The organism is Rahnella sp. BIGb0603 (assembly GCF_024808755.1).
Taxonomy (GTDB): domain Bacteria; phylum Pseudomonadota; class Gammaproteobacteria; order Enterobacterales; family Enterobacteriaceae; genus Rahnella; species Rahnella contaminans.
This window is the reverse complement of sequence record NZ_JANUEX010000006.1, coordinates 1-57671: the sequence shown is the minus strand read 5'-3', so window position 1 is coordinate 57671 and position 57671 is coordinate 1. Positions and strand designations below refer to the sequence as shown.

The 57671-nt window shown below is 53.2% G+C and carries 47 protein-coding genes; 24 read left to right on the top strand and 23 right to left on the bottom strand.

The window, feature by feature from the left end; translation table 11 throughout:
- The first annotated feature begins 234 nt into the window (after positions 1 to 234).
- Entirely contained in the window at positions 235 to 975 is a 741-nt protein-coding gene (gene pflA / locus M2403_RS16970) for a pyruvate formate lyase 1-activating protein (protein WP_015689580.1), read from the top strand.
- A 93-nt stretch (positions 976 to 1068) separates the two neighbouring features.
- On the opposite strand, the gene M2403_RS16965 is transcribed toward pflA, so the two are convergent.
- The 13 genes from M2403_RS16965 to M2403_RS16905 all read right to left on the bottom strand — a co-directional run bounded on the left by M2403_RS16965 (position 1069) and on the right by M2403_RS16905 (position 18381).
- On the bottom strand, positions 1069 to 2214 hold the full coding sequence (locus tag M2403_RS16965) for an MFS transporter (protein ID WP_208950651.1): 1146 nt from the start codon (positions 2212 to 2214) through the stop codon (positions 1069 to 1071).
- Between the two features lie 132 nt (positions 2215 to 2346).
- A complete protein-coding gene (napF, locus tag M2403_RS16960) occupies positions 2347 to 2916 on the bottom strand; it encodes a ferredoxin-type protein NapF (RefSeq protein ID WP_259230210.1) in 570 nt (189 codons plus the stop codon).
- A complete protein-coding gene (gene dmsD, locus M2403_RS16955) occupies positions 2916 to 3527 on the bottom strand; it encodes a Tat proofreading chaperone DmsD (RefSeq protein ID WP_165058103.1) in 612 nt (203 codons plus the stop codon). The genes napF and dmsD overlap by 1 nt, the downstream gene beginning before the upstream one ends.
- A gap of 61 nt (positions 3528 to 3588) precedes the next feature.
- Positions 3589 to 4446 (bottom strand): dimethyl sulfoxide reductase anchor subunit family protein, encoded by an 858-nt coding sequence (locus tag M2403_RS16950; RefSeq protein WP_259230208.1) that lies wholly within the window; start codon positions 4444 to 4446, stop codon positions 3589 to 3591.
- 1 nt (position 4447) lies between these two features.
- A complete protein-coding gene (locus tag M2403_RS16945; protein ID WP_259230206.1) occupies positions 4448 to 5065 on the bottom strand; it encodes a DMSO/selenate family reductase complex B subunit in 618 nt (205 codons plus the stop codon).
- Between the two features lie 11 nt (positions 5066 to 5076).
- Positions 5077 to 7524, bottom strand: coding sequence for a dimethylsulfoxide reductase subunit A (gene dmsA / locus M2403_RS16940; RefSeq protein WP_165058107.1), 2448 nt, complete (start codon positions 7522 to 7524; stop codon positions 5077 to 5079).
- A gap of 83 nt (positions 7525 to 7607) precedes the next feature.
- The gene (gene ynfE, locus M2403_RS16935; RefSeq protein WP_259230205.1) at positions 7608 to 10064 is read right to left on the bottom strand and encodes a selenate/tellurate reductase subunit YnfE; all 2457 of its coding nucleotides are present in this window, start codon (positions 10062 to 10064) and stop codon (positions 7608 to 7610) included.
- A gap of 201 nt (positions 10065 to 10265) precedes the next feature.
- Positions 10266 to 11558, bottom strand: coding sequence for a serine--tRNA ligase (gene serS, locus M2403_RS16930; protein WP_259230204.1), 1293 nt, complete (start codon positions 11556 to 11558; stop codon positions 10266 to 10268).
- A 107-nt stretch (positions 11559 to 11665) separates the two neighbouring features.
- Positions 11666 to 13009, bottom strand: coding sequence for a replication-associated recombination protein A (locus M2403_RS16925; RefSeq protein ID WP_129638968.1), 1344 nt, complete (start codon positions 13007 to 13009; stop codon positions 11666 to 11668).
- Positions 13010 to 13016: 7 nt separating this feature from the next.
- Complete coding sequence (lolA, locus tag M2403_RS16920; protein WP_152324204.1) at positions 13017 to 13628, bottom strand: outer membrane lipoprotein chaperone LolA; 612 nt, start codon at positions 13626 to 13628, stop codon at positions 13017 to 13019.
- 194 nt (positions 13629 to 13822) lie between these two features.
- The gene (locus M2403_RS16915) at positions 13823 to 17314 is read right to left on the bottom strand and encodes a DNA translocase FtsK 4TM domain-containing protein (protein WP_259230203.1); all 3492 of its coding nucleotides are present in this window, start codon (positions 17312 to 17314) and stop codon (positions 13823 to 13825) included.
- 122 nt (positions 17315 to 17436) lie between these two features.
- Positions 17437 to 17931 (bottom strand): leucine-responsive transcriptional regulator Lrp, encoded by a 495-nt coding sequence (lrp, locus tag M2403_RS16910; RefSeq protein ID WP_013574775.1) that lies wholly within the window; start codon positions 17929 to 17931, stop codon positions 17437 to 17439.
- A gap of 285 nt (positions 17932 to 18216) precedes the next feature.
- Positions 18217 to 18381, bottom strand: coding sequence for a hypothetical protein (locus tag M2403_RS16905; RefSeq protein ID WP_165058113.1), 165 nt, complete (start codon positions 18379 to 18381; stop codon positions 18217 to 18219).
- A gap of 270 nt (positions 18382 to 18651) precedes the next feature.
- Between M2403_RS16905 and trxB the strand changes: the two genes are divergently transcribed.
- The 5 genes from trxB to infA all read left to right on the top strand — a co-directional run bounded on the left by trxB (position 18652) and on the right by infA (position 24359).
- Complete coding sequence (gene trxB, locus M2403_RS16900) at positions 18652 to 19620, top strand: thioredoxin-disulfide reductase (RefSeq protein ID WP_120161190.1); 969 nt, start codon at positions 18652 to 18654, stop codon at positions 19618 to 19620.
- Between the two features lie 149 nt (positions 19621 to 19769).
- On the top strand, positions 19770 to 21536 hold the full coding sequence (locus tag M2403_RS16895; protein WP_259230200.1) for a heme ABC transporter permease/ATP-binding protein CydD: 1767 nt from the start codon (positions 19770 to 19772) through the stop codon (positions 21534 to 21536).
- Positions 21537 to 21538: 2 nt separating this feature from the next.
- Positions 21539 to 23260 (top strand): heme ABC transporter ATP-binding protein/permease CydC, encoded by a 1722-nt coding sequence (locus tag M2403_RS16890; protein WP_259230198.1) that lies wholly within the window; start codon positions 21539 to 21541, stop codon positions 23258 to 23260.
- 52 nt (positions 23261 to 23312) lie between these two features.
- A complete protein-coding gene (gene aat, locus M2403_RS16885) occupies positions 23313 to 24047 on the top strand; it encodes a leucyl/phenylalanyl-tRNA--protein transferase (RefSeq protein WP_165058117.1) in 735 nt (244 codons plus the stop codon).
- A gap of 93 nt (positions 24048 to 24140) precedes the next feature.
- A complete protein-coding gene (infA, locus tag M2403_RS16880) occupies positions 24141 to 24359 on the top strand; it encodes a translation initiation factor IF-1 (RefSeq protein WP_002211347.1) in 219 nt (72 codons plus the stop codon).
- Positions 24360 to 24579: 220 nt separating this feature from the next.
- On the opposite strand, the gene clpA is transcribed toward infA, so the two are convergent.
- Together clpA and clpS are read right to left on the bottom strand one after the other, a co-directional pair.
- A complete protein-coding gene (gene clpA / locus M2403_RS16875; protein ID WP_152324209.1) occupies positions 24580 to 26862 on the bottom strand; it encodes an ATP-dependent Clp protease ATP-binding subunit ClpA in 2283 nt (760 codons plus the stop codon).
- 27 nt (positions 26863 to 26889) lie between these two features.
- Positions 26890 to 27210, bottom strand: coding sequence for an ATP-dependent Clp protease adapter ClpS (gene clpS / locus M2403_RS16870; protein WP_104924673.1), 321 nt, complete (start codon positions 27208 to 27210; stop codon positions 26890 to 26892).
- Between the two features lie 394 nt (positions 27211 to 27604).
- On the opposite strand from clpS, the gene cspD reads away from it, so the two are divergent.
- Together cspD and M2403_RS16860 are read left to right on the top strand one after the other, a co-directional pair.
- Entirely contained in the window at positions 27605 to 27826 is a 222-nt protein-coding gene (gene cspD / locus M2403_RS16865; protein WP_152324210.1) for a cold shock-like protein CspD, read from the top strand.
- 307 nt (positions 27827 to 28133) lie between these two features.
- Positions 28134 to 29123 (top strand): VirK/YbjX family protein, encoded by a 990-nt coding sequence (locus M2403_RS16860; protein WP_152324211.1) that lies wholly within the window; start codon positions 28134 to 28136, stop codon positions 29121 to 29123.
- On the opposite strand, the gene M2403_RS16855 is transcribed toward M2403_RS16860, so the two are convergent.
- Complete coding sequence (locus M2403_RS16855) at positions 29120 to 30853, bottom strand: ATP-dependent endonuclease (RefSeq protein ID WP_152324212.1); 1734 nt, start codon at positions 30851 to 30853, stop codon at positions 29120 to 29122. The two genes, M2403_RS16860 and M2403_RS16855, sit on opposite strands and share 4 nt — an antisense overlap.
- Before the next feature lie 189 nt (positions 30854 to 31042).
- Here M2403_RS16855 and M2403_RS16850 point away from each other — a divergent pair, with 189 nt between their 5' ends.
- From M2403_RS16850 to M2403_RS16820, 7 genes are all read left to right on the top strand, one after another.
- Positions 31043 to 31942, top strand: a complete 900-nt coding sequence (locus M2403_RS16850; protein ID WP_152324213.1) for a lysine exporter LysO family protein — start codon at positions 31043 to 31045, stop codon at positions 31940 to 31942.
- 169 nt (positions 31943 to 32111) lie between these two features.
- Entirely contained in the window at positions 32112 to 33764 is a 1653-nt protein-coding gene (hcp, locus tag M2403_RS16845) for a hydroxylamine reductase (RefSeq protein WP_259230387.1), read from the top strand.
- Positions 33765 to 33771: 7 nt separating this feature from the next.
- Positions 33772 to 34785 (top strand): NADH oxidoreductase, encoded by a 1014-nt coding sequence (gene hcr / locus M2403_RS16840; RefSeq protein WP_259230191.1) that lies wholly within the window; start codon positions 33772 to 33774, stop codon positions 34783 to 34785.
- Between the two features lie 214 nt (positions 34786 to 34999).
- On the top strand, positions 35000 to 36721 hold the full coding sequence (poxB, locus tag M2403_RS16835; protein WP_152324215.1) for a ubiquinone-dependent pyruvate dehydrogenase: 1722 nt from the start codon (positions 35000 to 35002) through the stop codon (positions 36719 to 36721).
- Positions 36722 to 36811: 90 nt separating this feature from the next.
- Complete coding sequence (gene ltaE / locus M2403_RS16830) at positions 36812 to 37825, top strand: low-specificity L-threonine aldolase (RefSeq protein ID WP_259230190.1); 1014 nt, start codon at positions 36812 to 36814, stop codon at positions 37823 to 37825.
- 81 nt (positions 37826 to 37906) lie between these two features.
- Positions 37907 to 39343 (top strand): DUF2867 domain-containing protein, encoded by a 1437-nt coding sequence (locus tag M2403_RS16825; protein WP_405047838.1) that lies wholly within the window; start codon positions 37907 to 37909, stop codon positions 39341 to 39343.
- Between the two features lie 267 nt (positions 39344 to 39610).
- On the top strand, positions 39611 to 40645 hold the full coding sequence (locus M2403_RS16820; RefSeq protein ID WP_152324218.1) for an NAD(P)-dependent oxidoreductase: 1035 nt from the start codon (positions 39611 to 39613) through the stop codon (positions 40643 to 40645).
- 20 nt (positions 40646 to 40665) lie between these two features.
- Here M2403_RS16820 and M2403_RS16815 read toward each other — a convergent pair whose 3' ends face one another.
- The gene (locus M2403_RS16815; protein WP_259230189.1) at positions 40666 to 41511 is read right to left on the bottom strand and encodes an N-acetylmuramoyl-L-alanine amidase; all 846 of its coding nucleotides are present in this window, start codon (positions 41509 to 41511) and stop codon (positions 40666 to 40668) included.
- A complete protein-coding gene (locus M2403_RS16810; protein ID WP_013574757.1) occupies positions 41508 to 41834 on the bottom strand; it encodes a heavy metal-binding domain-containing protein in 327 nt (108 codons plus the stop codon). The genes M2403_RS16815 and M2403_RS16810 overlap by 4 nt, the downstream gene beginning before the upstream one ends.
- Positions 41835 to 42010: 176 nt before the next feature.
- On the opposite strand from M2403_RS16810, the gene M2403_RS16805 reads away from it, so the two are divergent.
- From M2403_RS16805 to sanA, 9 genes are all read left to right on the top strand, one after another.
- Positions 42011 to 42592: a lipoprotein gene (locus M2403_RS16805; protein WP_152324220.1), complete on the top strand. Its 582-nt coding sequence runs from the start codon at positions 42011 to 42013 to the stop codon at positions 42590 to 42592.
- 211 nt (positions 42593 to 42803) lie between these two features.
- Positions 42804 to 43532 (top strand): arginine ABC transporter ATP-binding protein ArtP, encoded by a 729-nt coding sequence (gene artP, locus M2403_RS16800; RefSeq protein WP_152324717.1) that lies wholly within the window; start codon positions 42804 to 42806, stop codon positions 43530 to 43532.
- Positions 43533 to 43580: 48 nt separating this feature from the next.
- On the top strand, positions 43581 to 44312 hold the full coding sequence (artJ, locus tag M2403_RS16795; RefSeq protein WP_101075960.1) for an arginine ABC transporter substrate-binding protein: 732 nt from the start codon (positions 43581 to 43583) through the stop codon (positions 44310 to 44312).
- Positions 44313 to 44324: 12 nt separating this feature from the next.
- Positions 44325 to 45041: an arginine ABC transporter permease ArtQ gene (artQ, locus tag M2403_RS16790; RefSeq protein WP_152324221.1), complete on the top strand. Its 717-nt coding sequence runs from the start codon at positions 44325 to 44327 to the stop codon at positions 45039 to 45041.
- Positions 45041 to 45709: an arginine ABC transporter permease ArtM gene (gene artM / locus M2403_RS16785; RefSeq protein WP_259230188.1), complete on the top strand. Its 669-nt coding sequence runs from the start codon at positions 45041 to 45043 to the stop codon at positions 45707 to 45709. Before artQ ends, artM begins: the two co-directional genes overlap by 1 nt.
- 225 nt (positions 45710 to 45934) lie before the next feature.
- Positions 45935 to 46669, top strand: a complete 735-nt coding sequence (locus M2403_RS16780) for an arginine ABC transporter substrate-binding protein (RefSeq protein WP_152324222.1) — start codon at positions 45935 to 45937, stop codon at positions 46667 to 46669.
- 350 nt (positions 46670 to 47019) lie between these two features.
- Complete coding sequence (cdd, locus tag M2403_RS16775; RefSeq protein ID WP_152324223.1) at positions 47020 to 47904, top strand: cytidine deaminase; 885 nt, start codon at positions 47020 to 47022, stop codon at positions 47902 to 47904.
- Between the two features lie 158 nt (positions 47905 to 48062).
- Positions 48063 to 49760, top strand: coding sequence for an NAD-dependent malic enzyme (locus M2403_RS16770; RefSeq protein ID WP_152324224.1), 1698 nt, complete (start codon positions 48063 to 48065; stop codon positions 49758 to 49760).
- 228 nt (positions 49761 to 49988) lie between these two features.
- Positions 49989 to 50912, top strand: a complete 924-nt coding sequence (gene sanA / locus M2403_RS16765; protein WP_259230187.1) for an outer membrane permeability protein SanA — start codon at positions 49989 to 49991, stop codon at positions 50910 to 50912.
- A gap of 62 nt (positions 50913 to 50974) precedes the next feature.
- Here sanA and mglC read toward each other — a convergent pair whose 3' ends face one another.
- The 5 genes from mglC to yeiB all read right to left on the bottom strand — a co-directional run bounded on the left by mglC (position 50975) and on the right by yeiB (position 57492).
- Positions 50975 to 51985: a galactose/methyl galactoside ABC transporter permease MglC gene (mglC, locus tag M2403_RS16760; RefSeq protein WP_120163900.1), complete on the bottom strand. Its 1011-nt coding sequence runs from the start codon at positions 51983 to 51985 to the stop codon at positions 50975 to 50977.
- Between the two features lie 18 nt (positions 51986 to 52003).
- The gene (gene mglA / locus M2403_RS16755; RefSeq protein ID WP_152324226.1) at positions 52004 to 53539 is read right to left on the bottom strand and encodes a galactose/methyl galactoside ABC transporter ATP-binding protein MglA; all 1536 of its coding nucleotides are present in this window, start codon (positions 53537 to 53539) and stop codon (positions 52004 to 52006) included.
- A 246-nt stretch (positions 53540 to 53785) separates the two neighbouring features.
- Positions 53786 to 54784, bottom strand: a complete 999-nt coding sequence (gene mglB, locus M2403_RS16750) for a galactose/glucose ABC transporter substrate-binding protein MglB (RefSeq protein ID WP_259230186.1) — start codon at positions 54782 to 54784, stop codon at positions 53786 to 53788.
- 251 nt (positions 54785 to 55035) lie between these two features.
- Complete coding sequence (galS, locus tag M2403_RS16745) at positions 55036 to 56067, bottom strand: HTH-type transcriptional regulator GalS (RefSeq protein WP_152324227.1); 1032 nt, start codon at positions 56065 to 56067, stop codon at positions 55036 to 55038.
- A 270-nt stretch (positions 56068 to 56337) separates the two neighbouring features.
- Positions 56338 to 57492 (bottom strand): DUF418 domain-containing protein YeiB, encoded by a 1155-nt coding sequence (yeiB, locus tag M2403_RS16740; RefSeq protein WP_259230185.1) that lies wholly within the window; start codon positions 57490 to 57492, stop codon positions 56338 to 56340.
- Between the last annotated feature and the right edge of the window lie 179 nt (positions 57493 to 57671).

The window sequence follows — 57671 nt, the reverse complement described above, 5'->3', positions numbered from 1 at the left end:
TCCACAACGTGGAGCCTTTGTTTCATCCTCACTACCCGCACTGTCTTCGCGACAGTCTGTTTTGCCAGAGCGCTATACGCCGTGGACCTCTGGCAAAGCAGTACCGCCATTGCTGACAATCAACCTTATTGATTGTCTGGTATCATAAACCTGTAGTTTCCAGTTTATCTCTGCCAGACCAGCACCCGCACATGTAGACTGCTATTCATTGGTCAATATGGAGAATAACCCGCAATGTCAGTTCAAGGTCGCATCCACTCATATGAATCCTGTGGCACCGTTGACGGCCCAGGTATCCGTTTCATTGTATTTTTCCAGGGTTGCCTGATGCGTTGCATGTATTGCCACAATCGCGATACCTGGGATACACATGGCGGGAAAGAGATCAATGTCGATGACTTAATGAAAGAAGTGGTGACTTATCGCCATTTTATGAATGCTTCTGGCGGCGGCGTAACGGCTTCTGGCGGCGAAGCAATCCTTCAGGCTGAATTCGTGCGTGACTGGTTCCGCGCGTGTCAGAAAGAAGGCATTAACACCTGCCTGGACACAAACGGCTTTGTCCGACGTTATGATCCGGTGATCGACGAATTACTGGACGTCTCAGATCTGGTAATGCTCGATCTGAAACAGATGAACGATGATATTCACCAGAATTTGGTCGGCGTCTCTAACCACCGAACCCTGGATTTTGCCCGCTATCTGGCTAAACGTAATCAGCGTACCTGGATCCGTTATGTGGTTGTGCCGGGCTGGTCAGATGATGATGATTCCGCGCACAAACTCGGTGAGTTCACCAAAGATATGACGAACATCGAGAAGATTGAACTGTTGCCATATCACGAGTTGGGCAAACACAAATGGACTGCGATGGGTGAGAAATATGGTCTGGATGGCGTGAACCCACCGACCAAAGAAATTATGGAACGCGTAAAAAATATTCTTGCCAGCTACGGACACAAAGTCATTTACTAATGAACTGATTGTTTCTTGTCAAATTGTTGCCCATAAAAAAGACGCCTCATGGCGTCTTTTTGCATTTAAGGCTTTCGTACTGAATAGCTCAGATCAGGCCGTTGCCACGGGATTATGATGATGGTCGGCTTTGCGCATCAGCATCACCAGATAAACCAGTGAAACCACAGCAATCATCACAAACAACAACCGGTCAGAATAGCTCTGCATCAGTATCGCAGTCATTGTCGGGCCTGCCAGGCTGCCGATGGTGTAACTCATCAGTAATGCCTGATTCATCGCGACCAGCTCTTCAGAATTCACTTTTTCGCAAGCCCATGACATGGCAACCGGATACAACGTGAAGCCCGCGCATCCGAGAATGAACAACGTCGGCGCCATCGCATAACCGCTCAGCATGGCGATACTGCCGAGGATCACGGCGAAAATCTGGATACGCAGCACCATCAGACGTCCGTAACGATCGGCCAGTCGCCCTACCGGCCACTGTCCGATAATTCCTGCGCTGACCAGCAATGCCATCCAGTAACCCACATTCGCATCACTCATTCCCTGATGGGTCAGGAAAAGCGGCATCAGACCATAGAGTGACCCAAGGACAATTCCGGAAATAATACAGCCATTTATCCCCAGACGTGCGTTACGACGTCTGAACATCGGCAGCACAGCGTGGCGGGGTTGTTCGCTGTCCTGATTTTCGATATGCGTTAACAGCAGTGGCAACATCGCTATCACAATCAACGCGGTCACCCAAGGCAACACGCTGAAGATTGCTGTTGGTACGGTGCCGACCAGCAGTTGCCCGACCACTGTACCGATGTAATACATAATCATATAGGCCGCCAGCAGCTGACCACGGTTCTTCACTGTACCGCTGCGCAGCAAGGCACTTTCCACCACAACCCAGATCAGCGCACAGCCTACACCGGCGACAAAGCGTGCGGTGATCCAGCTCCAGAAGTCCATGGAAAGCGCCAGACCCGCGGTTGCGACAGCAAACATGATGCAGGAAAGATAATAGCTGCGGTTAAAACCAATACGTTTGATCAGGCTGCCGGCAATCAGCGTACCCAGCAAATTGCCAGTGAAATACGATGAACTGACAAGCCCGACCTGCCAGGTTGGCAGTTGTTCGTGACTGAGCCACAACGGCACCAGCGTGTTTAAAGCGGCGATAGAAATCGTCAGCAGGAGAAGTCCGCACAACAGCAGAGCGACGGGACGGGAATAGGCGGACATAGGTTGTTGACGACCAAAAATCGGGGAAATTGCGCGCATGATGCCACCGGCCAAAAAAATGTCAATCTGGCAAAAAGAGGCCTGCGCACAAACTGCGGGGTGATGATTGAAATCGTTAATCAAGCAAAGAGATCAGGAATCATGACGCTTCAATGACAATTGAATATCACCATGATAACAAACAAGTTTGCATTTACCGCAGCCGTCACACTTCTGGTTATCTACGGAAGGTTGATTCTGTTGATTAAAAAATATTGCCGAGCGCGGACACGCAATTTCGCACATCCTGCATAAATCATCCATACGACCTAAACAGGGCGGCAGAATTACCGGACGCAGGCCCGTATCCGGCGAAATGCTCAGGTCGAGCGCACCGCGTTCACAGGCCTGAGTACAGGCACCACAAAAATCACATTCCGCGTAATCGATAATGAGTATGGCCTTACCGGACTCAACACTGAGTAAACCTACCGGACAAGCATCCGCGCAATGCCCGCACCCGTTGCATTGCTTAAGGAAAAGCGGTTCTGCCAGCGCCTGCGGTGGACGCGGCACGGCCTGCTGGCGCAAATCTCCGGCGACCGTATTTTCTTCTGCAGACGGCCTTGCGGATGACAATAATCCACGGAATAACCCCCGGCGGCTGACAACCCGGCTGCTCATCCAGGCGTGATAGTAACGGCTATCCCGTGGATCACTCATCAGAAATACAGTTCCTTCGCCGGAATAGCTTCCAGCACCAGTGCCTCTCGCCATCCGCTAAGCGTTGATTCCGCCAGAACGGCCACGCCCTCATACCACGGATGTTCAGCTTTCATTCCCAGCAATTCGAAATAACGCCCTGCCCATGGCATCAAATGTACAGTCAGAAATTCACCCAGCAGTTGCGGCGAATTTTCGGCAAGCCAGGCGGACAACATCAGCATCAGCCCGATGTGATCTTCCGGTTCAGCCTGCTTAAGATGCGGTTCGATATGGTTTAAACGCATCCACTGGCGTAATGCCAGTGTGGAATCGCCAAAAATGACGGATTCTTTATCGAGATAGACTGAGCCCCACGGCGGGGCCGGTAAGGCATAAGGCCCGACAAACAGGCGCTGCCATGCGTCATTTAACTCTTCCGCTGAAACATTGGCCTCAGCGAACAACTCTGCGGCACAGGCTTTCGCCTCCGGCGTTGCGCATGGCCACATCGGCACCCAGTCATTGCTTTTGAGCAAGGCAATCAGAGGCTGAACTTGTTCTGAATCCGGGGGATAAAACAGCATCGCGCCCAGTACCTTCGCGGATAAACTTATTGATTCTGCTGACATAGTTAACTCTTTCTTTTGGGTGCACATCACTACCGACGGCGCGTTCCCTGATAAACTGAAATCAGCCGCTGACGGCCATACCCACGGTCATATGCAAACCATAGAAAATTGCACGTCCAATCAGCTCCCCGGCAAAGACCAGCACGAAAGCTAAAACCATTGAAGCGATCGCAGGGCGCTTGCGCAGTATCAGCGGGCAAATCCAGCAACCCAGCCCCAAAGCAATCAGCACCAGCCGTGAAACTGACAACATGCCGTATTGCGGGATCAGCGCAGAAGCCGCCTGAACGGCGCTGTTGATCGAGGCAAGGCTGGCACTTTGCATTACCACCACACACATACTGACGACCAGCGCCGTGACACTGATAACCGGCAGCAGGCGAAGCGCGCAGCCATTAATATCAGCGCCGCGCAGCAGCAGATACCCCAGAACCGGGCCACCAATCAGCACCGTCAGCCCGAAGTGGAACGCGGTGTAAGCATTATCCCAGGTCGGCACCGTATTGATTTCGTAAACACGGCTCATGGCATAAACGAAACCCACACCGGCCACCATGGTCACGATCAGCCAGCCTTTTCCCAATGCGCGGGGCATTTTGTTGAGGACAGCCAGCAACCAGTAAATCCCGCCTAAGGCAAAGAAGAGTGATCCACTGCCGATTTCATTACTCAGTGGAGAAGCGCCCAGACGATTGAGAGAATTGAAAGCGCGCAGCGGTGAGCCCAGGTGCAGAACCGAGGCGATAAAAGCTACCGCCATCAGCACCCAGAGGAAAAACATCGACAGGTGGATCCGGCGATATTCTTCTTCGCTACGCCGGGTCAGCAATGCAATCGCCAGCACGATAAATGCGCCAACCACGCATTGCCCGAGAACCGTAAAGACCATTAAAGGCCATTCATGCCATCCGTTTCCCATCTCAAACCTCCTTCGGGTTAGCCAGATAACCCGTGGTATCGCCTACCGGACGGCAATTCGCATTGGGTTTGATGACGATATTTGGGTGAGTAAAATGTGCTGCGGGCAAAGGCGCGACTTCAGCCAGTTCGCCGTATTTCGCACGCAGTTCTTCGATCGGTGCCATATCCAGCGCACGTAGCGGGCAGGATTCAACACAAATGGGCTTCTTGCCTTCTGCGATCCGCTCATAACAGCCGTCGCATTTCGTCATATGACCTTTGGCTTCGTTGTACTGCGGCGCACCGTACGGACACGCCATATGGCAGTAACGGCAACCGATGCATACGTCTTCGTTGACCACTACGAAACCATCTTCCCGTTTATGCATGGCGCCGCTCGGGCAAACTTTGGTACAGGCCGGATCTACGCAATGGTTACAGGAAATCGACAGGTAATAGGCGAAGACGTTCTGATGCCAGCCATCGCCGTCCTGCTGCCAGTCGCCACCGGCATATTCGTATACCCGTCGGAAACTGACGTCAGGCGTCAGATTTTTGAAATCCTTACAGGCCAGTTCGCAGGTTTTGCAGCCTGTGCAGCGGCTTGAATCAATATAAAATCCATATTGAGTTGTCATGTTTTGCTCCATTAAACCTTAGCCACTTGCACAAGGTTGGTGTGAGAGGGGTTACCTTTCGCCAGCGGTGAAGGCCTTTGAGACGTCAGTACGTTGATGCTGCCCGCGCGGTCGATTTTTTTGCTGTCGGGGGAATACCAGGCACCTTCACTGAGCGCGACAACACCCGGCATCATGCGAGGAGTCACTTTGGCGGCAATGCGCACTTCGCCGCGATCGTTGTAAATGCGGATCATGTCGCCGTTCGCGATACCCCGCTGTGAAGCATCCATCGGGTTGATCCACATTTCCTGACGACAGGCAGCTTTGAGTACGTCGACGTTGCCGTAGGTTGAATGGGTGCGCGCTTTGTAATGGAAGCCGGTCAGTTGCAGGGGATATTTGCTGGCCAGCGGGTCGTCATAGTTCTCGAAACCGGCGGCATAAACCGGCAGCGGATCAATCACATCGTCTTTGGCGAGTTCCCATTCAGCGGCAATATTTGCCAGCTCAGCCGAGTAGATTTCGATTTTGCCGGAAGGGGTATCCAGCGGATTGGCGGCAGGATCTTCACGAAACGCTTTATACGCCACGTGATGCTGTTCAGGATCGCGTTTCTTGAACATGCCCTGTTTACGAAATGTGTCGAAATCCGGCAGTTCCGGCAGTGCTTCTCGGGATTGCTGATACAGATGACGCATCCACTCTTCCTGCGTGCGCCCTTCCGTAAACGTCTGTTCAACGCCCATACGACGCGCCAGTTCAGAGGTCATTTCATAAATATTTTTGCACTGAAAACGTGGCTTGATTGCCTGGTCAGCAAAAATGATGTAGTCCATGTTGCCGCAGGAAGCATCCAGGCAAAAATCCATCTGCTCTGAGGCCGTACAGTCCGGCAAAATAATGTCTGCATATTTCGCTGACGACGTCATGTGGTTATCAATCACCACGATCATTTCGCATTGCGTATCGTCCTGCAGAATTTCATGCGTACGGTTGATATCAGAGTGCTGATTGACCAGACAGTTACCGGCATAGTTCCAGATAAACTTGATGGGCACATCCAGTTTAGTCTTTCCGCGAACACCGTCTTTGGTGGCCGTCATTTCCGGCCCCCTGACGATAGCGTCGGTCCAGAGGAACATGGAAATGCTGGTCTGAATTGGATTTTCAAACGTCGGCATACGTACAAACGGGATTTCGTACGAACCTTCTCGCGCACCGGAATTCCCGCCGTGAACGCCAACGTTGCCGCTCAGAATCGCCAGCATCGCAATGGCACGGGTTGCAATTTCACCGTTTGCATGGCGCTGCGGCCCCCAGCCCTGAGTAATAAAGGCCGGTTTTGCCTGACCAATTTCACGCCCCAGCTTCACGATTTTATCGACAGAAATGCCGGTAATTTTTGCCGCCCACGCTGGCGTTTTCGCAATACCATCCGGACCATCGCCGAGAATATAGGCTTTATAATGCGCATTCTGCGGGACACCGGTCGGTAAAGTTTTCGCATCGTAACCGACGCAATATTTGTCGAGGAACGGCTGATCGACCAGATTTTCGGTAATCATCACGTGAGCCAGCGCAGCCGCCAGTGCCCCGTCGGTCCCCGGGCGGATCGGCACCCATTCATCTTCACGACCCGCACCGGTATCGGTGTAACGTGGATCGACAATGATCATGCGGGCGTTGGACTTCTGGCGGGCCTGCTCGAGGTAATACGTCACGCCACCGCCGCTCATGCGGGTTTCGCCCGGATTATTCCCGAACAGAACCACCAGCTTACTATTTTCAATATCTGAAGGGCTGTTGCCGTCCGCCCAGCCTCCGTAGGTATAATTCAGACCGGCGGCAATCTGTGCGGAGCTGTAATCGCCGTAATGATTGAGATAGCCGCCGCAGCAGTTCATCAGGCGTGCAATCAGGGTTTTACCCGGCGGCCACGAACGCGTCATGGTACCGCCCAGCGTACCGGTGCCGTAGTTGAGATAAATTGCTTCATTGCCAAAACGCTGAATAATATCTTTCAGGCTGCCGGCCAGCGTGTCGAACGCTTCATCCCAGCTGATTGGCTTAAATTTTCCTTCACCGCGTTTGCCGACACGCTTCATCGGATATTTCAGACGGTCGGGATTGTAAACACGGCGGCGCATTGAACGCCCGCGCAAACAGGCCCGCACCTGATGCAGCGCCTCATAATCATCGTCGCCGGTATTGTCGGTTTCGACGTAACGAATTTCGTCGTCCACAACGTGCATTCTGAGCGGACAACGGCTGCCACAGTTGACAGTGCACGCACTCCAGACGATTTTCTCATCGCCCATTTTTGCCGTCGCCGGGTCTGAATCTGCTCGCACAGATTTGAACGGCAGCGAAATGCCTCCAACTGCGGCGGCCATCCCGGCCAGCGTAGTTCCTTTAACCAGGTCACGGCGGCTGATCCCGATCCCTGAACCGGATTTAGTTCTGTTTTGATCCGACATTACATACTCCACATACGCCCCGGTTTAAGGAGCGAAAATTTAACAACCGTGTCACTGAGCCTGGCTCTTTGTCCGTCGCTTCTTTAGACTTTTTCTATTTGAATCAGATTGGTATGTTGAGGATTCCCCTTCGCGAGAGGCGAAGGCCGCTGAGTCGTCAGCGTGTTCATGCACGCACCATGGTCAATACGATCACCACTCATATTGGCCTGATGCCATGCGCCCTGCCCCATAGCAACAACGCCGGGCATGATCCGGGGCGTGACTTTTGCGGCCACACGGATTTCGCCACGGTCGTTGAAGACTTTCACTTTGTCGCCGTTTTGAATGCCACGGGTTTGCGCATCAATCGGGTTAATCCAGACTTCCTGACGGCACGCGGCCTGCAAAACGTCGATGTTGCCGTACGTTGAATGAGTACGCGCCTTGTAATGGAAACCGAACATTTGTAGCGGAAACTGGCTGCGTTTCGGGTCATCCCAGCCCTCGAAAGTGGCGGCATAAATAGGTAACGGGCTGATGGTTTCGTCTTTTTGCAGTTCCCATTCGCTGGCGATTTCTGCCAGCGCGGAAGAGTAAATTTCGATTTTTCCGGAAGGCGTTTTCAACGGGTTAGCAACAGGATCCTGCCGGAATTTTTTGTAGGCCACGAAATGACCGGCTGGGTCTTTACGCTTATAAATACCCATCTCGCGCAGTTCTTCATACGCAGGTAACGCCGGGTCTTTCGCCAGCATTTTGGCGTACAAATACTGCAGCCATTCCCGCTGAGTACGGCCTTCGGTGAATTTGTCGTAAACATCCGGGCCAAGACGACGCGCTACTTCACTCATCATCTCGTAAATGCCTTTGCGCTCGAATTTGGCAGAAGTCGCGGGTTGGATGAAAATCAGATATCCCATGTTGCCGGCGTATTCGTTAGGAATAATGTCTTCCTGTTCGACAGTCATAAGATCCGGCAACAGGATATCGGCGTATTTAGCCGAAGAGGTCATGAAGTTTTCCAGCACCACGATCAACTCGCACTGCGAGTCGTCCTGCAGAATATCGTGAGTTTTATTGATATCGGAATGCTGGTTGGTGATGGTATTACCGGCATAATTCCAGATGAACTTAATCGGTACATCCAGCTTGTCTTTGCCACGAACACCATCTGCCTTAGCCGTCATTTCAGGGCCACGCGCAATCGCATCTGTCCAACTGAAACAGGAAATCTGCGTCTGAACCGGATTGTCCAGCACCGGCATACGTTCAATGGTGATGGTATACGTAGATTCCCGCGCCCCGCTGTTACCGCCGTTAATCCCGACGTTACCGGTCAAAATCGGCAGCATGGCGATCGCGCGTGACGTCAGTTCACCGTTGGCCTGGCGTTGTGGCCCCCAGCCCTGAGAAATATAGGCCGGTTTAGCCTGACCAATTTCCCGCGCCAGTTTCACGATTTTTTCTGCCGGAATACCAGTGATGCGTGAAGCCCATTCAGGCGTTTTAGCCGTGCCATCCGCCCCCTGGCCGAGAATATAAGCTTTGTAATGGCTGTTAGCTGGCGCATCTGCCGGTAAGGTTTTTTCGTCGTAACCTACGCAATAAGAATCAAGGAAAGCCTGATCGACCATATTTTCGGTGATCAGCACATGCGCCAGGCCTGCAACCAGCGCGGCATCCGTTCCCGGACGGATCGGAACCCATTCATCTTCACGTCCGGCGGCTGTGTCTGTGTAACGGGGGTCGATCACGATCATGCGGGCATTGGAACGCTGGCGCGCCTCTTCCAGATAGTAGGTGATCCCCCCTCCGCTCATCCGCGTTTCGGCCGGATTGTTACCGAAAAATACAACCAGCTTGCTGTTTTCAATATCAGATGTGCTGTTACCGTCGTTGCTGCCATAGGTGTATGGCATCGCGCAGGAGATTTGCGCGGTACTGTAGCTACCGTAGTGGCTAAGGAAACCGCCGTAACAGTTCATCAGGCGGGTCACCAGCGAAGCGTAAGGAGAGGAGCGCGTTATATTTCCGCCTATAACGCCGGAAGTGTAATTGATATAAACGGCCTCATTGCCGTATTTACCGACGATACGCTTCAGGTTGTTGGCTATTTCATCAAAAGCTTCTTCCCAACTGATCCGTTTGAATTTACCTTCGCCGCGTTTGCCGACGCGTTTCATCGGGTAATTCAAACGCTCAGGATGGTTCATCCGCCGGCGGATTGAGCGACCGCGCAGACAAGCGCGAACCTGGTGATCTCCGTAGATATCGCTGCCGGTGTTATCTGTTTCAACCCAGTAAACTTCGTCATCACGTACATGCAAACGCAGTGCGCAGCGGCTGCCGCAGTTAACCGAGCAAGCTCCCCAGACCACCTTATCTTCGGGTGCTGAAATTTTCGCCTCATCCACGGCTTGCGCCAGTGCTTTACGGCTAAAAGGAAGAGATAAACCGCCTGCGGCAAGGGCAAGCCCTGCCAACGTTGATGTTTTCATCAGCATCCTTCGGCTGATGCCATTTTTTGCTGTGGGGACTTCTGGTTTAATTTCCGACATTTTCCCGCTCCGGTGCTGGAGTGGTTACCCACTCAGAATGCAGGGATACTACTAATTAAGAGGTAGGAAACTTTGTCTGCTATCAATAAAGGCGGGGTTGAAGCGAGGGAAACGGCGAATTCTTAACGCAGCGCACGATTTTATGCATAAAAAAAGCGCCATTAGGCGCTTTTTCGCTATATTAGTGCATACATAACGGGGTTAACCGATATATTCTAAACCGCCCATGTAAGGACGTAATACTTCCGGTACTTCAATGCGGCCATCGGCTTGCTGATAGTTTTCCAGCACAGCCACCAGCGTACGACCGACTGCCAGACCCGAGCCGTTCAGGGTATGAACGAGACGTGGTTTTTTGTCGGTTTTATTGCGGAAGCGAGCCTGCATACGACGCGCCTGAAAATCCCACATGTTTGAACATGAGGAGATTTCGCGGTAAGTGTCTTGCGCAGGCAGCCACACTTCCAGATCGTAAGTTTTGCTTGAACCGAAGCCCATGTCGCCGGTACACAACAACATTTTACGGTATGGCAGATTAAGTAACTGAAGCACTTTTTCCGCATGACCGGTCAGTTCTTCCAGCGCGTCCATTGAATCTTCCGGACGAACAATCTGAACCATTTCGACTTTATCAAACTGGTGCATACGAATCAGGCCACGGGTATCACGACCATACGAACCGGCTTCTGAACGGAAGCAAGGTGTATGGGCGGTCATTTTCAGTGGGAGAGATTCTTCTTCGAGAATTTCGTCACGAACCAGGTTTGTCAGCGGCACTTCTGCGGTTGGGATCAGCGCATAGTTGCTGCTGCCGGCCTCTTCATCCAAAGGCTTGGTGTGGAACAGGTCTTCGCCAAATTTCGGCAACTGGCCTGTACCGTACAGCGTCTCGTGGTTAACGAGATACGGCACGTAGGCTTCCAGATAACCGTGTTGCTCGGTGTGCAGGTCCAGCATGAACTGGGACAGCGCGCGGTGCATGCGTGCGATTTGCCCTTTCATAACCACAAAACGAGCGCCGGTCAGTTTCACTGCGGCAGCGAAATCAAGACCGCCTGCCATTTCACCCAGCGATACGTGATCGCGGACGGCGAAATCATACTGACGCGGTGTGCCCCAGCGGCTGACTTCCTGGTTATCGTTCTCGTCTTTACCGGCAGGTACCGAATCATCTGGCAGGTTTGGAATAGCGGAAGCGATATCACGGATATTGTTCTGCAATGCATCCAGCTCAGCTTTCGCAGCGTCAAGCTTCTCACCCAGCGTATTCACTTCCAGACGCAGGGGTTCGATGTCTTCGCCACGGGCTTTTGCCTGACCGATAGATTTCGATCGTGCGTTACGTTCAGCCTGGAGAGTTTCCGTTTCTACCTGCAAGACTTTGCGGCGTTCTTCCTGAGAACGCAGCTTTTCCACATCGAGTTTAAAACCTCTGCGAGCGAGTTTTTCTGCAACTGCGTCTAGCTCATTACGCAGCAGATTGGGATCCAGCATGCTAATCCTGTACGTGTCGTTATTGAATGTTAATTTGACGGTGCACGCTGCCTGAAATAGCAGCGTGTCAAAGAGTTATCACCGGTAACCTTACCGCAAGGATAAAATTAGCGGTAGCGTTTTGTCGGGCTATTTTGATCTTGTTCAGCGAGCCATGCCAGCTTTTCACCGATCTTGCCTTCGAGCCCCCGTGAAGTCGGGTAATAATACTGCGTTCGGGCCATTTCTGGCGGGAAATAATCTTCACCGGCCGCGTAGGCATTAGGCTCATCATGTGCATAACGATACTCCGCGCCCAAGCCCATTTCCTTCATCAGTTTGGTTGGTGCATTACGCAGGTGTTCCGGTACATCGTAATCAGCCATTTCACGCGCATCGCGCATTGCCGATTTGAAAGCGGTATAGACCGCGTTACTTTTCGGCGCACACGCCAGATAAACAATAGCCTGCGCAATGGCGCGTTCGCCCTCTGCCGGGCCGACGCGCGTAAAGCAGTCCCAGGCCGAAATAGCCACCTGCATACCACGCGGATCGGCATTACCGACGTCTTCAGACGCAATCGCCAGTAAACGCCGTGCGACATACAACGGATCGCCACCGGCGGTAATAATGCGTGCGTACCAGTACAGCGCCGCATCCGGCGAGGAACCGCGCACGGATTTATGTAACGCAGAAATCAGATCGTAAAAACGGTCACCCTTGTTATCGAAGCGCGCGCTGCGTTCTCCGGCAATCTCGGTAAGCAGTTCCGGCGTCAGCGTGCGGTAGCCTTTGGCATCAATCTCAGCCATATCAGCCATCATTTCGATGCTGTTCAGCGCACGACGGGCATCACCGTTAACCAACTCAGAGAGCATGCGACGCGTTTCAGGCGGGACACGAATTTTTTCGTTGGCATAGCCACGCTCAGCGTTCGTCAGCGCCTGATCGATGACTTTTTCGATATCTTCAGCCGTCAGCGATTTAAGGAGATAAACACGGGCACGGGATAACAAGGCAGAATTGAGTTCGAATGACGGGTTTTCTGTCGTGGCACCAATAAACGTAATAGTACCGTCTTCGATATGCGGCAGAAAAGCATCCTGCTGACTTTTGTTGAAACGGTGGACTTCGTCAACAAACAAAATGGTACGACGCCCGGCATCACGATTTTGCCGGGCGCGCTCGATAGCCTCACGGATATCTTTCACCCCTGAGGTCACCGCTGAAATACGCTCAACATCGGCATTTGCATAACGGCCAATGAGTTCTGCCAACGTGGTTTTCCCGGTTCCTGGCGGCCCCCACAAAATCATCGAGTGCAACTGACCCGCCTCGATGGCACGCGGCAAAGGTTTGCCCGGAGCGAGGAGATGCTGCTGACCAATGTATTCTGCAAGTGTTACCGGCCGCATTCTCGCGGCCAGTGGCTGGAATTCATTCTGGGAAAAATCGAGTGACAGATTACTCAAGCTTACCTCACTGACGCTGGTCGTCCACCGTCACACCTTTTGGCGGAGTAAATTTAAACTTCGCATCATCAACAGACGCGTTTTGCTCACCCTTCAGGGTATAAGCGCTCTTTTGGCCATCCTGCTCAACCGCAGTAAAGCTTTTGATGGTGCCTGATGGCGTAACCGTAATTGCAAATTGCTTCAAATTTCCTGTGGACGCTTTCGGCGTCAGCTGGAAATCATCACCCTGCTGTTTCACGTTATATTTTGACCAGTCGCTGCTGTCGTTGCGGGTAATCAGCATGAACGGTGTGTTTCCTGTAGCATTTTTCAGCCAGGTTGCAGTGACCTGCTCAACAAACGGGTTGTAGAACCAGAGTGTTTTGCCATCAGAAACCAGAATGCTTTCGTCCGGCGTCGTCATATGCCAGTTAAACAGGTTTGGACGTTTGACCCACAGTTCGCCTTCACCTTGCTGAACGGCAGAACCGTCATCGCTGGTCACAGTCTGAGTAAAGCTGGCGTGGAAAGTATTCAGTTTACCCAGGCGGGATTTGAGATCACTGCTGGCATCAGCCAAAACGGAAGCGGAGGTAAATGCAGTCAGTAAACACCCTACCAATAACAATTTTTTCATTCTTATAATTACCTCAAAAATTCTTAAACTTCAGACGATGCCTTTCACGAAGACAAAAGACGTAGGGTGCGAACTCTATCCGAGGCAACGCCCTGGTGGTAGCTCAATCATCTGAAAAGCAGTCATTTTACGCATCTTTGCACAAGGGCCGCATTCGCGACCCCTCTTAACAAAACCCGGCAAAACCCAATGATTTATTCGTGTGATGGCGGAGCCAGCACTTCGCGGTTACCGTTATGGCCCGGTGCACTGACAATGCCCTGCGCTTCCATCTGTTCCACAATTCGCGCCGCACGGTTATATCCGATACGGAACTGACGCTGAACCCCTGAGATGGACGCACGACGCTTGTCGACGACGAACGCAACGGCCTGATCAAACAGGGCATCGAGTTCTTCATCACCGTCCAGACCCAGACCGCCGCCTTCGCCATCGTCGCCACCGGAAACGATGCTTTCGATGTACTTAGGACGACCGCGGGCTTTCCAGTCCTGAACCACCGCATGCACTTCCTGATCACGAACAAATGCGCCGTGAACACGAACCGGAATCGACGAGTTTGGCGCCATATATAGCATGTCACCCATACCCAGTAGCGATTCTGCGCCGCCCTGATCGAGGATGGTGCGGGAATCGATTTTACTCGACACTGTAAAGGCAATACGGGTCGGGATGTTCGCCTTGATCAGACCGGTAATGACATCGACGGAAGGACGCTGTGTTGCCAAAACCAGGTGGATACCGGCCGCACGGGCTTTCTGTGCCAGACGTGCAATCAGCTCTTCCACTTTTTTACCGACGGTCATCATCAGGTCAGCAAATTCGTCGACCATCACCACAATAAACGGTTCTTTTTGCAGATATGGCGGTTCTGCAGCCATACCGTCGCCAGGCTTCCAGATTGGATCGGGAATCGGTCTGCCCATCGCTTCCGCCTCAAGAATGCGTTCGTTGTAACCCGCCAGATTTCGCACACCCAGCGCGGACATCAGTTTATAGCGACGCTCCATTTCACCGACACACCAGCGCAGCGCATTCGCTGCATCTTTCATGTCGGTAACCACTTCGGTCAGCAGATGCGGGATCCCTTCATACACGGACAACTCGAGCATTTTCGGGTCAATCATGATGAAGCGCACATCTTCTGGTTTGGATTTATACAACATGCTGAGGATCATGGCGTTCACACCCACAGACTTACCGGAACCGGTTGTACCGGCCACCAGCAAGTGCGGCATTTTCGCCAGATCGGCAATAACGGGCTCGCCTGAAATGTCTTTACCCAACACGATCGTCAGCGGAGAGGTACTTTCTTTGAATTTCGCGCAGTCCAGCACTTCACGCAGATACACTGTCTGGCGCTTTTTATTCGGCAACTCCAGACCAACGTACGGCTTGCCGGGGATCACTTCCACGACGCGCACGGCGACGGCGGATAATGAACGGGCAAGGTCACGCGACAGGTTAGAAATTCGTGCGGCTTTCACGCCCGGCGCAAGATCCAGCTCAAAACGTGTGATGACCGGACCTGGCAATTTTCCGACGACATCCGCTTTAATGCGGTAATCGTTCAGGCGCGCTTCAATCAGATTGCCCATCTGCTCGAGGGCGAACTCGTCAACAGGTTCTGCTTCCGCCGGTGGCGAGGTCAGCAAATCCAGGGACGGCAGCGGCGTTGTCGGCTTGACCAGCGGCTGCTCATTACGCATCAGGAACGGGTGGATCAGGCTGTCCATATCAGGCTGTGCAGACGGCGATGACTGACGTGGCGCTTCATATTCCTGCGCATGCTGCACAGGCTCTGAAGCGGCCTGACGCTGATAAGGCGGCTGTTGTGCAAACGCAGCAAGTTGCGGCTCTTCTTCTGCCTGAGCTGGCAACGTGAATAACGGTTCTGACGGCGTATCATCAACCAGATCGGCCATTGGCGAGAAGCTAAACGCATCGTGCTGGCTCAGTTTCATCGCAGCGGCAGCGAAATCATCCGCAACGGTATTTGTCGCCTCTGGCGGCAGACTCTGCGAGTGATGATGCTGAACAAGACCACTTTGCGGTTCGACGTCCTGCTGATAACGGGCGTTTTCCCGCGCTGCAAACGCGTTACGTAATTCCGCTTCCTGCAACGCTGCTTCTTCATCAGGCTCATCTTCGGTGACAGATTCACCGTAGCGTTCCTGTTGCTGAGCCGCAAAAGCTTCCTGCAACGCCGCTTCCTGTCGGGCTTCCTCATCAGCCTGCGCCAGAGGATCGTTATGCCAGTCAGCGTGTTCTGCCTCTTTTTGCGCGGCAGCTTGTGCATTTTCCTGCTGTTCGGCGATGCGCTGCGACGGCAATTTAATCCCGTAGGAAGCCAGTTCACGACGCGTTGGAATACGCACCGGATTTGGACGCGGCAATTCCGGCCCGAAGCCTTTCTTCACCTGAGGATTTTCATCACTCACGGCGCTGAACGCTGGCATAAACGTATTGCCGGCAGACGTTGCCGCCGACTGCCCTGCCTGCGCAAGGCCGGTTGCCAGTGCTGCGGTGGCCGCGACGCTCGCAATTTGCGCCGCATCAGGTGCCGCAGAGCTGAAATCGAACGGAGAACGTGAATGCTCAACCGCCGTCTGCCAGTTACCCATACTCGGACCATCGTCATCGCTGCGCTGAACCGGTGCCGGAGAAGGTGATTGTTGTACCGGCTGCGGATGACGTGGCACAGGTGTCTCTTCCGGAATTTCGAAGTTATATAACGGCGGAGCCGCAGGCTGCGGTGCTTGCGGAGACGGAGCTATTTCTGCCACCGGCGGTTCAGCCGCATACGGATTCACTGTTTCTGCCGCCATAGCCGGAGCTGGTTCGGCCGCAATAACCGGCGTAACCGGAGGCGTTTGTACTGCCGGATTAGTCACGGAAGGCGCAGAGAAAAGAACGTCGTCTTCGTCAGCTTCTGAAGCCGCGACAGCCTCTGGCACAGCCGCCGCAGTAGCAGCAACCGCGGCAGGAGCCACTTTCGCTACCTGTTTTTCGTCATCGTCTTCCAGTAACGGATCGTCCTGCTCGTCGTATTCGTAATCTTCATCCCGGCGCGAACGGTTGGTCACGATATTAGTGACACCAAGCACTGCACCGCCGATTTTTTCAGCGATCGTCAGCCATGACCAGCCGGTGAACAGCGTAAGCCCGGCCGCCCAGACGCACAGCAGAACCAGCGTTGCCCCGACGTTGTTGAAGTACGGCGTCATCGCTGTGCTCAGCAAACTGCCGATCACACCGCCCGACGCGAAGTAGTAAAGGTCATCGACGTTGACGGATGCCAGACCGCAGGACGTGACAATAAGCGCCAGCGTCCCGATAAGGCGCAGCGACAGAGCAAAATAATCGACAAAATCCTGATTATCCCGCTGACGGAAAGCCGCCCAGCACAGACACAGGATAATAGGGGGAATAGCGTAACCAAATACGCCAAAAATGAAGAACAGCGTGTCGGCCATCCAGGCACCCACACCACCGCCCCAGTTATGAATAGGCCCATGCCATGCGGTCTGAGACCAGCTTGGATCAGAGGGGTTAAAACTCACCAATGCCGCCATTAAATAAGCAGCAAAAATCGCTACCACCACCAGCAAAGCCTCCAGGAGACGGCGACCATTGCTCAGCTTTTTAAGGGTAACTTCTTTATCTTCTGTATATTCCTGGCTCAAGAAAGGCTCTCCAGGTTCCTGTGAACTGAGAAAAAGCAACAGCGCCGAGAGTAGACCCCGGCGCCATAGCTGTATAGATACACAGGAGTGTAGCTAAAAATGCAAGGTTTTGCACCTGACAATTACCGTGTCTTAATGACCAGGCGATTCGTCTGTTTCACTTCTTCCATTACCACATAGGTACGGGTGTCGTTAACGCCCGGCAGACGAAGCAAAGTCTCACCTAACAACTTACGGTAAGCCGACATATCAGGTACGCGGGTTTTCAACAGATAGTCGAAATCCCCAGAAACCAAATGACACTCCTGAATATCTTCGAGTTTTTGTACTGCCGCATTGAACTGCTCAAACACATCTGGCGCGCCGCGGTTGAGAGTGATCTCAACAAATACCAGCAACGAAGCATCCAGATAATGCGGGTTGAGCAATGCGGTATAGCCATTGATGAAGCCCTGACGTTCCAGACGACGAACGCGCTCCAGACATGGAGTCGGAGATAATCCCACACGTTTGGAAAGCTCGACGTTTGAAATCCGGCCATCCTTTTGCAATTCGTTGAGGATGTTACGGTCAATACGGTCGAGATCTTTTCCCGGACGTTTTTTGTTGTCTACCATTATTATTGTCTCTCTGCTGTCCTTCCCTGCACCTGCCATACCCCAGCCAACTTCAATGTCTAAGGGTTGTCCCAAGCGAAGACCCGATTATTAAGGTTTACGCATCCAAAAGTCGTGTTGATCCCCTGTCAAAAGGAACACGGCCGTATAAGCGGATACTCAAAAGAAATAACCGTGCGAAATTAATAGGTTGTAAACAGCCAACCTGATTCACTAAACCCTGCTGTAACTAAAAAGTCAAAAAGCAAGACCAGAACGGGTCTGGTAGCAGCCAATTGCATAAATTCAAGTCACAGACAGGCAGTTAATTTCTTCTTCCCCTGATGTTTTCGCAAATGCACAGCGGATTGTCAAAGTAAAAGAAGCAAAATCAGAAGAACGTGCCAGATTGAAAAGCCAGCGCGCCTTTTTAGCTATCTTTAATCTTTGAACAATAACAATTCCGTTCACGCCTTATTTCAGTCAAATCCACACAAACTGCCGTGATTTGTCATCAAAAGTCCGCGTACGGGCAAACAACCTGCCAGCGCATTCATGTCTTTACGCTGTTTTTTTACTCTAACCATCAAACAGTTACCTGCAGCGAAATCCTTTCTACGCGGGTTCGGCAGTAAAAACTATCAGACAAATCGTTAACAACATCTGAGTTTGCTTTTTTTAACGCGCTATTTTCCCTACAATCGGTCTATCGCTAGTCGCCATCGCGGAGATGAATTACGCATGAGTACGGTTAAACACAGTAAGTTATTGATTCTGGGCTCTGGCCCGGCGGGTTATACCGCGGCAGTTTATGCTGCACGCGCTAACCTCAACCCGGTTTTAATCACCGGTGTCGAAAAAGGCGGTCAGCTGACCACCACCACGGAAGTGGAAAACTGGCCGGGCGATCCGGAAGGTCTGACCGGTCCGGGCTTAATGGAACGCATGCACGAGCACGCGACCAAATTTAATACCGAAATCATTTTCGACCATATCAACAAAGTTGATTTGCAGAACCGTCCTTTCCGCCTGACCGGTGACAGCGGCGAATATACCTGTGACGCGCTGATTATCGCCACCGGTGCTTCGGCACGTTATATCGGTCTGCCTTCAGAAGAAGCATTTAAAGGCCGCGGTGTGTCTGCCTGTGCAACCTGTGACGGTTTCTTCTACCGCAATCAGAAAGTTGCGGTAGTCGGCGGCGGCAACACGGCTGTAGAAGAAGCGCTTTATCTTGCGAACATCGCCTCCGAGGTTCACCTCATTCATCGTCGGGACAGTTTCCGTGCGGAAAAAATTCTGGTTGACCGTCTGAACGATAAAGTCGCCAGCGGCAACATCGTTCTGCACACGCACAAAACGCTGAACGAAGTGGTCGGCGATCAGATGGGCGTCACCGGCGCGAGCCTGCTTGATGTCCGTACTGACGAAAAATCGCAGGTTGACGTGGCTGGCGTGTTCATCGCTATCGGTCACAGCCCGAACACCGGCATTTTCGAAGGTCAGCTGGAACTGAAAGATGGCTACATCAAAGTGCAGTCCGGCTCGCATGGCAACGCAACACAGACCAGCATTCCGGGCGTTTTCGCTGCCGGCGATGTCATGGATCATATCTATCGTCAGGCAATTACCTCTGCGGGAACCGGATGTATGGCCGCGCTGGATGCCGAACGCTATCTGGACGGTTTATCGCAAGCCCCGGATTTATAATTACTCCTTCGGGTAGTTATTGGACATAGAGTCCATACAAAGAGTAACGAATAAGGCGGCGTAATTGCCGCCTTATTATTTTCAGTTTGTGGTCTGAGCATGTAACATGAGCGCCCTCCCATCCGGATTGCTGCGCAGACTGATGCCTGATGAATAAAACACGACAACAAGAACTTATCCGCTGGTTAAAACAACAAAGCTCCCGCGCTAAAGGCTGGATCCGACTGTCTATGATGCTGGGTCTGCTTTCTGGTTTGCTGATCCTCGCACAGGCCTGGCTGATGGCCGGATTACTGCACAGTCTGATCATTGAACATGCGCCGCGTGAAACGCTCTTACAAAGCTTCCTGCTGATGGCCCTGACGTTTATTCTGCGCGCCGTCGTGACCTGGTTACGTGAACAGGTTGGCTTTATCTGCGGGCGGGTTATTCGTCAGGAAATGCGTAAACTGGTTCTGGACCGCCTCGAAAAACTGGGACCCGCGTGGATTCAGGGTAAACCGGCCGGTAGCTGGGCCAGCATCATTCTTGAACAAATCGAAGATATGCAGGATTACTATGCCCGCTACCTTCCGCAAATTGCATTGGCCGGGATTATTCCCCTGCTGATTCTGGTCAGCGTGTTCCCGATTAACTGGGCTGCCGGATTAATTCTGCTCGTCACTGCCCCGCTGATCCCGCTGTTTATGGCGCTGGTTGGCATGGGCGCGGCGGATGCAAATCGTCGTAACTTTGTCGCCCTCGCGCGTCTGAGCGGTAATTTCCTCGACAGCCTGCGGGGTCTGGACACCTTACGCCTCTTCAACCGCGGCTCTGCCGAAGTGGAGAAAATCAAACGCTCCACTGAGAACTTCCGTGCGCGCACCATGGACGTTTTACGTCTGGCATTTTTGTCCTCTGCGGTTCTGGAGTTTTTCGCTTCGATTTCCATCGCCGTCGTCGCCGTTTACTTCGGTTTTTCCTACCTTGGCGAGCTCAATTTTGGCAGCTACGGTACGCCGGTCACGCTCTTTGCGGGCTTCCTGGTGCTCATCCTCGCACCAGAATTCTTCCAGCCCCTGCGTGATTTAGGCGCGTTTTATCACGCTAAAGCGCAGGCGGTCGGCGCGGCTGAAAGCCTGCTGACCTTCCTGAGCGCCGAAGAAGCCGAAATGGGTGACGGTAATAAAAGCTGGCCGCAGGGTTATGACGTTTCACTTGAGGCGCGAGACCTGCTGGTTAAGTCGCCGCAGGGAAAAACGCTGGCAGGGCCGCTAACCTTTACTGTTCCGGCAGGACAGCGCATTGCGATTGTCGGGCTGAGCGGTGCGGGCAAAAGCTCCCTGCTCAGTGCTCTCCTTGGTTTTCTGCCATATCAGGGTTCCCTGAGCGCCAGCGGCATTGAGGTGAAATCGTTGCGCAATGATGAATGGCGTAAACAACTTAGCTGGGTCGGCCAGAACCCACATTTGCCGGAGCAGACGCTGCGTTCGAATATTCTTTTGAATCAGCCAGATATTAGCGAAACACAACTCCAAAGTGCAATTAACCGTGCGTATGTGAATGAATTCCTGCCGCTGCTGCCTGAGGGACTGGAAACTGAACTGGGCGACAGCGCGGCGCGACTGTCGGTGGGTCAGGCGCAGCGTGTCGCTGTCGCGCGCGCCCTGCTTTCTCCCTGCCGGTTATTGCTGCTAGATGAACCGACGGCCAGCCTTGACGCACACAGCGAAAAACGCGTGATGAGTGCCTTAAACGAGGCGTCCCGATCGCAGACTACGCTGCTGGTTACCCATCAGCTGGAAGATACACGCGACTACGACGAAATCTGGGTCATGGATAAAGGGCAAATCGCAGAGCGCGGCACATTCACGCAACTGGTTGCTCAGGGTGGATTGTTCGCCAGTCTGTTATCTCAGCGCAGTAAGGAGCTGTAATCATGAGAATTCTTCTGCCTTATCTCGCGTTATATCGCCGTCACTGGTTCCGCCTGTCGCTGGGCGTCATTCTGGCCATCGTCACGCTGATGGCCAGCATCGGGCTGCTCACGCTTTCCGGCTGGTTCCTGGCGGCCTCTGCCGTTGCCGGGCTGGCGGGGCTCTATACGTTTAACTACATGTTGCCTGCGGCAGGCGTGCGCGGTGGGGCTATTACCCGGACCGCAGGACGTTACGCCGAGCGGCTGGTCAGCCATGATGCGACTTTCCGCGTACTGGCTCACCTTCGCGTGTTCACATTCACCAAAATCATGCCACTGACACCGGGCGGTATTGCGCGTTTTCGTCAGGCTGATTTGCTCAACCGCCTCGTCGCCGATGTCGATACGCTGGATCACCTTTATCTGCGCGTAATATCGCCGCTTATCAGTGCGATGGTGGTGATTATTCTGGTGACCTTCGGCCTGAGTTTTATCGATGTCACGCTGGCCCTGACGCTGGGTGCCATCATGCTGGCGATGATGGTGGTTCTGCCGGTGATGTTCTACCGCGCAGGAAAACCTGCGGGCCGCGAACTCACGGCGCTGCGCAGCGATTACCGTACGCAGCTAACTGCATGGTTGCAGGGGCAAGGCGAGCTGGTGGTTTTTGGCGCTCAGCCGCAATTTCGTCAGCAACTGGATGATATTGAACGCCGCTGGATGTTGCGCCAGCAACAGCAGGCAAAGCTGACTGGTTTGTCACAGGCGATGGTCATTGCCGCAGCCGGTCTGACCGTGACGCTGATGCTGTGGCTGGCAGCGGGTGGTCTGAGTGCCTTACCGCAACCCGGCGCGCTGATTGCGTTGTTTGTCTTCACGCCGTTAGCGGCGTTTGAAGCGCTCGGGCCGGTTGCTGCGGCCTTCCAGCATCTCGGGCAGGTTATCGCTTCGGCTCAGCGCGTCAGCCAGATTATCGATCAGCCTGCCGACGTGAATTTCCCTGCACAAGGTCCGCTTGCGGCTGAGCAGGTTAGCCTTTCGCTAAAAGACGTTAATTTCACCTATCCGGGCCAGCCGTTGCCGGTGCTGAAAAATATCACGCTGGATGTCTGCGCGGGTGAGCATATCGCGCTGCTCGGCCAGACCGGTTGTGGTAAATCTACGCTGTTGCAGTTGCTGACGCGCGGCTGGAATCTCAGCAGTGGTTCGCTGATGCTTAACGGACATGACATCACGGAATACGATGAAGCGACGCTGCGCCAAACGATCACCGTCGTCAGCCAGCGCGTACACGTTTTCAACACCACGTTGCGTGAAAACCTGCGGATGGCTTCGCCAAAATGTTCCGATGAACAGATTACCGACGTTCTGAAACAAGTTGATTTGCACATCCTTCTGGAAAACGAAGGGCTGAACGCGTGGCTGGGCGAAGGTGGCCGTCAGCTTTCCGGCGGCGAACAGCGTCGTTTAGGCCTTGCCCGCGCCCTTTTGCACGATGCCCCGCTGTGGTTGCTCGATGAACCAACTGAAGGGCTGGACGCCGAAACGGAACAACATATTTTGGCACTGCTGCACAAGCATTGTCAGAATAAGACGCTACTCTTAGTGACGCACCGCCTCCACGGTCTGGAAACTTTCGACAGAATTTGTGTCATGGAAGAGGGTCAGATTGTGGAACAAGGTGATCACCAGACACTGGCCGCCGCACAGGGGCGTTACGCACGCTTTCTGTCACGAGGTTGATGTTGTTCCAGTTTTTTAGCGGCGGCCTTCAGGTCGCCGGATAAGGAGATCTATGCGGTTAGTTAAGCTTGAGGCCAATTCAGTTCATTTTCCGGATCCGGACACTGCATTACTGGAGCCGAATGGCCTGCTGGCTATCGGCGGGGATCTTACCGCGCCGCGCCTGCTTTCAGCTTATCAGAACGGGATTTTTCCCTGGTTTGAACCCGGCGAGATGATCCTCTGGTGGACGCCCGATCCGCGCGCCATTCTGGTCCCCGAAGAACGTCACGCCAGCCGCAGCCTGCAACGTTTCATGCGTAAAAAACCTTACCGTTACACAATCAACCAGCGTTTTGAGCAGGTCATCCGCGCATGTGCTATGCAGCGTGAAGACGGTACGTGGATTGGCCCTCTGGTGCAGCGCGGCTATCAGGAATTGCATGAAGCTGGCCGCGCGCATTCCGTTGAGGTTTGGGAAAATGATGAGCTGGTCGGTGGTTTATACGGCGTATCCGTCGGCGGATTATTTTGCGGTGAGTCGATGTTCAGCCGCCGGGAAAATGCCTCCAAGTGTGCACTGATGGTATTTTGCCAACATTTTTCCCGCAATGGAGGAGAACTGATTGACTGTCAGGTGCTCAACCCTCACACTGCGTCGCTGGGTGCGAGAGAGATCCCCCGCCGCCAATTTTTGCAGCAGTTATCCGAACTTTCGCAACGCGCGCTAGCACCGGATTGCTGGTTGCCACAAGACTTATCCCCACATGACGAAGACCTGCCGGTGTTCCCGAAGGATAGGGAATAGGTGCGGTCATGGACCATACTTCTTTACATAATGTGGGTTTTTCGGCATTATCTTGCCGGTTAAAAACTATGGTAGTTAGACCTAGAGGATTCGATGGCCAAAGAAGACAACATTGAAATGCAAGGCACCGTACTTGATACGCTGCCAAACACTATGTTCCGCGTAGAATTAGAAAACGGACACGTAGTTACCGCTCACATCTCCGGTAAAATGCGTAAGAACTACATCCGCATCCTGACGGGCGACAAAGTCACTGTAGAGCTGACCCCGTACGACCTGAGCAAAGGCCGCATTGTCTTCCGTAGCCGTTAATAAGCGGCTCACTCATCGCTGATTTTCCGGCGATCCCTGAGGATACCCTCTTCGCCCTTCCTGCTTTTGCAAGGGCGTTTTGTGGTATCCGCAATTCGGCATTTGTTTCATTATCCTTTCTGAAATCCCTCACTAATTCCTGTAATTAAATAAAGAATCTCAGAAAGAAAAAAGGCGATGTTTTCACATCGCCTTTTGTTTTTTCGTCACGGATAAAAAATCAGTGCACCGCGCCTTCCGGTTTTTTCTTCTGCGCACTCATGAAGTGATAAGTCAGCTTGTCGGCCTCTTTATCCAGTGCCACAGAGACAGAACCGCCATCCACCAGAGAACCAAACAACAGCTCGTTGGCGAGTGGTTTTTTCAGGTTTTCCTGAACGGTACGGGTCATCGGACGCGCGCCCATAGCACGGTCATAGCCTTTCACCGTCAGCCAGTCGCGGGCTTCATCACTGACTTCCAGTGAAACGCCTTTGGCATCCAGCTGCGCCTGCAACTCAACGATAAACTTATCAACAACCTGCTGGATAACATCCGTAGACAGATGGTTGAACCAGATTACGTTGTCCAGACGGTTACGGAATTCCGGCGTAAAGGTACGTTTGATCTCTTCCATTGCATCCGGGCTGTTATCCTGATGAACCAGACCAATCGACTTACGTTCCGTTTCACGCACACCGGCGTTGGTGGTCATCACCAGAATGACATTACGGAAGTCCGCTTTACGGCCGTTGTTGTCGGTCAGCGTCCCGTTATCCATAACCTGCAACAGCAGGTTGAAGACGTCAGGATGGGCTTTCTCGATTTCATCGAGCAGCACCACGGCGTGAGGATGTTTAATAACCGCATCCGTCAGCAAACCGCCCTGATCAAACCCGACATATCCCGGAGGCGCACCAATCAACCGGCTGACCGTGTGACGCTCCATATATTCCGACATATCAAAGCGCAGCAATTCGATATCCAGCGCTTTGGCCAGCTGAACCGTGACCTCTGTTTTACCAACTCCCGTAGGCCCGGCGAACAGGAATGAACCGACAGGTTTATGATCCTGACCCAAACCGGCGCGGCTCATTTTGATCGCTTCAGTCAGTGCTTCGATGGCAGGATCCTGCCCGAAGACCAGCATTTTCAGACGATCGCCCAGGTTTTTCAGCACATCGCGGTCAGTGGCCGAAACGGTTTTTTCTGGTATACGGGCAATACGCGCAACCACGCTTTCAATGTCGCTGACGTTAACGGTTTTCTTGCGTTTACTGACCGGCATCAACCGGCTGCGGGCGCCCGCTTCGTCAATGACGTCGATAGCTTTGTCCGGCAGGTGACGGTCATTGATGTACTTAACCGACAACTCAACCGCCGCACGCACCGCTTTCGCGGTATAACGCACGTCGTGATGCGCTTCGTATTTAGTTTTCAGGCCATTGATAATCTGAACGGTCTCTTCAACGCTTGGCTCAGTAATATCAATTTTCTGGAAGCGACGTGCCAGAGCACGGTCTTTCTCAAAGATATTGCTGAATTCCTGATACGTCGTTGAGCCGATCACTCTGATTTTACCGCTCGACAGCAACGGTTTAATCAGGTTAGCCGCATCCACCTGACCACCCGACGCCGCACCGGCACCGATGATGGTGTGGATTTCATCAATAAACAGAATGCTGTTCTTATCCTGCTCAAGCTGTTTCAGCAGAGATTTGAAACGTTTTTCGAAATCACCGCGGTATTTAGTGCCCGCCAGCAAGGAACCGATATCCAGCGAATAGAGCGTGCAGTCGGCCATCACTTCCGGCACATCGCCCTGCTCGATTCTCCATGCCAGACCTTCGGCAATGGCAGTTTTACCAACACCGGACTCGCCCACCAGCAGCGGGTTGTTTTTACGGCGACGGCAGAGCACCTGAATCGCGCGCTCAAGTTCTTTATCACGTCCAATCAGCGGATCGATGCCACCTACGCGCGCCAACTGGTTAAGATTAGTGGTGAAGTTCTCCATACGATCTTCCCCCGCCGACTGCTCTTCGTTAACTGGGTTTTCCGCATTGTTTTGCGCCTGGCCGCCCGTTTCATCTTTACGGGTACCGTGCGAAATAAAGTTCACCACATCAAGGCGGCTGACATCATGTTTGCGCAGAAGGTAGGCGGCCTGTGATTCCTGCTCGCTGAAAATCGCGACCAGAACATTGGCGCCAGACACTTCGCTGCGACCGGAAGATTGGACGTGGAAAACCGCACGTTGCAGAACGCGCTGGAAACTCAGCGTTGGCTGGGTATCACGTTCCTCTTCACTGGCAGGTAAGGTGGGTGTGGTTTGCTCGATGAAGGCTTCCAGCTCCTGGCGCAAGGCCACGAGATCTACTGTACAAGCTTCAAGCGCTTCACGGGCAGCAGGGTTGCTGAGCAACGCCAGCAACAGGTGCTCCACGGTCATAAACTCATGCCGGTGCTCACGGGCTCTTGCGAAAGCCATGTTGAGACTGAGTTCAAGTTCTTGATTGAGCATAGGCACCTCCCAAATAGATTGCCTTAATCAGGCTTTTTCCAGCGTACACAGCAACGGATGCTCATTCTCCTTGGCGTACTCATTCACATGTGCGACTTTGGTTTCCGCGACTTCGGCGGTATATACACCGCAGACCGCTTTGCCTCTATAGTGCACCTGGAGCATCAGTTGCGTTGCACGTTCAATATCATAAGAAAAGAACTTTTGCAGAACGTCAATCACAAATTCCATTGGAGTGTAATCGTCGTTGTTTAATATAACTTTATACATAGATGGCGGTTTTACCTCATCCTTTTGTTTATTCGCCGTCAAATGTTCAAAGTTTAGCCAGTCTTGATTATTGCCCATTGCCTGTTCATCACCTGTGAAGATCGTATTGGAAGCCAAATACACCGACATAAAGACTTTCTGCGGAGTCTCATGTTGTAATTACGGTATTTTACCATTTCTGGCTTCACCTTGCCGCTGCACAAAATGTCTTCCCTGCACCCGACTCCGCTACCGAAATTTTAACAAAATATGTCAATAGCGTTACCTGCTTCAAAGTTTGGTTATCTGCTCCCTTGGGACAAATGCCGTTTCCTTGACGTCCAACTCTATTCCACTAGAGTGTAAATTCGTGAGCTGAACGGATAGTAAACAGGCCTGAACAGGTGTTTATCTGCTGCGTTCTGGCCTTCGTGCTCACTCAACTGGCTTTATCTATTTACTACCAGACTAGTCATGAGAGGGATGTAGCAGCATGCAGACGGGTACTGTTAAATGGTTCAATAATGCTAAAGGCTTTGGCTTCATTTGCCCGCAAAATGGCGGTGAAGACATCTTCGCTCACTACTCCACAATCCAGATGGAGGGTTACCGGACACTCAAGGCCGGACAGCAGGTCAATTTTGACGTTCATGAAGGCCCAAAGGGGAATCATGCCAGCCTCATTGTTCCGGTGGAAAGCGAAGCGGTCGCCTGACCAGTTCAGCACACAGACTCGAATCACGCTCAGCGTGTGTTCATTAACAAATCAAATGCCGGTCACTCTCTGACTGGCATTTTTATTTATGGGGGAGAATGCTTCTGGCTTCAAGCCCTGCACGCAAAAAAAAGGTCATTTTTTAAACACCGATTGCTAAGACAGGACATAAAACAAATTAAGTCTAAACACAATCTCAACAAATCACGTTCAATTTCTCCATAATTTGCCCCGTTGCGCACCTGTTTATTCGCTCCCTGTTGAAATAACCGTTACCGATATCCGGTTCACTTTGACAGGTAATCCCATGACCACTTTCAGCTACCCTTCCGCAGAAAAGGCTCCGCTTTCCGGCCTTCAGTTGATGACGGCGTTACTCTTCTGCCGCACGGTGCCGGGTCCGTCATGGAAATTGCCGCGTTACCGGTTCAAATTCCTGTACCGTGCGCTGCTGCATCCGCGCCGGACATTCGCAATGCTCGATTATCTCGCGCATCATCCGCAGCGCGATGAAATTCTGGCGGCGATGCCTAGCCTGCCGTGCAAATTGCACCGTATTTATCAGACCGCCAATATCACGCCGGAACAGGCGATGAAGCGCATTACCGATCACTACGACATGATCGGCCACTGCCTGCCGGATGCGATTAATCACGGTTATCTCAGCAAAAAAGAGATGGCGATCGCCACGCTGACCGGCAAAGAAGAGCAGCGTTATGCCATCACCTTCAACGCTATCGCGCGCCTGGATAAAGAAGGCGAAGCCACGCTGACATTCCATAATGCCGAAGGCGTTTCCATTGCCATCGTGACGTTCTCATTTATTGAATATCAGGGGAAACCGACGCTGTTTATTGGCGCATTGCAGGGACCGAAGGCGAATGTGGACCATCAGGAAATTCAGCGCGCGACCAAAGCCTGCCACGGGTTATTTCCAAAGCGTCTGGTGATTGAAGCACTGACGACGCTCGCGGATGTCACCGGCATGACGCAGATTGTGGCGGTCGGCAACCGCACGCACATTTATGAAAATCCGCGCTATAAAAAACGCAAAGGCATGGTATTTGCCGATTACGACAGCTTCTGGGAAACGATGGAGGCAAAACCGGGCGAAGACGGATATTTCCATCTGCCGCGCCAGATTGCCCACCGGCCGCTGGAAGAAATCGCCAGTAAACGTCGCTCCGAATACCGCCGCCGCTATCAGTTGCTCGATGATCTTGAAAGCCAGATCCGCCAGACCTTCACCCGCGGACACGGTAATCCGGTCGGGAAACAGGAAGCACGGGCGGCTTAATCTGCCCTGCCGCGCGCCAGCCAGGCCACGCGGGAAAACATTTGCCGCAGCAGCGGAGGTATCGACGCGGTTCCCCGCAAAGACGCCGCCATCGCCACATCAATGGCCAGATCCGGCTTCGAGCTGCGGTGAATCGCTTTATCGATAATTCGTCGCGGCGCCATCGGCACATTCGCCGCTATCGCCGAATTCTTGCGATACACATCTTCAAACCCCTCGCGATACAGAAAATACTCGATGTCCTGCGCCGGTAACGCCGTCAGGCGGTAACGCAGCGTATCGTCGTGATTTTCCACGTTAGCAATGACCGTTGCCGCGTATTTGCGTCCGGCTTCGTCGCCGTCGACCAGCGCATGCCACTCGATGCCCATCTGCCGGGCGAAACGCAGCAAAGGCTTCAGGCCGCACTGCGCAAACTCAATCACCTTGATGCCTTCAGATTCGAAATGGTAACCGCACTGACGCGCCAGCTGATTGAGCAGCCACACTTCCGTTTCGCCTTCCACCAGCAGCCAGCAGCGCGCAAACAAAGACGAAGGCCGGTTGAAGCGGATATGGAAAGCAATCCGGCGGCTGTCTTCCATGCTCAGCCCTTCCGGCCCGATACCGTAAGCCGCGACGCGCCCGGATTCACGCACCAGTCTGCAAATCTGCTCAACCGGCACCAGGGAAAGCAAATCGCCCGAATTGGTTGTCGTGATCCGTTGCAACGGCAGCTGATCCAGCAATCCCCACGCCACCGACAACATGATCGGATGCAGACGGGTTTCGGGGTCTTCAATCAGCAATAAAGGCCGTGCGTCCGGATGCAACACCACGGAACCCTTCGCCTGCAATAACGTGGAAAACATCCCCAGCAGCATCACGCGCATGCTGCGGCTGTTCGGCTCTGCAATCATGCGGTTGATGTTATCCAGCGAGCGCCACGCCCGGCGGCTCTCGGCGCGTCCATGCCGTTTTTGCTGCCACGGCATGCTGTTTGATGTGCCCTGCTCGGCAAAATAGTGCTCCAGTAACTGCTGCATCGCCGACAGCCCGCTGCGCAGTTCGCTGTTGGTCAGCGTTTGCGGGTTATGCACCAGTCCGCGCGTCAGTTCATCGAGCTGTTTCGCCAGTTCTTCATTATTCACCGCCAATCGAGGTGCCAGCGTTTCGCTGCGCAGACGGCGGATAAACCGCGCATCGCGTAAACGCAGTACCGGATTGAGACGGATCAGCGCCTGCGCCAGCGGGTCGATCGTTGTCAGATTTAACGGCTGACCGTTTGACGACAGAAAACTGCGCAAGGTCATCACGCTGCCGTCATCGTCCAGCTCGCCTTCCAGCCGGTAATAAATCCGGTTCAGCTTGTCGGCACATTTCACCCATAAAGGGGATAACGGATTAAATCGCGGTGACGTATGGTGCCCTGCCTGGTTTTCACAAAACGTAAACACGACGTGCAGATACTGTGATTTGGATTCCTGTTCCCCGGCGGGAAAGTAGAAATCTTCCTCTTTGAAGCAGTAAAGTTTGGGTTCCGGTGAAAGCAGCAGTGTGAGGGCGTCGAGCAGGCTGGATTTACCCCAGGCGTTTTCACCAATCAGAACCGTATTGGTCAGGAAGGATTCTGCCTGTCCCTGACTGGCAGAACCGGTAATTGAAGCGCCGCGTTGCACGGGCTGAGTCAGTGTCAAAGACAGCCGGTTAATACCCCGAAAACCGACAATATCAATATGTTCCAGATACATCAGACGCCTCCTGTGCGCTCAGTGCTTCCCTGAGCATGGCGTTAAAAAAGGGTTCAGGTCAAGCCCGCAGAACGCGCACTGCGTGCGGAAGCCGCTTTACAGTCTGGTTACTTTTCGTTAGCGTGTCGGGCGGCATTTTCTGTGTCGCGCTCCGTTCATGGAACCTCACTTTTCAGGGATTTTTGCATTATGTATTCCGGGCTGTTAATTATTCTTTTGCCGCTGATTGTCGGTTATCTCATTCCGCTCAAAAACCGGTCCCTGCTGCATCTGGTTAACCAATTGCTGAGCTGGATGGTGTACGTCATTCTTTTTATTATGGGCATCAGTCTGGCTTTCCTCGACAATCTCAGCGCGAATTTATTACTGATTTTCAAATATGCCGCCGTCTGCTTCCTGTGCATTTTCGTGATGAACTACGCGGCGCTATGGTTGCTCGAACGCCGCCGTCCGTGGAAAACCCAGCACAAGCAGGAAAAGCTGCCTTCACGCGTCCACATGGCGCTGGAATCCCTGAAACTTTGCGGCGTCGTCATCGTCGGTTTTGCACTCGGCCTGACGCAATGGCACTGGCTGACCTTCGCTTCGCAGGCCAGTGAAATCGCCCTGTTATTCCTGCTGGCGCTGGTGGGGTTGCAACTGCGCAACAGCAGCATGACGCTGCGCCAGATTATCCTCAATCGCCGTGGCATGATGGTCGCGCTCGTGGTGGCAGTCAGTGCGTTAATCGGCGGTGCAATTGCCGCCCTGCTGCTCGGTTTGCCGCTGAAAACAGGTCTGGCGCTGGCCTCAGGTTACGGCTGGTATTCCCTTTCCGGTATCGTTCTGACGGATTCGTTCGGGCCGGTGATTGGCAGCGCCGCATTCTTCAACGATCTGGCGCGTGAGCTTTGCGCCATCATGCTGATCCCGACGCTGGTTCGCAGCAGCCGTTCGACCGCGCTGGGCCTGTGCGGCGCAACGTCGATGGATTTCACCCTGCCGGTTTTACAACGCAGCGGCGGGCTGGATATGGTGCCGCCCGCTGTGGTTCACGGTTTTGTGTTAAGCCTGATCGCACCGGTGCTGATGGCCTTTTTCTCCGCCTGATGTCTGCCCTTCCCGCTGTTTTCTGACAGCGGGAAATACCCCTGCAAAAATTGCTTTAAATCAACTTCCCCCCACTTTGTCTTAAAAACTCCTTCATTTCTTTTACCGCCGGTCTTAGGCTTGCATTAAAACAAGCATTTAAAATGCAACTTTATAAAAGGACCTCATGATGTTTTGTGTGCAATGTGAACAAACAGTCCGTACCCCGGCGGGCAATGGCTGCGCTTATGCGCAGGGTATGTGTGGTAAAACCGCTGAAACTTCCGATTTGCAGGACTTGCTGGTCGCCGTTTTACAGGGCTTATCGGCCTGGGCGCTGGCGGCGCGCGGTTACGGCATTGTCGATGAAGACATTGACAGCTTCGCGCCACGGGCCTTTTTCTCCACGCTGACCAACGTCAACTTCGATTCTGACCGTATCGTCGGCTACGCGCGTGAAGCGATTATTCACCGTGAAGCGCTGGCGGTTCGCTGTCGTCTGATGGATCCGGAAATCACCGTGGATCACCCGCTGGCGGTACTGGAACTGGTCAGCGATAACCTGAATGATCTGCAACAACAGGCTCAGCAATTTGCGCTTAACGGCGACAAAGCGCAGATCGGCGATGACATTCACGGGCTGCGCATGCTGTGCCTGTACGGCCTGAAAGGTGCGGCGGCTTACATGGAACACGCGCACGTTCTCGGCCAGTCGGATACCGCGATTTATGCCGAATATCACCGTCTGATGGCGTGGCTCGGTACGCAACCTTCCGACATGGGCGTGCTGCTCGAAAACGCGATGGCGATCGGCAAAATGAACTTCTGCGTGATGGCGATACTTGATGAAGGCGAAACGGACGCTTACGGCCATCCGCGCCCGACGTCCGTCAATGTGCGCCCGCTGGCAGGGAAAGCGATTCTGATTTCAGGCCATGACCTGAAAGATTTGCAGATGCTGCTCGAACAGACCGCCGGCACCGGCATCAATATTTATACCCACGGCGAAATGTTGCCTGCGCACGGTTATCCGGAACTGAAAAAATTCCCGCATCTGGCCGGTAACTACGGCAGCGGCTGGCAGAATCAGCAGGTTGAGTTTGCCAAATTCCCCGGCCCGGTGGTGATGACCTCCAACTGTATTATTGACCCTAACGTCGGCAACTACGGCGACCGTATCTGGACCCGCAGCATCGTCGGCTGGCCGGGCGTACAGCATCTGGAAGGCGAAGATTTCGCGCCGGTGATCAGCCAGGCGTTGCAACTGACCGGTTTCCCTTACAGCGAAATCGAACAGGAAATTACCGTCGGCTTTGGCCGCCAGACGCTGCTCAGTGCGGCCGATACCGTGATTGATTTAGTTGCCGCCAAAAAATTGCGCCATATCTTCCTGATCGGCGGTTGTGACGGCAGCCGCGGCGAACGCAGTTACTTCACCGATCTGGCGCGCAGCGTGCCGCAAGACTGCGCGATCATGACGCTGGCCTGCGGGAAATACCGCTTCAACAAACTGGACTTCGGCACAATTGAAGGCCTGCCGCGTCTGCTGGACGTCGGTCAGTGTAACGACGCTTACTCCGCGATTATTCTGGCGGTCAATCTGGCCGAAAAACTCGGTTGTGGCGTGAATGATTTGCCGCTGAGTCTGGTGCTTTCATGGTTCGAGCAGAAAGCGATTGTGATCCTGCTGACGTTGTTGTCACTGGGCGTGAAAAACATCGCCACCGGACCGACGGCTCCGGCCTTCCTGACCGACAATCTGCTGGCGGTGCTCAACGAACAGTTCGGCCTGCGTTCGATTACGTCGGTTGAGCAGGATCTGAAAAACATGCTGGCGGAGTAAATCTGAGATGAACTTTCCTTTATATCCTGACCAGCCGACGGCGCTGTGCCAGAACCGCATGCAGGTGTATTCCGTTACGCAGGAAACGCCCGATGTCTGGACGTTGTCGCTGATTAGTCACGACGTTTATCCGTATCAGCCGGGTCAGTTTGCTCTGGTGAATATCGGCCAGAGCGGTGACATACAGCGCGCGTATACGCTCTCTTCCACGCCGGGCCTGAGCCGGTTTATCCAGCTGACGGTGCGCCGGATTGACGGCGGTGAAGGCTCCGGGTGGCTGACGCAACAGGTTAAACCGGGCGATTACCTGTGGCTTTCGGACGCTCAGGGCGAATTCACCTGTGAAACACCGCAGCCTTTATTACTGCTGGCCGCCGGTTGCGGCGTAACGCCGGTGATGTCCATCGCACGCCGTGTTCTGGCGCATTCTCCGGCACAAAGCGTGCAGGTGTTTTACAGCGTCCGCAGCCCGCAGGACGTCATTTTTGCGCAAGAATGGCAGCGTATGGCGGCGCAATATCCGCAACTTCGTCTGACCATTCTGGCTGAAAATGACGCGGCACCGGGCCAGATTGCAGGGCGTCTCAGTCAGGACTTACTGCAAAGCCAGGTGGTAGATATCGCTGCGCGCCGGGTGATGATTTGCGGGCCCGCGCCTTATATGGAACTGGCCGGGAAATGGGCAGCCGAACTGGGTGTTCCGCGACAAAACATCGTTAAGGAACAGTTCCAGGCCACAGAAGTGGTTGTTTCCGCAGACCAGCAACTGACGCTGACCCGCCTGACGCCGCTTGCAAACTTCCGCGTGCCGGTCGGTTCAACGCTGCTGGCCGCCATGGAACAGCATAAACTGCCGGTCATGGCGGCCTGCCGCGCGGGCGTTTGCGGGAGTTGCAAAACCCGCGTGCTGTCAGGTGACTACACGACCACCAGCCGCATGACGCTCACCGACGAGGAAGTCGCGCAGGGCTACGTTCTGGCGTGCAGCTGTCAGCTTCAGGGCGACGTCACGCTCGCCTGACCCCCGCGCCTCCTACTGCCCGCTCATGACTTTTTACAGTCTGCGCGGGCAGATTTACAAAACTTCACCTTCCCTCCCCGCGTAATTTTGTATGGTTTAAGGCTGTGCATTCATGGATGTAATCAGTGGACTATGCTTAATCCACTTATTTAAAACCCGCCCGAAGACTTCGTGCATAACGAAAGATCACGGGCACACCGGAGGGAATCAGTTGATGAAACAAAGCGTAGCGTCATATCTGGCGAAAACTCTTGAAGCAGCAGGCGTAAAACGAATCTGGGGCGTAACCGGCGATTCGCTTAACGGGCTGAGCGACAGCCTGAACCGCATGGGCACCATCGAATGGCTCGGCACGCGTCATGAAGAAGTCGCCGCCTTTGCCGCCGGTGCCGAAGCACAAATCACCGGTGAACTGGCGGTTTGCGCCGGTTCCTGCGGCCCCGGCAACTTACATCTGATCAACGGCCTGTTCGACTGCCATCGCAACCACGTCCCGGTGCTCGCCATCGCGGCGCATATTCCCTCCAGCGAAATCGGCAGCGGCTATTTTCAGGAAACCCATCCGACCGAATTATTCCGCGAATGCAGCCACTATTGTGAATTAGTCACCAATCCGGAACAGCTCCCGCAGGTGCTGGCGATCGCCATGCGCAAGGCGATCCTGAACCGCGGCGTTTCCGTGATTGTTTTGCCCGGCGACGTTGCGCTGAAACCGGCACCGGAAGACGCCAAAGTCAGCTGGTATCCGCCGCAGTTGCCGAAAGTACAGCCTCAGCAGACCGAACTGGATAAGCTGGCCGAACTGCTCAATGGCGCGACCAACATCACCCTGATGTGCGGCAGCGGTTGTGCCGGTGCGCACGACGAAGTGATCAAGCTGGCGGAAACCCTGAAAGCGCCGGTAGTCCATGCCCTGCGCGGCAAAGAACACATCGAATGGGATAATCCGTACAGCGTCGGGATGACCGGGCTGATCGGTTTTTCCTCCGGTTTCCACGCCATGATGAATGCAGACACGCTGATCCTGCTCGGCACGCAATTCCCGTACCGCGCGTTTTATCCGACGGACGCAAAAATCATTCAGATAGATATCAATCCGGGCAGTATCGGCGCGCACTGCCACGTTGATATGGCGCTGGTCGGTGATATCAAATCCACCCTGACCGCCGTTCTGCCGCAATTGCAGGTGAAAACCGGGCGTAAGTTCCTCGACAAAGCCCTGAAGCATTATGAAGAAGCACGCAAAGATCTCGATGCGCTGGCAACGCCGAACGACAAACAGGCGATCCATCCGCAATATCTGGCACAGCAAATCAGCCGTTTCGCCGATGCCAACGCCATCTTTACCTGCGACGTCGGCACGCCTACCGTCTGGGCATGCCGTTATCTGCAAATGAACGGCCAGCGCCGTCTGCTCGGTTCGTTTAACCACGGCTCGATGGCCAACGCCATGCCGCAGGCCATCGGGGCGCAGGCGATTGACCGCACGCGTCAGGTGGTGGCGCTGTGCGGAGACGGCGGTTTTGCCATGCTGATGGGCGATTTCCTGACGCTGGCGCAGCAAAAACTGCCGGTGAAAATTGTCATATTCAACAACAGCGTGCTGGGGTTTGTGGCGATGGAAATGAAAGCCGGCGGTTATCTGACCGACGGCACCGAGCTGAAGAACCCGGATTTTGCGGCCATTGCCGAAGCGGCAGGGATCAAAGGGATCCGCGTGGAAAAAGCTTCCGACGTGGACGCGGCATTGCAGGACGCGTTTGCTTATCAGGGGCCGGTGCTGGTGGATGTCATCACCGCCACCGAAGAACTGGCGATGCCGCCGCAGATTAAATTTGAGCAGGCAAAAGGCTTCAGCCTCTACATGCTGCGGGCGGTGATTAGCGGCCGGGGTGACGAAGTCATCGAACTGGCAAAAACCAACTGGCTGCGGTAACCCCGACAGGGATATAGTTGAGAGTCAGGCGGGCACAGGTTGCCCGCTTTTTCCTCCACTTAACATTCACCTGGTAGAAGGATTATTACGTTGATCGATTTACGCAGTGATACTGTAACCCGCCCCAGCGAAGCTATGCGTCAGGCGATGGCGAGCGCTGAAGTCGGCGATGATGTCTACGGCGATGACCCAACGGTAAATGCTTTGCAGGACCTGGCCGCGAAACTGTGTGGCAAAGAAGCCGCGCTGTTTTTACCGACCGGCACACAGGCCAATCTGGTTGCCCTGCTGACGCACTGTCAGCGCGGAGAAGAATATATTGTCGGCCAGAAAGCCCACAACTATATGTATGAAGCCGGCGGTGCCGCCGTTCTCGGCAGCATTCAGCCGCAGCCGCTAGATATGGCCGCCGACGGTTCCATTCCGCTGGATAAAGTCGCCGCTGCCATCAAACCCGATGACATTCACTTTGCCCGCACCCGTCTTCTGAGCCTGGAAAATACGCACAGCGGCAAAGTGCTTCCGCTCGATTATCTGCAAAAAGCTTACGCGTTTACCCGCGATAAAGGGCTGGCGCTGCACATTGATGGCGCGCGCATCATGAATGCCGCAGTAGCGCTGAACGTTGAGCTGAGCGAAATCACCCAATATTGCGACACCCTGACCATTTGCCTGTCAAAAGGTCTGGGCGCACCCATTGGTTCCCTGCTGGTCGGCAGCAAAGAGTACATCCATCGTGCGAACCGCTGGCGCAAGATGACCGGCGGCGGGATGCGCCAGTCCGGTATTCTGGCCGCAGCGGCCATTTATGCGCTGGAAAACAACGTGGCGCGTCTGAAAGATGACCATGACAACGCACAATGGCTGGCTGAACAGCTGAGCAATATCGGCGTAGAAATCGCTGAGCCCGGCCCGCAGACCAACGTTCTGTACATCAAACAGAGCGCAGAACTGGCCGAAAAAATGGGCCCGTGGATGCGTGAGCGCGGTGTCATCATCAGCGCCGGAGCGCTGACCCGCGTGCTGACTCACATCAACATCAGCCGTGATGACCTGCAAAAAGTCGTCGCCCTGTGGCAGGAATTCCTGCACCAGCACGCCTGACAGTCAACCTGTCTGCGGCGGCAAGCCCTCCGGCTGCCGCCGTATTTTCATGATTTCCCCTACACTCAGAGCAAACGGATTATGCCAAGAATTGTCGTCCTCGGCGCCAGCGGATATATCGGACAACATCTGACTGCCCACCTGAGCCAGCACGGTTTTCAGGTCACTGCGGCTGCGCGGCGCATCGAATGGCTGCAACAACAAAAATGGCCTCACGTCCGTTGCTGTTTTGCGGATGTCTACCAGAGTAAAACGCTGGCCCGCGCCTTCGAAGATGCCGACGTGCTGGTGTATCTGGTTCACGCGATGTCAGAAGATGACGACCTGCTGGAAAAAGAGCGCCAGGCCGCGCAGCACACCTTGCTGGCGCTGCGCGACTCCTCCATCAGACACATTGTTTATCTCGGTTCCATGCAGCCGGAAGGCAACCATTCCCCCCATTTGCAGGCGCGTAAACTGACCGGTGATTTGCTGCGGATGAGCAATATTCCGGTCACCGAACTGCGTACCGGTATTGTGATCGGCGCAGGTTCAGCGGCGTTCGAAGTCATGCGCGACATGGTGTACAACCTGCCCGTTCTCACCCCGCCGAAGTGGGTTCGCTCGAAATCCTCGCCGGTGGCGCTGGAAAATCTGCTGAATTATTTGCAGGGTCTGGTGACTTTACCTGCCAGCGGCAACCGTATTTTTGACGCCGCCGGGCCGGAGTACATTAGCTATCAGACGCTGTTCGAGCGCTTTATTGCCCTGAGCGGGAAACGTCGCTGGCTGATCCCCGTTCCGCTGCCGACCTCTTTTGTTTCGGTGTATTTCCTCAGCCTCATTACCTCAGTGCCCACATCGCTCGCTAAAGCGCTGATTCAGGGGCTGAACCACGATCTGCCCGCCGACAGTGATGCGCTTCAGGCGCTGATCCCGCAGGAGCTGATTTCGATTGATGAGGCGATTCGCCGTACGCTGAAAAAGGAACAACAGCAGGTCATGGATTCTCCCGACTGGGGCTATGACCCGGACGCACGTGCGCGCTGGCGGCCAGGCTACGGTTACTACCCGAAACAGGCAGGCTTTACGCTGGAAACGTCGGCATCAAAAGCATCTCTGTGGAAAGTGGTGCAGAAACTCGGTGGCGCGGAAGGGTATTTTTACGCTAACGGATTATGGAAGACGCGGGCACGCATCGACGATCTGCTCGGCGGTGGCGTGCAGTATGGACGCCCTGACCGGGATGCGCTGAAAATCGGCGATAAAATTGACGGATGGAAAGTGATCAGCCTGAAACCCCAGCGCGAACTGGCGCTGTTATTCGGGATGAAAGCGCCGGGGCTCGGGCGGCTGACGTTCACGATCACCGATCACGGCGAAAGCCGCAGTCTGGACGTTCGCGCGTGGTGGCATCCGGCCGGGTTCAGCGGTTTGCTCTACTGGTTCAGTATGATGCCCGCTCATCAGTTTATTTTTCGAGGCATGGCGAAACGCATCGCCAGTCTGGCCCGTCAGAAAGACCGCTGCGGAAGCTGAAAGGGTTTATTTAAAGCGCAATCGCACAGTTTCAGACATTGCTGCCCCCCTTTCCCATTGCAACCCGCACAATTTCACGAAAGAATGGCGCGCTTATTGCTGAGAGGCGCCCCAGCCTCAGTAATTTCACTCATTGGGATGTACTCAAAATCATTCGGGTTGCAGCAAGGCAGCAAACGAATGAATCCCGATGAGCTGACTGGAGTCAGTGATTCGGGTGAATGAGAGCAGCGAACACCGCTGCAACGTGAAGGATGAAGAGTAGTTATGAGAGTTTTGGTTACCGGCGCTAGCAGCGGTTTAGGGCGCAATGCGGTCGAGTTTTTGCGAAATAAAGGGATTAAAGTCCGGGCGACGGGTCGCAATGCCGCCATGGGTTCACTTTTGCAAAAAATGGGCGCGGAATTCATTCATGCCGATCTCACCACGCTGGTATCGGCACAGGCCAAAGCCTTGCTCGCCGATGTCGATACCGTATGGCACTGTTCCGGGCTGATGTCGCCGTGGGGCAGCGAACAGGAATTTGAACTGGCGAACGTCCGCGCGACGCGTCGTTTGGGTGAATGGTCTACCGCGTACGGCGTGGAAAATTTCGTGCATATTTCGTCACCGGCGATTTATTTCGATTTCCATCATCACCGCGACATTCCGGAAGACTTCCGCCCTCACCGTTTCGCCAACTCCTTCGCCCGAAGCAAAGCCGCCGGTGAACAGGTGATCCACACGCTGGCGATGTCCAACCCGCAAACGCATTTCACCATTTTACGCCCGCAGGGTTTGTTCGGGCCGCACGATAACGTGTTGCTGCCCCGTCTGCTGCAAATGCTGAAATACGGCGGCACGCTGATGTTGCCGCGCGGTGGCGAAGCGCTGGTTGATATGACCTACGTGGAAAACGCGGTTCACGCGATGTGGCTGGCGACGCAGTCCGAATCTACAGAATCCGGGCGCGCGTTTAACATCACCAATCAGCAACCACGCCCGCTGCGCACCATGGTGAAACAGCTGATGGAAAGTCTGGACATCAAATACCGCATCCGCTCCGTGCCTTATCCGCTGCTGGATATGATGGCGCGCGGCATGGAACGCATCAGCAAAAGCTCACACAAAGAACCGGTGCTAACACATTACAGCGTCGCGAAACTGAATTTCGATCTCACGCTCGACACACAGCGCGCACAGAAAGAGCTGGGATATGTGCCGGTGATTTCGCTGGATCAGGGAATTATCCGCACCGCCACCTGGCTGCGCGACCACGGTAAACTTCAGGGCCTGCACGGCATCGGCCCGAAACGCGACTGACCGCCGGGTCAGCCGCTTACTCAGTTATTCGAATCCGGGAATTGCTGCAACAGCGCCAGAACAATCGCTTCTGACTGCGCATCCGCATTCCCGCGATAATCACTCTGCCTGAAATGCATCTGGAACGCCGAAATCACACGGCGCGCCTGTTCAGGCGTCATGTTTTCCGTCACGGTATAACCGTACTGTTTCAGCAAATTCAGAAGATGCGCCTGATCTACCGGCTGCTGCGGATTTCTGCCCGCCAGAAAATGGCTGACCCGCGCCGCATCCGGCCAGGCACCAATCCCCCGCTCCGCCATCTGTTGCCACGGGAATAAAGGCCCCGGATCGTCTTTACGCTGCGGTGCGATATCGCTGTGAGCGACCACATTACGCGGCTCAATCTGATAACGCGCGACAATGCCTTTGCTCAGTTCAGCCAGCAAATCGATCTGCGCGGGCGGGAACGGATAGAATTTTTTTTCCAGCAGCGTCGTGCTGTAGCCTTTGTTTTCCAGCTCAATACCGATGGACGTATCGTTGAGATTGGTGCGTCCGCGCCAGCCGCTGGCTCCCGCATGCCAGGCACGCATGTTTTCCGGCACCAGTTGCCACGCGACCGGTTTGCCGTTTTCAAGCGGCGGTTGCGCCGGGATCAGGTAATGCGCACTGACGTGTTCATCGGTAAGCGTATTTAATGCGTTGTGGAAATCTTCAGCCGTGTAGTGGATGACCAGAAAGCGCACCCGCTGATCCATGCCCTGCGCCTGCCGCGTGGTTTCCAGCCGGTAAGGTAAATTTTTCGCCTGATCACTGCTCTGACAGCCCGTCAGGGCCAGAAAAAGCGCAGCAATGACGCCGCTTCTGATGCCCGAACGCGTCATTTGCGATGCACAATAACAGCCGTACCGGAGACGCTCACCATCAGCATGCTGCTGTCTTTGCCCACGGTTTCATAATCGATATCAATGCCGACCACGGCGTTAGCACCGCGTTCTTTCGCCTGTTCTTCCAGCTCGCGAAAGGCAATCTCACGCGCTTTACGCAGTTCTTTTTCATACGCGCCGGAACGGCCACCGACGATATCGCGTACGCCTGCGAAGAAATCACGAAAAATGTTCGCACCTAAAATCGCTTCGCCTGTGACCACACCGCAATATTCCGCGATGGTAAAACCTTCCAGGGTCGGAGTCGTTGAAATTTGCATGAGTATTCCTTATCAGTTGTCGTCCACATGTCGGAGAAAAGCACCCGGATAGCATAAACGATGTATCCCGCCTGAACGTATCATTTCTCTGCGCCATGCATTAAGCCAAATCGGTTTTATACTGTAGGATTAAGAAAGTCATGGTGAAAACGTTCAATCTTTCAGTAAGGAATACGATGAAAAAGAAAATTCTTGTCGCCGCCATCCCTCTGGTATTGATGTTAAATGCCTGTACCACGGTCGACCCTGCCTATAAGGATATTGGTAGCCGCAGCGCGCCATGTATCGACGGTGGCCCCGACAGCGTCGCCCAACAATTCTATGATTTTCGTATCAAACAGGGCGGCAGCGGGATCCCGAACTCCGGCCAGCTCGCCGCTTACCGGCCTTATCTGAGCACCGCTCTTTACGCGGCGCTGCTTAAAGCGCAGTCGCAGCCAAAAGTCGATATCGCGGCCTCGCCAAATGAGAAAGCCGGTGCAGGTTCAGGCGATGGCGACATTTTCTCCAGCCTGTTTGATGGCCCGACGTCAGCCTCCGTGGACAGCGCATCGACCATTCCAAACACCGACGCCCGCAATATTCCTCTGCGCGTAACCTTCACGCATGAGAAAGACAAAGGCGCATCCACGAGCTGGAAAGATGAAGTGTTAATGGTGCGCGAAGGCAAATGCTGGACAGTCGATGATGTCCGCTACATGGCGAATCTTGATTTTGCTTCCAGCGGCACATTACGCCAGGTTTTGGAACACCAGTAACGCGCCCGGCTTTCTAAAAAAACCACGCAAAAACGGTTGGTCAGTGATGAATAACGTCATTGACCAACACCCCCGTCACAGATAGTTAACAATATGTTGTGCTAGACTTTAGCCTTCCTGCGGCAACACATAATTTTTAAGCCGTGATCGTTGCATAACTATGCTGTGGAAGTTACCATCTGCGGCATCAATGGCTATTCACTATTTGCGCATGAGTATTCAACTTAATAGCATCAACTGCTTCTATGGCGTGCATCAGGCGCTTTTTGACATTCAGCTCGACTGCCCTGCCGGTGAAACCCTCGTTTTACTGGGTCCAAGTGGTGCAGGTAAAAGCTCTCTGTTACGTGTTCTGAACCTGCTGGAAATGCCCCGTTCAGGCACTCTGCAAATCGCCGGTAACACCTTCGATTTCACCCGCAAACCGGATGAAAAAGCGATCCGCGAACTGCGTCAGAACGTCGGCATGGTTTTCCAGCAATACAATCTGTGGCCGCACCGCACCGTGCTCGACAACTTACTGGAAGCCCCGATGCGTGTTCTGGGTCTGACAAAAGATGTCGCGATGCAACGCGCCCAGAAATTGCTGACCCGTCTGCGCCTGACCGATTACGCCGATCGTTTTCCGCTGCACCTTTCCGGTGGCCAGCAGCAGCGTGTGGCGATTGCCCGTGCGCTGATGATGGAGCCTCAGGTTTTGTTGTTTGACGAACCGACCGCCGCGCTTGACCCGGAAATTACCGCCCAGATCGTCAGTATTATTCGCGAACTGGCAGGCACCGGGATTACTCAGGTGATTGTGACCCACGAAGTGGAAGTGGCACGTAAAACCGCCAGCCGCGTGGTGTACATGGAGAATGGCCGCATCGTGGAACAAGGTGACGCGTCGATTTTCGCTCAGCCGAAAACCAAAGAGTTTGCGAGCTATCTTTCCCACTAAAACTGTTTCCTATCAACATATTGATTGATGTTTTCTACGGAGTAAGCGATGAAAAAATTAGTAATTGCCGCGGTTCTGGCGACCGTCAGTTTGTCTGCCAGCGCTGCTGATACCATCCGTTTCGCGATGGAAGCGTCTTATCCTCCGTTTGAGTTTGTAGACTCCAGCAATCAGATTCAGGGCTTCGATGTCGATCTGGCCAACGCCATGTGTAAAGAGATGCAGGCTACCTGCACATTCACAAACCAGGCCTTCGACAGTCTGATCCCAAGCCTGAAATTCCGTCGTTTTGATGCGGTTATTTCCGGTATGGACATCACGCCAGAACGTGAAAAACAAGTGTCTTTCACCAACGCTTACTATGATAACTCCGCTATTTTCATCGCTCACGCTGGCCAGTTCGCTGACGTTGCGGCGCTGAAGGGGAAACGCGTCGGGATGCAAAACGGCACCACTCACCAGAAATTCCTGATGGATAAACATCCGGAAATTACTGCCGTGCCTTACGACAGCTATCAGAATGCCGTGCTGGATCTGAAAAATGGTCGTCTGGACGCTGTGTTCGGTGATACCGCCGTAGTCAACGAATGGCTGAAGCAGAACAAAAATCTGGCCGCTGTAGGAGACAAAATCACTGATCCAACTTACTTCGGTACCGGTCTGGGTGTTGCTGTTCGTCAGAACAACACCGAACTGCTGACTAAACTCAATGATGCTCTGGCAAAAGTGAAAGCAGACGGCACTTACAAGACACTGTATTCAAAATGGTTCCAGCAATAAGTTTGCCTATCAATGACTGAATTCCAACCTTTAGCAAGCGCCGCCGGGATGACCGTCGGCCTTGCCGTTTGTGCGCTGGTCCTCGGCCTGATTCTGGCGATGATCTTCGCAGTTTGGGAATCTGCGCCGTGGAAGCCACTTAGCTGGCTCGGTACGGCGTGGGTCACTGTGCTGCGCGGTCTGCCGGAAATTCTGGTGGTGCTGTTCATCTACTTCGGGTCGTCACAATTGCTGATGGTGCTCGCGGATGGCTTTAGCCTTAACCTCGGCCTGTTCTCAGTGCCGATAAAGCTGCCCATCGAAAACTTTGAAGTCAGCCCGTTTGTCTGTGGTGTCATCGCCCTTTCGCTGCTGTATTCCGCTTATGCTTCGCAGACACTGCGAGGAGCGCTGAAAGCCGTCCCTCAAGGCCAGTGGGAATCCGGTCAGGTGCTGGGCATGAAAAAATCGGCGATTTTCTTCCGCCTGATCATGCCGCAAATGTGGCGTCACGCACTGCCGGGCCTGAGCAATCAGTGGCTGGTTCTGCTCAAAGACACCGCGCTGGTGTCGCTGATCAGCGTGAATGATTTGATGCTGCAAACCAAAAGCATCGCCACGCGGACACAAGAACCTTTTACCTGGTACGTGATTGCGGCCTGCATTTATCTGATTGTCACCCTGTTCAGCCAGTTCGTAATTAAGCGCATCGAACTGCGTACCACCCGCTTTGAACGGAGTGCTTCCTGATGTGGGAATATCTACCTGAAGTCCTGAAAGGATTGCACACCAGCCTGACACTGACCGTGGCGGCGCTGATTGTTGCGCTGCTGCTGGCGATGATTTTCACCGTGATTCTGACGCTGAAAGTGCCGGTCGCCAGCCAGATTGTGAAAGGCTATATCACGCTGTTTACCGGTACGCCGCTGCTGGTGCAAATCTTCCTGATTTACTACGGGCCGGGCCAGTTTCCGTCTATTCGTGAAATCCCGTGGTTGTGGGAATTGCTGTCACAGCCATGGCTTTGCGCGATGTTTGCGCTTGCGCTCAACAGTGCCGCGTATACCACGCAGCTTTTTACCGGTGCGGTGCGCGCTATTCCTTCCGGCCAGTGGCAGTCCTGCGAAGCACTGGGCATGTCCAAACCGCAGACCCTGCGCATTCTGCTGCCGTACGCGTTTAAGCGCGCACTGTCGTCGTATTCCAACGAAGTGGTGCTGGTCTTTAAAAGTACCTCGCTGGCCTACACCATTACGCTGATGGATGTGATGGGCCACAGCCAGCTGATGTATGGCCGGACTTATGACGTGATGGTCTTCGGCGCAGCCGGTCTGGTTTATCTGTGCGTCAACGGATTGCTGACCCTGATGATGCGTCTGATTGAACGCCGTGCGCTGGCATTTGAACGCCGCAACTGATTAAGCAGAAAATATCTGAAGGGACGAGAAATCGTCCCTTTTTTTGTGCCTGTAAAACCGTTCCTGCGCTGATTTATAATTTTTTAATCAAATTAATTGCATATAAATTCATTTAATGGCAATTTAATTACCGGTCTCACTTCCTGCCAGTTACCCGATTACATTAATAAAATCAGTAAACTGTACCGTGAAGGGAATGTCATTTTTTAAACAGGAATGTATTGCATGAAAAAGCTGATCCTCGCTGCCCTTTTGTCTGCCACTGCTTTTGCTGCCACCGCTGCGGATACCCTTCGTTTCGGGACTTCCGCTACGTATCCGCCGTTTGAATCGATCGGTGCTGATAACCAGATTATCGGTTTTGATATCGATCTGGCTAATGCGCTGTGTAAGCAGATGCAGGAAACCTGCACCTTTACCAATCAGCCGTTCGACGGTCTGATCCCGGCGCTTAAATTCCGTCGTTTCGATGTGATTATTTCCGGCATGGACATCACCGAAGAGCGCAGCAAGCAGGTCACGTTTACCCAACCTTACTACGCCAATACCGCGATGATCATCGGGCCGAAAGGAAAATACTCTTCCATCGCCGATCTGAAAGGCAAACGTGTCGGTCTTGAAAACGGCACTACCCACCAGAAATATCTGATGGAAAAACATCCTGAGATCACCACCGTCGGGTATGACAGCTATCAGAATGCGATTCTGGATCTGAAAAGTGGTCGTCTGGACGGGCTGTTGGGCGATACCGCCGTGCTGAATGGCTGGCTGAAATCCAACCCGAATCTCGGTGAAGTCGGCGAACTGATTAAAGATCCGCAATACTTTGGTACCGGCGTGGGTATGGCAGTGCGTCCTGATAATAAGGAACTGCTGGCGAAACTGAATACGGCGCTGGAAGGTATTAAAGCCAACGGCGAATTCCAGAAGATCAATGACAAGTGGTTCCCTTCCCACTGATTCCCCGTCATCCTTCGAGCTGACTCTGCCTTGTCCACGTTACCCGCCCCATCAATGGGTCTCGCTCCTGAAGGAGCCGCAGCAAGCAGCGTTCCAGTCTGCTCCCGGCAGATGGGTCACTCACCCCGGCCACATACTGATGTATGCTCCCGGGGTTCACTCAGTTGCCACCTGGATTCAACCCGGATGATGTTGGGGAAAGGAATAAAAAGGCGACTGTTCTGCGTAACATCTCTCAAAAATGTAATGACTAAGAACTTATTACATCAAAAAAGTGACATTCATCACACTACATTCATGGAATGACTTTTACACTGTTCAACCGTAATCACTGTCGAGATCGAATGTTTATGCACGCACGTTTTCATACCGCCTTTGCGGCACTCACTGAAAATTTATCCTCCGCGCTTGAGCCATTTCTGCGACATGACGACTTTCCGGCAATGTTCTCTGCGGCGGATGTTGCACAGATAAAACAAGAGACAGGATTGAATGACGACGCGCTGGCATTCGCCCTGTTACCGCTGGCAGCAGCCTGTTCCGTCACGCCGATTTCGCATTTCAACGTGGGCGCAATTGCCCGCGGAATCTCCGGTAATCTGTATTTCGGGGCCAACATGGAATTTGCCGGTGCGCCGATGCAGCAAACTGTTCATGCTGAACAATCTGCGGTCACACACGCCTGGCTGCGTGGCGAAACGCGTCTGGCCTCAATCACCGTCAATTACACGCCTTGCGGCCATTGCCGTCAGTTTATGAATGAACTGACCAGCGGCACGGCGCTGGATATCCATCTGCCGGATCGCGATGTCGCCACGCTCGGCGACTATCTGCCGCATTCGTTCGGGCCGAAGGATCTGGATATCACCACGCTGCTGATGGATAAAGTCGATCACGGTTACACGCTGAAAACCCACGATGCGCTGGCTGCGCATGCGCTGGATGCCTGCAACCAGAGCCATGCACCGTACAGCAAATCGCACAGCGGCGTGGCACTGGAAACGCTTAACGGCAAACAGTTTGCCGGGCGTTACGCGGAAAACGCCGCTTTCAACCCAAGCCTGCCTCCGCTACAGGCGGCATTAATCCTGCTGAACCTGTCCGGCGAAGACTGCCTGAAAGTCCGTCGCGCCGTGCTGGTCGAACAGGAAGGCGCATTGATCACCCAAAATGACGCCACCCGCGCCACGCTGAAAGCCATCGGCTGCGAAGACGTCACCACACTGAACTGCTGAAACTACCGGGTTTCGTGATCTACCTAACACTAATGACTACGTTCCTGTAGTCATTAGTTACATAACATTGTCTGATTTGAATTCCCCGTTTCCTCTCTGTTACCCTTTCGTCTCTAAACTATAAAAATTAACATTCTGAGCACCGGAAGAGTAAAACGATGGAACTTGAATACGAAAGCAAACGTCCCCTGTACATCCCTCACGCTGGCCCAATCCTGTTAGAATTCCCGTTACTGAATAAAGGCAGCGCTTTTACCGAAGAAGAGCGCAGCAATTTCAACCTTCACGGCCTGTTGCCTGAAGCCGTTGAAACGATTGAAGAACAGGCCGATCGCGCCTACCGCCAGTTCCAGAATTTCAAAACTGACATCGATAAACATATCTATCTGCGTAATATTCAGGACACTAACGAGACGCTGTTTTACCGCCTTCTCGACAGCCATCTCAGCGAAATGATGCCGGTGATTTATACTCCGACCGTCGGCGAAGCCTGCGAGCATTTCTCTGATATCTACCGCCGCGCCCGTGGCCTGTTTATCTCTTATCCGAACCGCGCGCACATCGACGACATGCTGCAAAACGCCACCAAACAACACGTCAAAGTGGTCGTGGTGACTGACGGCGAACGTATTCTGGGCCTGGGCGATCAGGGTATCGGCGGTATGGGCATTCCTATCGGTAAATTGTCTTTGTATACCGCGTGCGGCGGCATCAGCCCGGCATATACCCTGCCAGTTGTGCTGGATGCAGGCACCAACAACCCGCAACTGCTCAACGATCCGCTGTACATGGGCTGGCGTCACCCGCGCATCACCGGCGAAGAGTACGAAGCCTTTGTCGACCAGTTCATTCAGGCGGTAAAAATCCGCTGGCCGAACGTGCTGTTGCAGTTCGAAGATTTCGCGCAGAAGAACGCCATGCCGATCCTCGAACGTTACCGCGACGAACTTTGCTGCTTTAACGATGATATTCAGGGCACAGCGTCCGTGGCACTGGGCAGCCTGATTGCTGCCAGCAAAGCCGCCGGCGGTAAGCTGAGTGACCAGACCGTTGCCTTCCTCGGTGCAGGTTCTGCCGGGTGTGGTATCGCAGAGCAAATTGTTGCACAGATGAAATCCGAAGGCCTGAGTGAAGAAGAAGCCCGTGCGAAAGTCTTCATGGTTGACCGCTTCGGCCTGCTAACCGACAAACTGCCTAACCTGCTGGATTTCCAGAGCAAACTGGTGCAGAAAAGCAGCGCACTGGCAAACTGGGGCATGGCGAACGACAGCATTTCATTGCTGGACGTGGTGCGTCATGCCAAGCCGACGGTGCTTATCGGGGTTTCCGGCCAGCCGGGTCTGTTCACCGAAGAAATCATCCGTGAAATGCACAAACACTGTGCGCGTCCGGTGGTGATGCCGCTGAGTAACCCGACATCACGCGTAGAAGCGACACCCGCCGATATCCTCAACTGGACGGACGGTGCGGCGCTGGTCGCCACCGGCAGCCCGTTTGCGCCGGTAAGCCATAAAGGCACGCTTTACCCTATCGCCCAGTGCAACAACTCCTTTATCTTCCCGGGCATCGGTCTGGGTGTCATTGCCTCAGGCGCAACGCGCGTGACTGACGGTATGCTGATGGCCGCTAGCCGGACGCTGGCCGAATGTTCACCGCTGGCAACCGAAGGTAAAGGCTCGCTGCTGCCGGACGTCGATGATATTCAGGGCGTGTCCAAATGCATCGCGCTGGAAGTGGGTAAAGCCGCGCAGTTGCAGGGTGTGGCGATGGTGACATCGGAAGATACGCTGTCGAAAGCGATTGAACACAACTTCTGGGCACCGCAATATCGCAGTTATAAACGCACTTCATTCTGATAGCGTTTAGGTCATAAGCTGACTGACCATGATCCAGACCAATGCCTTGTGCATTGGTCTTATTTTTCGTCTAAATTGCAGCCCGTTACGCAGATTCGAAAGTAATTGCCTGAAAAGTGCTGAAAAAACCCGCGATGCCGGTGGTTACAGAGTGCGACGTATTGCGTCCCCTAAACAGGTAAAGTAGCCTTGGATCCGTTTTCAATCCGATCATAAACAGGGATACCTATGATTAAGCGACTTATAGCTGGCGTTACCGGCATCGTTATTCTGATGCTGGCGGTCGCTATCGGGCTTGATCAGTGGATAAGCCTGCGCACCCAGCCTTACATTTATGACGAAGTGCAGACCCTGCCTCACCGCCAGGTTGGCGTCGTTCTGGGCACTTCCAAGTATTACCGTACCGGCGTCATCAATCAGTATTACCTTTACCGCATTCAGGGCGCGATCAACGCCTACAACAGCGGCAAAGTGAAATACCTGCTGCTGAGCGGCGACAATGCACAGCAAAGCTACAACGAACCGAGCACCATGCGCCGGGATCTGATCGCCGCCGGCATTCCAGCCAGTGACATCGTGCTCGACTATGCCGGGTTCCGGACGCTCGACTCCATCGTGCGCACCCGTAAAGTTTTCGACACCAACGATTTCATCATCATTACCCAGCGTTTCCATTGTGAACGAGCGTTGTTTATCGCACTGCACATGGGTATTCAGGCGCAGTGTTTTGCCGTGCCTTCACCGAAAAATATGCTCAGCGTGCGCAGCCGCGAGATCTTCGCCCGCCTCGGCGCGCTGACGGATTTGTATCTGCTTAAACGCGAACCCCGCTTCCTCGGGCCGCTGATCCCCATTCCCGCGGTGCACAATATTCCCGACGATGCACAGGGTTATCCGGCAGTGACACCTGAACAAGTGCTGGCCCTGCAACAGCAGCTGGAAGCCGAGAAGAAAGCCGCCATCGCCAAAGCCGCAGCCGACAAGGCAGCAGCAGATAAAGCGGCTGCGGACAAAGCCGCCGCAGAGGAAGCCGCAAAACTGAAAGCTGAGCAGGAAGCCAATGAAGCCGCTCAGGCCGAAACTGAGGATGCCGCACCGGCATCCCGGCCTGAACCGCCGAAACCGGTGGGCAGAAATCCGTTCAGGCAGTAAGAACCGAATTTACGACAGCAAAAAGGCCGCATAAGCGGCCTTCTCTTTTATAACCCGATCATTTATTTCTTCTTGGCGTATTTCAAAGAGTCCAGCGCCACCGCGAAGATGATGATGCTGCCTTTGATAATGTACTGCCAGTAAGGGTTAACGCCGATATAGGTCAGACCGTAGTTGATGACGGTGAATATCAGCACACCAGTTACGACCCCGGCCACAGAACCCACACCACCGGCAAATGACACGCCGCCGACCACGCAGGCGGCGATAGCATCAAGTTCATACATAAAGCCGAGGTTGTTGGTTGCACTGCCGATACGCCCTGCTTCCAGCAACCCCCCGAAGGCATAGAACACACCTGACAGCGCATAAATCATGATCAGGTTTAACGGTACGTTAACGCCTGAAACTTTCGCCGCTTCCGGGTTGCCGCCGATGGCGAAGATGTTCTTACCAAAACGTGTTTTGTTCCACAGCACCCAGACGAAGGCGATAGCAATGACTGCGTAGAAGGTGATGTAGGAAAGCTTCAGGCCGCCCAGATGGATAAAGCCCTGTGCGAACTTCGAAAAGCCCGGATCAAAACCGGCAATCGGTGAGGAGCCTACATAGTCGTAATACAGGGAGTTAATCCCGTAAACGATAATCATGGTACCCAACGTGGTGATAAACGGCGTTACGTTCAGGTAAGCAATGATAATGCCGTTAAGCAAACCGATCAGCGCACCAACAATACACACGGTCAGGATAACCAGCGGGATCGGCACCACTTCCAGATGCGGGAAGACTTTGTTGACGTTATCCATCGCCTGCAACATGGTTGCCGCGACAACCGCCGCTAAACCGACCTGACGACCGGCTGACAAGTCAGTACCCTGCGTGACAATCAGCCCCGCCACGCCGAGCGCAATAATCACGCGCACAGAAGATTGCGTAAGAATGTTACTCAGGTTAACCAGACTGAGGAAGCTTGGATCCTGAATGATAATAATGGCCAGCAAGACCAGCAATACCACATAAATCCCGCCCTCTTTTAAATAAGTGAGCACGCTTTTCTTATTTAATGCTTTCATAATAAGAACCCTTAAAAATTAGAGATGCAAGGAGGCCAGGCGTAATATTTCGTTCTGCGAAGTCGTTTTTGTTTCAACAATACCCGCAACCTGTCCATTACTCATAACCAATATTCTGTCAGTAATACCCAGCAACTCAGGCATTTCAGAGGAGATAATAATGATCCCCTTCTCTTTTTTAGCCAACTCGGTGATTAACTGGTAAATTTCAAATTTAGCGCCAACGTCAATCCCGCGAGTTGGTTCATCCAGCATTAATATTTCAGGATTGGTTAATAGCCAGCGCCCGATAATGACTTTTTGCTGGTTCCCGCCAGACAAAGAGCCAATACTGGTTTTATGCCCTGGCGTTTTCACCCGCATGGAATCGATAACCCACTGGGTATCACTTTTCATGCGAGTGGTATCGAGCAATCCGGCTTTATTTTTATATTGACGGATGTTCGAAATCAGCGAGTTAAAACCGATATCCAGATAGGCATAAATACCGGTGGAACGACGCTCTTCAGTCACCAGCGCAAACCCGTGATTAATGGCTTCATTGGCGCTGTGATTATTAATTTTTTTGCCGTGCAGTTTAATGGTTCCGGAAACTTTCTCACGGATGCCAAATAATGTCTCGACGATATCTGTACGTTTCGCACCAACCAGACCGGCAATCCCGAGAATTTCTCCTTTATGTAAATCAAAGGAAATATCACGGATCGAAGGCTGACGTAGTGAAGTCAGATTACGCACTTCAAGGATCACTTCACCCGGCACGTTCTGGCGATCCGGGAAGCGCTGACTCAGTGAGCGGCCTACCATCATGGAAATGATTCTGTCCATGTCGAGGCCTTCCAGCGGCTGAGTCGCAATCCACTGGCCGTCACGCAGGATGGTGATTTCATCACACAGCTGGAAAATTTCTTCCATCTTATGAGAGATATACACAATGCCGCAGCCGCGATCTTTCAGCTTACGGATAATCGTGAACAGGTGGTTCACTTCTTTTTCCGTCAGGGAAGATGTCGGTTCATCCATAATGACGATTTTGGCATTGTAGGAAAACGCCTTGGCGATTTCGATCATCTGCATCTGGGAAACAGACAATTTACCGACCTTGTCACGCGGGTCGATATCAATATCCAGCTCATCAAAAATCGCTTTAGTGTCTTTGTACATTTTGTCCTGATCGACAAAAATACCTTTAGTCGGATAACGTCCCAGCCACATGTTGTCCATGACCGTACGCTGTAACACCAGGTTTAATTCCTGATGCACCATCGACACACCTTGTTCAAGCGCTTCTTTGGAGCTTTTAAAATTGACTTCCTGTCCCTGAAATAGAATCGTACCGGAGTCTTTACTGTAAATTCCGAAAAGGCATTTTAATAATGTGGATTTACCCGCGCCATTTTCCCCCATTAAGGCATGGATGGAATGCGGACGCACTTTTAAATTCACATTATCTAACGCCTTAACGCCCGGGAATGATTTATTAATGCCGCTCATTTCCAGCAGAAATTCACCTGGCTTTTCTGTTTTTGTGTCAGATAACGAAATATCGGCCATAGTTGTACCTGGCTAAAGATAAAAATAAACGGATGTATTAATACCTGATGTCAGTAATGCAGCCGGTAAGCGAACCTGCCGGCTGCATTATGACATGACGTCCTGTCAGACAAGCATTAACGTCTTATAACACTTACTGTTTTTTTACGGCTTAACCGCAATATTAATTGCCACTGCTTAGCTTTGTTTTTCTTTATTGCTGTCTGTCAGTCTTAATACTTACTGCGTAAAGCTAAAAAGTCCGTCTTATTTGGTGAAAGTAGACAGGTTATCTTTATCTACAGCCACGTAAGGAATACGAACGACTTTATTTTCAACTTTCCAGTTGGTGCCATCGGCTGCTGATTTACCTTCAGCCAGATTTTTAGCCAGCTCAAATGTTGCTTTAGCCTGGTTGCTTGCATCGTTGAGCACAGTACCGGCCATCGCACCAGATTTAACCAGTGCCAGCGCTTCTGGTAACGCATCCACACCGAAGACCGGAATGCTGGATTTGTTATGCGATTTCAGTGCTTCTACAGCGCCCATTGCCATTGCATCGTTGTTGGCGATAACCACTTCGATTTTGTTAGCGTTAGGACCGGACAGCCAGGCGTCCATTTTGTCTTTCGCCTGAGCGGTGTCCCACATTGCTGTATCAAGTTGCAGCTGATCAGTTTTCAGGCCTTCTTTACCATTCAAAGTGCTGATGACGTATTTGGTACGCGCTTCAGCATCCGGATGGCCAGGTTCGCCTTTGATAAGCACATACTGGATCACGCCGTCTTTGTTCAAATCCCAGGCCGGGTTCGCTTTCCAGTGTTTAGCGATCAGCTCACCCTGAATAACGCCAGACTCTTTAGAGTCAGTCCCGACGTAATACGCTTTGTCGTAGCTGTCTAAATCTTTACGGGAAGGTTCTTTGTTATAGAAAACGACAGGAATTCCAGCACCGCGGGCTTTCTCAATAATGACCGGGGCAGCAGCCGGGTCAACCAGGTTAATGGCCAGGGCTTTAACCCCTTTCGCCAGCATAACGTCAACCTGGTCGTTCTGGGTGGACTGGCTGTTTTGCGAGTCATTCATCAGCAGTTGCACATCTGGAGAAGCTTTTGCATCTTTCTCGATGGCTTTGCGCACTTCAGACATGAAGTTGTCATCGTATTTATAGATGGTGACACCGATTTTAGTATCAGCAGCGTGTGCGGCAAAACCAAACATCATGCTCGCAGCCAGAGTAGCCAGTGTGAAAACCTTTTTATTCATTTGTATCTCCGGTTATGTAGGGTGTTACAGAATTTGGCACCGGAAATCCCTGCGGGAGCAGTACAGCTCCACGTCATGATTGTGGGTGCCTGCCATCCTTGACTTATAACGTCCTGACTCGCTGTGAAACCAGTCCGGTAACGCCGGACACAAAGTGAATCATGTTGAAAACGAATGCATCATAAAGGCCGCGATGTTAATAAACTGTGAAAGTTCTCACAGATTGAAAACGGTTACATCGCGTTATTTGATCAATAAGTGACGGGTGCCACATTTTGCCACGGCGCCACTGAATGGCGTCTGACCAGTGTCGGCATAAAACAATGCGAAACGCCCGTAGCTAACTGTTCTGCCGCACCTTTTAATGCCAGTTCGGTGGCGAGCGTCGCCATTGAGACAATCGGGTAACGCACCGTTGTCATTTTCGGGCTGGTGTACCGGGCAATCGGAATATCGTCGAAACCTACCAGTGAGAAATCGTCAGGAATGTTAATTCCGTTTTCTTTCAACACTGCCATCGCCCCCGCCGCCATCGAATCGTTATACGTGAAGACTGCGCTCAGATGCAGATTGCGTCCGAGGAGTTCAACCATCGCTGCCTCTCCGCCCTGCAAATCCGGCGAACTTTGCGCGCGCCAGGCCGCGGGAGGAGCAACGGCTGAATGATGCGCCTGCGTCATGGCCTGTAAATAACCCTGATAGCGCTGCAAATCATCTTCAATGCCGTGGCTTGAGCCGATATAGCCGATGCGCTGATGTCCCTGAGACAGCAACAGACGCGTGGCCATTTCTGCCCCGCTGACGTTATTGAGCCACACGCAGCGATGCTCGTAGCCCGGAATAACGCGGTTAATCAGCACCATGCCGGAAACCTGATCCATAAAGCGAGAAAGCTCATCATCACCAAGCGCCTTGGAATGCACGATGAGCGCGTTACAGCGCTGGCGGATCAAAACTTCAATGGCATGCCTTTCTTTTTCGGCAATGTGATAGCTGTTACCTATCAGAACGTATTTCTGATGCTGCTGCGCGACGGTATCAACCGCTTTCACCAGCGCGCCAAAAAAGGGATCTGATACGTCCATCACGACCACGCCGATGGTGTCGCTGGTTTGCGTTGCCAGCGCCTGTGCGTTGGCGTTAGGCCGGTATCCCAGCGTGGCGACGGCCTGCAAAACCTGCTCGCGGGCTTCTTTACTGGCGATAGACGGATTGTTCAGAACACGGGAAACAGTGGCGACAGACACGCCCGCCAGACGGGCGACATCACGAATGGTGACCATTTGTCGCTCCGTCATCAGCCAGAGAGTGGTACGGAGGAATACGGAAATGGTTAACCCAGGAGGTAAAAAATGCAGACAAAGAGAAGCGAGGTGAAGTGCTCATGGCGTTTCCTTTTTTAGTGTAGTGGTCGTCAGACTGGCACGACCGCTATCCTAAACATTTTGCGATAACGCCTGCGTGAATCACGTCACAGGAAAGAAAACGTTTACATACAATTCTGCAACGTCCATCTCAAATCTATAATTTAGGGTGATATATCAGCACACACCTCAAGCCGCTTTCATCTCAACGCCCGAGGCTTTAATGGTCAGTTTTCGCCATAGCCATTCCAGAGGCCCCTGACGGAAATAACGTAGCCACAGCAGCGTTACCAGCAGGTTGCACGCCCAGACCAGCGGCACCATCGCCAGCAGTTGCAGCCGGTCGAAGTGCAGGAAGAAGCCGAAGAAATTGAAGAACGTGGTGCATATCAGCGTCTGTAACAGGTAATTGGTCAGCGCCATGCGGCCAACCTGAGAAATCCAGTGAACCAGCCGCCAGCGCGAAATCACCGACCAGAAGCCATAACACAGCGCCAGATAGCTGACGGCCTGCATCAGCGAGCCAATTTCACGTGGAACCTGCAACAAAAAGCCGCTCCAGCGGTAATCCCAGCCGCTCTTCCATTGCAGGTAAATCGCCGGAATTTGTATCATCAATGAAAGCGGTAACAGCGCCGCCGCCACTTTGCGGTAATGCCGCTCGCTGAATTCGCCTTTCAGCCATCCACTGCGCATCAGCCCGGAGCCGATTAACATTGCGCCCGCCAGTTCCCAGCCGTATTGCGCACCAATCGCCAGCAAACTTGAAGATAAGAGATCCAGCCGGTTGTGAATAGCTTCCCAGCCGCCTTTCAGCCGCCAGTATTGCTCATACTGAATTTCAGCCGGTCCCGGCAGCCAAAAACTTCCCGCTTTGGGCGAAGAAATCACGCCCAAAATCGCCAGTACCGCGACGCCGATGAGATACAAAATAATCCCGGTCGAAACCAGCGACTGGCTGCTGCGCCCTTCCCTTACCATACGCCAGCACACCAGACCAATCAGTCCGTAGGACAGCAGAATGTCGCCATCCCACAACAATGTGGCGTGGATCAGGCCGCACAATAATAAAATCGAAAGACGCGACTGGATCCAGTGTTTGCCACGCGGCATCAGCAAATACAAACCGCCGCCAAACAGCATGGCAAACATCATCAGGAATTTACCCTGCGCGACGGCGTCGAGCACCGCCCAGGTCCAGACGTCAGAAGCTGAAGGAAGACCGGCATAGGCCGGATTCAGATAGGCGGCCTTCGGTAAGCCGAACGCGCTGATGTTGAGCAGAAGAATGCCAAAAATGGCCAGGCCACGGGCAAAATCGAGTGTGGCAATACGTGAGCGCACCCGGAGATTCCTTTTGAGGATTATTTAGATTTTAAGAATAAGTGAAGAGAATCATCGGAGCTACTCTTCAGGTAAATGAAGTTACAGCAAGACAGCAAGTAAGGAGAGCCCGATGAGCTGACACAAGTCAGTGATTCGGGTCTCCGAACGCGGCGAACGCAGCTGCAGCTTTATTTACG

Bases quoted from the DNA above. Each gene is read 5' to 3' on its own strand.
- mglB (WP_259230186.1), bottom strand. From the start codon at position 54,784: ATGAATAAAAAGGTTTTCACACTGGCTACTCTGGCTGCGAGCATGATG.
- M2403_RS16965 (WP_208950651.1), bottom strand. From the start codon at position 2,214: ATGTCCGCCTATTCCCGTCCCGTCGCTCTGCTGTTGTGCGGACTTCTC.
- mglC (WP_120163900.1), bottom strand. From the start codon at position 51,985: ATGAAAGCATTAAATAAGAAAAGCGTGCTCACTTATTTAAAAGAGGGC.
- cdd (WP_152324223.1), top strand. From the start codon at position 47,020: ATGCACGCACGTTTTCATACCGCCTTTGCGGCACTCACTGAAAATTTA.
- M2403_RS16815 (WP_259230189.1), bottom strand. From the start codon at position 41,511: ATGACGCGTTCGGGCATCAGAAGCGGCGTCATTGCTGCGCTTTTTCTG.
- cspD (WP_152324210.1), top strand. From the start codon at position 27,605: ATGCAGACGGGTACTGTTAAATGGTTCAATAATGCTAAAGGCTTTGGC.
- M2403_RS16945 (WP_259230206.1), bottom strand. From the start codon at position 5,065: ATGACAACTCAATATGGATTTTATATTGATTCAAGCCGCTGCACAGGC.
- M2403_RS16770 (WP_152324224.1), top strand. From the start codon at position 48,063: ATGGAACTTGAATACGAAAGCAAACGTCCCCTGTACATCCCTCACGCT.
- mglA (WP_152324226.1), bottom strand. From the start codon at position 53,539: ATGGCCGATATTTCGTTATCTGACACAAAAACAGAAAAGCCAGGTGAA.
- clpS (WP_104924673.1), bottom strand. From the start codon at position 27,210: ATGGGCAATAATCAAGACTGGCTAAACTTTGAACATTTGACGGCGAAT.
- M2403_RS16850 (WP_152324213.1), top strand. From the start codon at position 31,043: ATGTATTCCGGGCTGTTAATTATTCTTTTGCCGCTGATTGTCGGTTAT.
- hcp (WP_259230387.1), top strand. From the start codon at position 32,112: ATGTTTTGTGTGCAATGTGAACAAACAGTCCGTACCCCGGCGGGCAAT.
- serS (WP_259230204.1), bottom strand. From the start codon at position 11,558: ATGCTGGATCCCAATCTGCTGCGTAATGAGCTAGACGCAGTTGCAGAA.
- aat (WP_165058117.1), top strand. From the start codon at position 23,313: ATGCGGTTAGTTAAGCTTGAGGCCAATTCAGTTCATTTTCCGGATCCG.
- artJ (WP_101075960.1), top strand. From the start codon at position 43,581: ATGAAAAAATTAGTAATTGCCGCGGTTCTGGCGACCGTCAGTTTGTCT.
- ynfE (WP_259230205.1), bottom strand. From the start codon at position 10,064: ATGTCGGAAATTAAACCAGAAGTCCCCACAGCAAAAAATGGCATCAGC.
- poxB (WP_152324215.1), top strand. From the start codon at position 35,000: ATGAAACAAAGCGTAGCGTCATATCTGGCGAAAACTCTTGAAGCAGCA.
- pflA (WP_015689580.1), top strand. From the start codon at position 235: ATGTCAGTTCAAGGTCGCATCCACTCATATGAATCCTGTGGCACCGTT.
- M2403_RS16810 (WP_013574757.1), bottom strand. From the start codon at position 41,834: ATGCAAATTTCAACGACTCCGACCCTGGAAGGTTTTACCATCGCGGAA.
- lrp (WP_013574775.1), bottom strand. From the start codon at position 17,931: ATGGTAGACAACAAAAAACGTCCGGGAAAAGATCTCGACCGTATTGAC.
- sanA (WP_259230187.1), top strand. From the start codon at position 49,989: ATGATTAAGCGACTTATAGCTGGCGTTACCGGCATCGTTATTCTGATG.
- M2403_RS16855 (WP_152324212.1), bottom strand. From the start codon at position 30,853: ATGTATCTGGAACATATTGATATTGTCGGTTTTCGGGGTATTAACCGG.
- artM (WP_259230188.1), top strand. From the start codon at position 45,041: ATGTGGGAATATCTACCTGAAGTCCTGAAAGGATTGCACACCAGCCTG.
- M2403_RS16890 (WP_259230198.1), top strand. From the start codon at position 21,539: ATGAGAATTCTTCTGCCTTATCTCGCGTTATATCGCCGTCACTGGTTC.
- artQ (WP_152324221.1), top strand. From the start codon at position 44,325: ATGACTGAATTCCAACCTTTAGCAAGCGCCGCCGGGATGACCGTCGGC.
- hcr (WP_259230191.1), top strand. From the start codon at position 33,772: ATGAACTTTCCTTTATATCCTGACCAGCCGACGGCGCTGTGCCAGAAC.
- galS (WP_152324227.1), bottom strand. From the start codon at position 56,067: ATGGTCACCATTCGTGATGTCGCCCGTCTGGCGGGCGTGTCTGTCGCC.
- M2403_RS16950 (WP_259230208.1), bottom strand. From the start codon at position 4,446: ATGGGAAACGGATGGCATGAATGGCCTTTAATGGTCTTTACGGTTCTC.
- infA (WP_002211347.1), top strand. From the start codon at position 24,141: ATGGCCAAAGAAGACAACATTGAAATGCAAGGCACCGTACTTGATACG.
- artP (WP_152324717.1), top strand. From the start codon at position 42,804: ATGAGTATTCAACTTAATAGCATCAACTGCTTCTATGGCGTGCATCAG.
- M2403_RS16825 (WP_405047838.1), top strand. From the start codon at position 37,907: ATGCCAAGAATTGTCGTCCTCGGCGCCAGCGGATATATCGGACAACAT.
- lolA (WP_152324204.1), bottom strand. From the start codon at position 13,628: ATGAAAAAATTGTTATTGGTAGGGTGTTTACTGACTGCATTTACCTCC.
- M2403_RS16780 (WP_152324222.1), top strand. From the start codon at position 45,935: ATGAAAAAGCTGATCCTCGCTGCCCTTTTGTCTGCCACTGCTTTTGCT.
- M2403_RS16805 (WP_152324220.1), top strand. From the start codon at position 42,011: ATGAAAAAGAAAATTCTTGTCGCCGCCATCCCTCTGGTATTGATGTTA.
- dmsA (WP_165058107.1), bottom strand. From the start codon at position 7,524: ATGTCGGATCAAAACAGAACTAAATCCGGTTCAGGGATCGGGATCAGC.
- M2403_RS16895 (WP_259230200.1), top strand. From the start codon at position 19,770: ATGAATAAAACACGACAACAAGAACTTATCCGCTGGTTAAAACAACAA.
- trxB (WP_120161190.1), top strand. From the start codon at position 18,652: ATGAGTACGGTTAAACACAGTAAGTTATTGATTCTGGGCTCTGGCCCG.
- M2403_RS16860 (WP_152324211.1), top strand. From the start codon at position 28,134: ATGACCACTTTCAGCTACCCTTCCGCAGAAAAGGCTCCGCTTTCCGGC.
- M2403_RS16820 (WP_152324218.1), top strand. From the start codon at position 39,611: ATGAGAGTTTTGGTTACCGGCGCTAGCAGCGGTTTAGGGCGCAATGCG.
- clpA (WP_152324209.1), bottom strand. From the start codon at position 26,862: ATGCTCAATCAAGAACTTGAACTCAGTCTCAACATGGCTTTCGCAAGA.
- dmsD (WP_165058103.1), bottom strand. From the start codon at position 3,527: ATGTCAGCAGAATCAATAAGTTTATCCGCGAAGGTACTGGGCGCGATG.
- napF (WP_259230210.1), bottom strand. From the start codon at position 2,916: ATGAGTGATCCACGGGATAGCCGTTACTATCACGCCTGGATGAGCAGC.